Source organism: Brevundimonas sp. GW460-12-10-14-LB2 (genome assembly GCF_001636925.1).
Taxonomy (GTDB): Bacteria; Pseudomonadota; Alphaproteobacteria; order Caulobacterales; family Caulobacteraceae; genus Brevundimonas; species Brevundimonas vesicularis.
Map to the genome: position 1 here is coordinate 2631580 of NZ_CP015511.1, position 57671 is coordinate 2689250.

General features: G+C 66.6%; 46 protein-coding genes and 1 pseudogene (1 of these 47 running past the window's edge). 23 read left to right on the forward strand and 24 right to left on the reverse strand.

The features are described 5' to 3' along the window. Positions 1-71 carry the end of a Crp/Fnr family transcriptional regulator gene (locus A4249_RS13085; RefSeq protein ID WP_066553360.1) on the forward strand. 598 nt of this gene lie to the left of the window's left edge, so the window shows 71 of its 669 coding nt (coding positions 599-669); its start codon lies beyond the left edge, outside the window; it ends in the stop codon at positions 69-71. On the opposite strand, the gene glmS is transcribed toward A4249_RS13085, so the two are convergent. Beyond that, complete coding sequence (gene glmS / locus A4249_RS13090) at positions 32-1846, reverse strand: glutamine--fructose-6-phosphate transaminase (isomerizing) (protein ID WP_066553363.1); 1815 nt, start codon at positions 1844-1846, stop codon at positions 32-34. The two genes, A4249_RS13085 and glmS, sit on opposite strands and share 40 nt — an antisense overlap. Positions 1847-2007: 161 nt before the next feature. Between glmS and glmM the strand changes: the two genes are divergently transcribed. From glmM to A4249_RS13105, 3 genes are all read left to right on the forward strand, one after another. Further along, positions 2008-3357: a phosphoglucosamine mutase gene (gene glmM, locus A4249_RS13095; protein ID WP_082854167.1), complete on the forward strand. Its 1350-nt coding sequence runs from the start codon at positions 2008-2010 to the stop codon at positions 3355-3357. Between the two features lie 87 nt (positions 3358-3444). Next, positions 3445-4380: a HEPN domain-containing protein gene (locus A4249_RS13100; RefSeq protein WP_066553366.1), complete on the forward strand. Its 936-nt coding sequence runs from the start codon at positions 3445-3447 to the stop codon at positions 4378-4380. 819 nt (positions 4381-5199) lie between these two features. Further along, positions 5200-5706 carry an RNA polymerase sigma factor gene (locus A4249_RS13105; RefSeq protein ID WP_176758348.1) on the forward strand — a complete coding sequence of 169 codons (507 nt, stop codon included), beginning with the start codon at positions 5200-5202 and terminating at the stop codon, positions 5704-5706. Between the two features lie 106 nt (positions 5707-5812). Here A4249_RS13105 and A4249_RS13110 read toward each other — a convergent pair whose 3' ends face one another. After that, positions 5813-7516 (reverse strand): DUF3363 domain-containing protein, encoded by a 1704-nt coding sequence (locus A4249_RS13110; protein WP_197458390.1) that lies wholly within the window; start codon positions 7514-7516, stop codon positions 5813-5815. A gap of 446 nt (positions 7517-7962) precedes the next feature. On the opposite strand from A4249_RS13110, the pseudogene A4249_RS13115 reads away from it, so the two are divergent. Then, positions 7963-8208: pseudogene (locus tag A4249_RS13115) on the forward strand (phosphoglucosamine mutase); the annotation flags it as partial. Here A4249_RS13115 and A4249_RS13120 read toward each other — a convergent pair. Both A4249_RS13120 and rph read right to left on the reverse strand, forming a co-directional pair. Next, the gene (locus tag A4249_RS13120) at positions 8205-8666 is read right to left on the reverse strand and encodes a hypothetical protein (protein ID WP_156494720.1); all 462 of its coding nucleotides are present in this window, start codon (positions 8664-8666) and stop codon (positions 8205-8207) included. The pseudogene A4249_RS13115 and the gene A4249_RS13120 overlap by 4 nt on opposite strands. A gap of 64 nt (positions 8667-8730) precedes the next feature. Next, the gene (gene rph / locus A4249_RS13125) at positions 8731-9456 is read right to left on the reverse strand and encodes a ribonuclease PH (protein WP_066553378.1); all 726 of its coding nucleotides are present in this window, start codon (positions 9454-9456) and stop codon (positions 8731-8733) included. Positions 9457-9522: 66 nt separating this feature from the next. Between rph and hrcA the strand changes: the two genes are divergently transcribed. Together hrcA and grpE are read left to right on the forward strand one after the other, a co-directional pair. After that, the gene (hrcA, locus tag A4249_RS13130; protein ID WP_066555198.1) at positions 9523-10617 is read left to right on the forward strand and encodes a heat-inducible transcriptional repressor HrcA; all 1095 of its coding nucleotides are present in this window, start codon (positions 9523-9525) and stop codon (positions 10615-10617) included. 44 nt (positions 10618-10661) lie between these two features. After that, positions 10662-11249, forward strand: coding sequence for a nucleotide exchange factor GrpE (gene grpE, locus A4249_RS13135; RefSeq protein WP_197458550.1), 588 nt, complete (start codon positions 10662-10664; stop codon positions 11247-11249). 24 nt (positions 11250-11273) lie between these two features. Here the strand turns inward: grpE and A4249_RS13140 are convergent, their stop codons facing one another. The 7 genes from A4249_RS13140 to A4249_RS13170 all read right to left on the reverse strand — a co-directional run bounded on the left by A4249_RS13140 (position 11274) and on the right by A4249_RS13170 (position 22325). Continuing rightward, positions 11274-13316, reverse strand: a complete 2043-nt coding sequence (locus tag A4249_RS13140) for a S8 family peptidase (protein WP_066555201.1) — start codon at positions 13314-13316, stop codon at positions 11274-11276. Positions 13317-13589: 273 nt separating this feature from the next. Next, positions 13590-14489 (reverse strand): dienelactone hydrolase family protein, encoded by a 900-nt coding sequence (locus A4249_RS13145; protein WP_066553382.1) that lies wholly within the window; start codon positions 14487-14489, stop codon positions 13590-13592. Positions 14490-14653: 164 nt separating this feature from the next. Next, positions 14654-16258: a bifunctional phosphoribosylaminoimidazolecarboxamide formyltransferase/IMP cyclohydrolase gene (gene purH, locus A4249_RS13150; protein WP_066553385.1), complete on the reverse strand. Its 1605-nt coding sequence runs from the start codon at positions 16256-16258 to the stop codon at positions 14654-14656. 148 nt (positions 16259-16406) lie between these two features. After that, on the reverse strand, positions 16407-18254 hold the full coding sequence (locus A4249_RS13155; protein ID WP_066553388.1) for a heparinase II/III family protein: 1848 nt from the start codon (positions 18252-18254) through the stop codon (positions 16407-16409). Beyond that, a complete protein-coding gene (gene rpe, locus A4249_RS13160; protein WP_066553390.1) occupies positions 18251-18916 on the reverse strand; it encodes a ribulose-phosphate 3-epimerase in 666 nt (221 codons plus the stop codon). Before rpe ends, A4249_RS13155 begins: the two co-directional genes overlap by 4 nt. Positions 18917-18963: 47 nt before the next feature. Further along, positions 18964-20301 (reverse strand): RsmB/NOP family class I SAM-dependent RNA methyltransferase, encoded by a 1338-nt coding sequence (locus A4249_RS13165; protein WP_066553392.1) that lies wholly within the window; start codon positions 20299-20301, stop codon positions 18964-18966. Positions 20302-20348: 47 nt separating this feature from the next. Further along, complete coding sequence (locus tag A4249_RS13170; protein WP_066553394.1) at positions 20349-22325, reverse strand: potassium transporter Kup; 1977 nt, start codon at positions 22323-22325, stop codon at positions 20349-20351. A gap of 168 nt (positions 22326-22493) precedes the next feature. Between A4249_RS13170 and A4249_RS13175 the strand changes: the two genes are divergently transcribed. Together A4249_RS13175 and A4249_RS13180 are read left to right on the forward strand one after the other, a co-directional pair. Next, the gene (locus A4249_RS13175; RefSeq protein WP_066553396.1) at positions 22494-22964 is read left to right on the forward strand and encodes an Rrf2 family transcriptional regulator; all 471 of its coding nucleotides are present in this window, start codon (positions 22494-22496) and stop codon (positions 22962-22964) included. A gap of 7 nt (positions 22965-22971) precedes the next feature. After that, positions 22972-23769 carry an SDR family NAD(P)-dependent oxidoreductase gene (locus tag A4249_RS13180; protein WP_066553399.1) on the forward strand — a complete coding sequence of 266 codons (798 nt, stop codon included), beginning with the start codon at positions 22972-22974 and terminating at the stop codon, positions 23767-23769. Here the strand turns inward: A4249_RS13180 and lpdA are convergent, their stop codons facing one another. The 4 genes from lpdA to A4249_RS13200 form a co-directional block, all read right to left on the reverse strand. Next, positions 23770-25167: a dihydrolipoyl dehydrogenase gene (gene lpdA / locus A4249_RS13185; protein WP_066553402.1), complete on the reverse strand. Its 1398-nt coding sequence runs from the start codon at positions 25165-25167 to the stop codon at positions 23770-23772. Positions 25168-25629: 462 nt separating this feature from the next. Beyond that, positions 25630-27285: a 2-oxo acid dehydrogenase subunit E2 gene (locus A4249_RS13190; protein WP_082854171.1), complete on the reverse strand. Its 1656-nt coding sequence runs from the start codon at positions 27283-27285 to the stop codon at positions 25630-25632. Position 27286: 1 nt separating this feature from the next. Further along, positions 27287-28411, reverse strand: a complete 1125-nt coding sequence (locus A4249_RS13195; RefSeq protein WP_197458391.1) for an alpha-ketoacid dehydrogenase subunit beta — start codon at positions 28409-28411, stop codon at positions 27287-27289. A gap of 2 nt (positions 28412-28413) precedes the next feature. Further along, on the reverse strand, positions 28414-29649 hold the full coding sequence (locus tag A4249_RS13200; protein ID WP_199061472.1) for a thiamine pyrophosphate-dependent enzyme: 1236 nt from the start codon (positions 29647-29649) through the stop codon (positions 28414-28416). A gap of 161 nt (positions 29650-29810) precedes the next feature. Between A4249_RS13200 and A4249_RS13205 the strand changes: the two genes are divergently transcribed. From A4249_RS13205 to A4249_RS13230, 6 genes are all read left to right on the forward strand, one after another. Then, positions 29811-30299 carry an Lrp/AsnC family transcriptional regulator gene (locus tag A4249_RS13205; RefSeq protein WP_066553406.1) on the forward strand — a complete coding sequence of 163 codons (489 nt, stop codon included), beginning with the start codon at positions 29811-29813 and terminating at the stop codon, positions 30297-30299. A 39-nt stretch (positions 30300-30338) separates the two neighbouring features. Continuing rightward, positions 30339-31277 (forward strand): pirin family protein, encoded by a 939-nt coding sequence (locus A4249_RS13210; protein ID WP_066553408.1) that lies wholly within the window; start codon positions 30339-30341, stop codon positions 31275-31277. Positions 31278-31326: 49 nt separating this feature from the next. Further along, positions 31327-32292 (forward strand): WD40 repeat domain-containing protein, encoded by a 966-nt coding sequence (locus tag A4249_RS13215; RefSeq protein WP_066553410.1) that lies wholly within the window; start codon positions 31327-31329, stop codon positions 32290-32292. Beyond that, positions 32292-32984: a monofunctional biosynthetic peptidoglycan transglycosylase gene (gene mtgA, locus A4249_RS13220; RefSeq protein WP_066553413.1), complete on the forward strand. Its 693-nt coding sequence runs from the start codon at positions 32292-32294 to the stop codon at positions 32982-32984. The genes A4249_RS13215 and mtgA overlap by 1 nt, the downstream gene beginning before the upstream one ends. 64 nt (positions 32985-33048) lie before the next feature. Next, the gene (locus A4249_RS13225) at positions 33049-34944 is read left to right on the forward strand and encodes a M2 family metallopeptidase (RefSeq protein ID WP_066553415.1); all 1896 of its coding nucleotides are present in this window, start codon (positions 33049-33051) and stop codon (positions 34942-34944) included. 96 nt (positions 34945-35040) lie between these two features. After that, positions 35041-36951 carry a TadE/TadG family type IV pilus assembly protein gene (locus tag A4249_RS13230; protein ID WP_066553417.1) on the forward strand — a complete coding sequence of 637 codons (1911 nt, stop codon included), beginning with the start codon at positions 35041-35043 and terminating at the stop codon, positions 36949-36951. 4 nt (positions 36952-36955) lie between these two features. Here the strand turns inward: A4249_RS13230 and A4249_RS13235 are convergent, their stop codons facing one another. Then, on the reverse strand, positions 36956-37867 hold the full coding sequence (locus tag A4249_RS13235) for an isopenicillin N synthase family dioxygenase (protein ID WP_066555206.1): 912 nt from the start codon (positions 37865-37867) through the stop codon (positions 36956-36958). A 226-nt stretch (positions 37868-38093) separates the two neighbouring features. Between A4249_RS13235 and A4249_RS13240 the strand changes: the two genes are divergently transcribed. Continuing rightward, on the forward strand, positions 38094-38768 hold the full coding sequence (locus A4249_RS13240; protein ID WP_055807033.1) for an OmpA family protein: 675 nt from the start codon (positions 38094-38096) through the stop codon (positions 38766-38768). Positions 38769-38957: 189 nt separating this feature from the next. On the opposite strand, the gene A4249_RS13245 is transcribed toward A4249_RS13240, so the two are convergent. The 3 genes from A4249_RS13245 to A4249_RS13255 all read right to left on the reverse strand — a co-directional run bounded on the left by A4249_RS13245 (position 38958) and on the right by A4249_RS13255 (position 41865). Then, complete coding sequence (locus A4249_RS13245; RefSeq protein ID WP_066553419.1) at positions 38958-40115, reverse strand: OmpA family protein; 1158 nt, start codon at positions 40113-40115, stop codon at positions 38958-38960. A 239-nt stretch (positions 40116-40354) separates the two neighbouring features. Further along, a complete protein-coding gene (locus A4249_RS13250; RefSeq protein WP_066553422.1) occupies positions 40355-40822 on the reverse strand; it encodes a MaoC family dehydratase in 468 nt (155 codons plus the stop codon). Positions 40823-40884: 62 nt separating this feature from the next. After that, on the reverse strand, positions 40885-41865 hold the full coding sequence (locus A4249_RS13255; protein ID WP_066553424.1) for a threonine ammonia-lyase: 981 nt from the start codon (positions 41863-41865) through the stop codon (positions 40885-40887). Positions 41866-41902: 37 nt separating this feature from the next. Here A4249_RS13255 and glpK point away from each other — a divergent pair, with 37 nt between their 5' ends. Next, positions 41903-43432 carry a glycerol kinase GlpK gene (gene glpK, locus A4249_RS13260; protein ID WP_066553426.1) on the forward strand — a complete coding sequence of 510 codons (1530 nt, stop codon included), beginning with the start codon at positions 41903-41905 and terminating at the stop codon, positions 43430-43432. A 37-nt stretch (positions 43433-43469) separates the two neighbouring features. Then, positions 43470-44546: a phosphotransferase family protein gene (locus A4249_RS13265; RefSeq protein WP_066553428.1), complete on the forward strand. Its 1077-nt coding sequence runs from the start codon at positions 43470-43472 to the stop codon at positions 44544-44546. Here the strand turns inward: A4249_RS13265 and A4249_RS13270 are convergent. From A4249_RS13270 to A4249_RS13285, 4 genes are all read right to left on the reverse strand, one after another. Further along, positions 44543-45298: a DUF1223 domain-containing protein gene (locus A4249_RS13270; protein WP_066553430.1), complete on the reverse strand. Its 756-nt coding sequence runs from the start codon at positions 45296-45298 to the stop codon at positions 44543-44545. The genes A4249_RS13265 and A4249_RS13270 overlap by 4 nt on opposite strands. A 102-nt stretch (positions 45299-45400) precedes the next feature. Beyond that, a complete protein-coding gene (locus A4249_RS13275) occupies positions 45401-47620 on the reverse strand; it encodes a prolyl oligopeptidase family serine peptidase (protein ID WP_066553433.1) in 2220 nt (739 codons plus the stop codon). Positions 47621-47767: 147 nt separating this feature from the next. Then, the gene (locus A4249_RS13280) at positions 47768-49942 is read right to left on the reverse strand and encodes a prolyl oligopeptidase family serine peptidase (protein ID WP_066553435.1); all 2175 of its coding nucleotides are present in this window, start codon (positions 49940-49942) and stop codon (positions 47768-47770) included. 100 nt (positions 49943-50042) lie between these two features. Further along, a complete protein-coding gene (locus A4249_RS13285) occupies positions 50043-50837 on the reverse strand; it encodes a potassium channel family protein (protein ID WP_066553436.1) in 795 nt (264 codons plus the stop codon). Between the two features lie 40 nt (positions 50838-50877). On the opposite strand from A4249_RS13285, the gene dapF reads away from it, so the two are divergent. The 5 genes from dapF to A4249_RS13310 all read left to right on the forward strand — a co-directional run bounded on the left by dapF (position 50878) and on the right by A4249_RS13310 (position 56276). Continuing rightward, entirely contained in the window at positions 50878-51708 is an 831-nt protein-coding gene (gene dapF / locus A4249_RS13290; protein ID WP_066555209.1) for a diaminopimelate epimerase, read from the forward strand. Positions 51709-51841: 133 nt separating this feature from the next. Further along, entirely contained in the window at positions 51842-54172 is a 2331-nt protein-coding gene (locus A4249_RS13295; RefSeq protein ID WP_066553438.1) for an NADP-dependent malic enzyme, read from the forward strand. After that, entirely contained in the window at positions 54169-55041 is an 873-nt protein-coding gene (gene rsmI / locus A4249_RS13300) for a 16S rRNA (cytidine(1402)-2'-O)-methyltransferase (protein ID WP_197458392.1), read from the forward strand. The genes A4249_RS13295 and rsmI overlap by 4 nt, the downstream gene beginning before the upstream one ends. Then, complete coding sequence (locus tag A4249_RS13305; protein ID WP_066553444.1) at positions 55038-55448, forward strand: YraN family protein; 411 nt, start codon at positions 55038-55040, stop codon at positions 55446-55448. Before rsmI ends, A4249_RS13305 begins: the two co-directional genes overlap by 4 nt. A 12-nt stretch (positions 55449-55460) precedes the next feature. Next, the gene (locus A4249_RS13310) at positions 55461-56276 is read left to right on the forward strand and encodes a SirB1 family protein (RefSeq protein ID WP_066553446.1); all 816 of its coding nucleotides are present in this window, start codon (positions 55461-55463) and stop codon (positions 56274-56276) included. Here the strand turns inward: A4249_RS13310 and A4249_RS13315 are convergent. Next, entirely contained in the window at positions 56273-57529 is a 1257-nt protein-coding gene (locus tag A4249_RS13315; protein WP_066555212.1) for a UbiH/UbiF/VisC/COQ6 family ubiquinone biosynthesis hydroxylase, read from the reverse strand. The genes A4249_RS13310 and A4249_RS13315 overlap by 4 nt on opposite strands. Between the last annotated feature and the right edge of the window lie 142 nt (positions 57530-57671).

Consider the following 57671-nt stretch of genomic DNA (forward strand, 5'->3'; position numbering starts at 1 on the left):
CAGACGCCCTGCGGCGGATGATGGACGAGGCCTATTCGACCGTGACGGATTTGGCCAGGTTGCGGGGCTGATCCACGTCGGTGCCCTTCTGAACGGCTGTGTAGTAGGCCAGAAGTTGCACCGGCACGGCATAGACCAGAGGCGCGATTAGCGGATGGCAGTCGGGGGCGTGGATGCGGCGAATGCCGGCGCCGTGCGGATCGGGTGCCTTTTTCGGCGCGATCATGATGACCGGGCCGCCCCGTGCGGCGACCTCCTGCAGGTTGGACGCGGTCTTTTCGAACACATCGTCAAGCGGAGCCAGGGCGATGGTCGGGGTCTCTTCGTCGATCAGGGCGATGGGGCCGTGTTTCAACTCTCCGGCGGCATAGCCCTCGGCGTGGATATAGCTGATCTCCTTCAGCTTCAGCGCGCCTTCCATCGCCAGCGGGAACATGGCCCCGCGCCCCAGGAACAGAACGTCGTCCGCCTTTGACAGATCGTGGGTCACCGCTCGGATGCTGTCGCCCATCGTCAGGGCCTCGGCGATCAGGCGCGGGCTTTCGAACAGAGCCTTGACCAGTTCGGCCTCGTGAGCCGCATCGATCCGGCCGCGCGCCACGCCCGCCGCCACGGCCAGAGCCAAGAGCGCGGCAACCTGGGCGGTGAAGGCCTTGGTCGAGGCGACGCCGATCTCGGGTCCGGCATGGGTGGGCCACAGGACGGCGGCTTCGCGCGCCATCGAGGACGAGTGAACATTGACGACAGCGGCGGTCTGCAACCCCTGCGCCTTGCACCAAGTCAGGCTGGCCAGGGTGTCGGCCGTCTCGCCCGACTGGCTGACGGCGACCGCCAGGGTAGATTTCGAGACGGCCGGCGAGCGATAGCGGAACTCCGACGCGATCTCGACGTCGCAGGGCAGGCCCGCCAGCTTCTCGAAGGCGTAACGGCCGATCTGGCCGGCGTAGAAGGCGGTGCCGCAGGCGACGATCTGGATGCGGTTGATGGCGGCGAAATCGACGGGATTGGTCTTGGCCTTGCCGGTCACCAGGTCGAGATATTCCGACAGGGTGTGCTGGACACTGTCGGGCTGTTCATGGATTTCCTTCTCCATGAAGTGGCGATATTCGCCCTTCTCGACCATTGCCGATGAGGCCGAGACCTGGACGATGGCGCGTTCGACCGGCTTGCCCGCCACGTCGAACATCTGGGCGCTGGCCTTGGTCATGGCGACGTAATCGCCCTCTTCCAGATAGGAAATCTTCTGCGTGAACGGACCGACGGCCAGCGCGTCCGAGCCCAGATACATTTCGTCCTCGCCCCAGCCGACCACCAAGGGGCTGCCGCGTCGCGCGCCCAGGATCACGTCGTCCGTCCCGTCGATCAGCACCGCCAGCGCATAGGCGCCGGTCAGGCGATCCAGAGTGGTCTTGAACGCCTCCAGCGGCGCGCGACCCGTATTCAATTCGGCGTCCAGCAGGTGGGCGATGACCTCGGTGTCGGTCTGGCTTTCAAAGACATGGCCTTCGGCGGCCAGCTCGGCTTTCAGCTCGGCGAAGTTTTCGATGATGCCGTTATGGACCAGGGTGACACGACCGGCCTTGTGTGGGTGGGCGTTGGCGGTCGTGGGCGCGCCGTGCGTGGCCCAGCGCGTATGGCCGATGCCGACCGTCGCCGTCATCGGCTCCTCGGCCAGGACGGCTTCCAGATTGCGGATCTTTCCCTTGGCGCGGCGGCGCTCGACCGAGCCGTCCACAACGGCGGCGACGCCTGCGGAATCATAGCCGCGGTATTCCAGCCGTTTCAGGCTGTCGATCAGCCGGGGAACGACAGGACCATTGCCGGTGACGCCGATGATGCCGCACATGAGCGAAGGCTCCGAGAAGTCAGGAAAAGGGCACCGCTTTGCGCTGGCGGCGATCCGGGGCTAAGCCACACATCAAGCCCCATCGGCCGTCTATGCAATCTTAAGGCGGGCCGCATCAAAAAAGGGGTTTCGGAACGTTACCCGAAACAAAGGACCGCACCTTGGGCGACAGAAAATACTTCGGCACCGACGGCATTCGCGGGCGCGCCAACACCTATCCGATGACGGCCGAGGTCGCGCTGCGCGTGGGTCTGGCCGCCGGAAAACTGTTCCGCACCGACGACGACCGCCGCCATCTGGTGGTGATCGGCAAGGACACGCGCCTGTCCGGCTATACGATCGAGCCGGCCCTGGTCGCCGGTTTCGCTTCGGTCGGAATGGACGTGCGCACCTTCGGTCCCGTCCCGACGCCCGGCGTGGCCATGCTGACCCGGTCGATGCGCGCCGATCTGGGCGTGATGATCTCGGCCTCGCACAACGACTATGCCGACAACGGCATCAAGCTGTTCGGGCCGGACGGCTACAAACTCTCGGACGAGATCGAGCTGAAGATCGAGGCCATGATGGACCAGGGTCTGGACCAGGGCCTGGCGCCGTCGAACAAGCTGGGCCGGGTCAAACGCATCGACGACGCCCAGGCTCGTTATATCGAGATCGCCAAACAGGCCTTCCCCAAGCGGCTGACGTTGCAAGGCCTGCGCATCGCCGTCGATTGCGCCAACGGCGCCGGCTACAAGGTCGCGCCCACCACCCTGTTCGAACTGGGCGCCGAGGTCTTCCCCGTGGGCGTGACCCCGAACGGGACAAACATCAACGCCGAGTGCGGCTCGACCCATCCGGCGACCCTGGCCGATGCGGTCAAACGCTACCGCGCCGATATCGGCATCGCCCTGGACGGCGACGCTGATCGACTGATCATCTGCGACGAGACGGGTCGGGTGGTGGACGGCGATCAGATCATGGCCCTGGTCGGGCTGGACTGGGCCAGGCGCGGCCTCCTGACCGGGGGCGGCGTGGTGGCCACCGTCATGTCCAACCTGGGACTGGAGCGTAAACTGAAGGCCGAAGGCCTGACGCTGGAGCGGACCAAGGTCGGCGACCGCTATGTCATGGAAAGGATGCGCGAAGGCGGCTTCAACATCGGCGGCGAACAGTCGGGCCACATCATCCTGCACGACCATGCCACGACCGGCGACGGCCTGATGGCGGCGCTGCAGGTACTGGCCGTCCTGGTGGAATCCGGCAAGCCGATGAGCGAACTGGCCCGCCAGTTCGAGCCCGTGCCGCAAAAGCTGGAGAACGTCCGCTTCACGGCCGACAAGCCGCTGGAGACCGACCCGGTCAAGGCCGCCATCGCCGAGGCCGAAGCGGCCCTGAGCGGTCAGGGACGGCTGCTGGTGCGCCCGTCGGGCACGGAAAAGCTGATCCGCGTCATGGCCGAGGGCGACGACGAGGCGCTGGTCAAGCGGGTGGTGGCTGAAGTTGCTGCGGCTGTGAAAACAGCAGGGTGAAACCTGCAACACAATAATACGCATCTGCGCGGCGTGTGCGCGCAACTTCACGGTTCACAGCGTCTGCGTTTTCGATAGACTCACCTAATGCGGTCCGATCTGGAACATCTGCCGGAGCGTCAGCAGCGTGAACTTCAACGCGTTCGCGACATCCTGCTTGCTGGATTTGAGGCGGCCAGGACAAGCGGCGGCGGCGCCAACTCTGGTTGGCGACGCGGCGGCCAGATCCTCAAGATCATCCTGTTCGGGTCCTACGCACGAGCGGACTGGGTGGACGAACCAGAGAATGGCTATCTCTCGGACTTCGACCTCCTGATCGTGGTCAACCACGAGAAGCTGACGAACATCGCCGACTACTGGTGGAATTCCGAGGACGAGATCCTTCGTGACCCGGCCATCGGGCGAACCGTCAATCTCATTGTCCACGATCTTCAAGACGTGAACGACGCCCTGCGGCGAGGAGAGTACTTCTGGACCGATATCGTCCGCGACGGCGTCGCCCTCTACGAGATTCCCGGCCATGCCTTCGCTCCGCCACAGCTGATGACGGCGCAGGCCGCTGGCGAAATGGCAAAACGCCATTTTGAAGTTAAGTCGGCAGACCTCAGGCGGTGGATCGATACGGCTGAATACCAAACTGGAAAGGCTGCCGCGGACGAAGGCTTCCGGAAGCTGGCCGCCTTCAGCCTGCATCAGGCTGTTGAGACCGCCTACGCCTGCTTCCTACTCGTCCACACCCTCTATTTTCCGCGCTCCCATAACATTAAGTTCCTCCGCTCGCTCGCCGAGGCCGTGGACGTAGGGCTGGTTGAGGCCTGGCCGCGTGAAAGCCGCTTCGATCGCCGCCGGTTCGAACTGCTGAAGAGGGCCTATGTCGAAGCCCGCTACAGCGATCAGTACGACGCCTCGGCCGAGGATCTGGAATGGCTGATGGCCAGGGCGAAACACCTGCGTGATCGGGTCGCAGAATCAAGCCGGGCGCGCGTCGAGGACCTACGGCTGAAAGCGGAAAGCTCGAGATAGGTCGCAGCCTTGGAAGTCAGAGATGCAACTACGGCAGTCGAACACGAAGACCGTCTTCTGAACCGAAAGGAAGCGTCACGTGAACTCGCCGCGCTGGGAGTCCAACTCGCGCCTTCGACTTTAGCAAAAATGCTATGCCTTGGTTTGGATGGTCCGCCTTACATCCACATTCGTAAGCGCCCTTATTATCCCAGGCTTCAACTTCGAGCTTGGGCCAGGCTTCAGGTCAGCGAGGTGCGTTACTCATCGCGCGAGCTTCGCACCCCCCAGAAGGGCAGAGCCTGGAAGGACAGCGCGGCGCTGACTGTACGCCCTTTGAAGGGTGCATATTGGCAAGCGAGGGCCACGAAGCCTGCGTATCTCGTTGGGTCAAGGCCTGGGGCATATTGCATCGCCGCCCGCCTCTGCCGACTGCAACTTGAACAGAAGGCTCCCAGAAGGGATCTCAAGTTGTCGGTTTATGGGTTCGTCCGGATAAGCTAGCATCCAGACGCCCGGGCGGCCCCCGCGCATGTCCAGGCTTCGGCTAAAGGCGGCGGCGCGTGGCTCAACCATGTTCTCAACGCCCGGCGCATGACCAAGACGCAAGCGAAGGTCGAGCGGGTATCGCGCCACACTTGCCAACGGCGAGTGAATGATTCATCCTGGAGGTGCGTCGCACAGCGGCGTCGAGGCGTGAGAACCTCGGTTGAGAACAACCCGCAGCCTGCGCTTGTACGCCCACGGGGGCTGCAGCGCGCCGCGCCCTTTGCGCTTGCCTCGACCTAGGCTCGGCTCCGTCAATCCAGACGGGCGGTTTCGCTGATCGGAGGCGAATTCGTGACGTCTGGTGGTCGACAGTCTAAAACCGTGCCGGCGCTTTCTACCGGAAGCGACGCCGAGACCCTTTTCGCTACCCACGGCGCATGGTTGCTCGGCTCGTTGCGACATCGGTATGGCGCCGACCTCGCCGAAGACCTCCTTCAGGACACCTATTTCAATATCCTGCGACAGAAGCGTCCTGTCGAAATCCGTAAACCAAAGGCCTTTCTGCTCCAAGTCGCCCGCAATCTGTTCGTGAGCCGTTACCGCCGCGATCGCCGGCGAGAGGAACTGGACGCATGGCAGTCGCTTCCCACCACCCAGGCCGCAGCACAGGACGCATCCCTGCTCTTGAAGGAAGTCGTGCTGGGCCTTCCGCAACCGCTTCGCGACGTCTTCCTGCTCAGCCGTTTCGGCGGCATGACCAACCAGGAAATCGCCAATCATCTCGGCATCCGGCTGAAAACAGTCGAATGGCGGATGACCAAGGCTCTAGCCCAATGTGCGGCACAGCTGCGCGATTGAGGCCGGGGATCGAGGCTCCCCCCGCCGTATACTTGGACTTCGCGAGCGCGTCCCGAAGCTGACGATAGGAACTCAACCCAACCCCCGCGGATCCCGTGCATGTAGGCTAAAGCTCTAGTCCCAAACCCCGGCCCCGCTCTCCGAATCGAAACTCCACACGCCCCGCCTGCAGAACCGCGGTGAGAGCTTGGCCACGGCAGGCCTCCAACCCGGCGCGCCACGGCGCTAGCGTTACGACAGAGCGGCTTTCGACCGCCGCATAGGTTCGGCCGCCCATGTGAACGCTATCGTTGTAGACGCCTGAGAAGGGCTGTCCCTCTTCGGCCTTTACGACCAACTTCTCGTCCTTCCCAAGCCTCTTGAACTGCGCGTCGATCTCCATTTTCCAGAGGGCGAGCATGTCCTTATCGGTCAGCTTTGAGCCATCGCCGATCCCCCACCCCCTGCGAGTCTCCGCCCGTTCCTGTCCCAACCTTCTGGCTTTATCCGCCATAGACCCCAAGCCGGGATCAGGTTCGAGGCCGCCGGCCACCCGGTCCAGCCAGGTGACGCCCCGCGCTTCGGTCTGGAGGTGTAGAGGCCTGACGTCGAGCACGCGGACGTCCACATCGGCAGGACCATGTCGCGCCTGATCCGCCGCCAACGCCCGCGAGATGTAGTCGGGTGGAATGGCGAACCGGCCGTCGCCCCGAGGCTCGACAGCGCCTTGAAGGCGCATGGCTTCCAGCCGTCGAAGATGGCGCTCGATGAAAACAGGCCGATCTTCGGGCCGGACCACGAGATGATCAGCCTTAGAGTAAACGCCATTCCTCAGTTGCGCGATCTGAGCGATGGTCCGGTCTGAAGCCCTCGCCCTCCACGGCCTTCCCCGCAGTTCGATAAGGGCCCGCTCGGGTACGCGATCCAGGATCATAACGCGATCCAATGACGCCAGCCGGACATGCCCCAGACGACCATCCATGGTCTCAAGCACGAGCAACTGGGCCGCCTTCTTGTGCCACTTGAGCGGCTGAACGCCGGCGTAAGCGCCAACGATCACCTCGCCTTCCGAGAGGCTCAGCGGTTCAAGGCGATGCGTCTGCCCGCCCCAGAAGCCGCCCCATATGGCGCGCGTTGCGGCGGCTTCACGCGCCTCCTGTTCGCCGACACTTCGCAGGATGTCCCGCAGGTTTTCCGGAAGAATCCAAAGGCCTTGGCTGTCTCGGGTAGCCCATCCGCGACGCTCAAGATGGACCAGGCGGCGCTGTGCGTTGGCGCGTTCTCCGCTGTCCAGACCCTCAAGGTTGACCCGTCCGTCGTCCTGGCGTCGCAGAAGCGTGTCGTCCATCGCTGTCAGCCGGTCCGCCGTCAGATCGCGGGAGGAAGCCGTCCGGTCGGATCTCGGGCCCAGGATCTCGGTCGCCAGGGCTTCGCACCGGCCGCGCAGCCCATGCGCCGCATAACCGCGGCTGAAGATAAGGTCGCGTCCATCGTCCCGCACACCGCGTAGGATGATGTGGAGATGGGGACGTCCGGTATCGAAGTGCGCAACGGCAAGCCATTCGAGCGGCGTGCCGGTGTCGATCTCAATCTGCTTCATCATCCGCCGTGCGAACGACCTGACGTCCGCGAGCTCTTGTCCGTCTTCCGGATTCACGACAATCCGATAATGACGGCGGTCGTCGGCCCACCGATCGACCTGCGCCCTGGCGTCAGGCCGGTCCTCCAGCGGCCCAAAAAACGCGGCTCTCGCCCCGTCCTCGCCCGCGCCCTCCCGTCCGAAGTACCGCACGCAGGCTTTCAACGACGCGCGCGCGTTCGGCGTCTTCATCACCACCTTGACCTTGACGAAGACACGTCGTGACGGCCCGGCGCCCCGGAAGGCCGGCCGGACCCTCTGGACGACCGCCTTGGCGGCAAAGTGTCGTGTTCGCGCCCTGGAGGGCATCGACGCTGTCGCGCGTCCGGGGAGCAGAACAGCCCCGTGGGGATAGTGATCTCGGTGCGCCGTCATTGACGGACGGAATGGGAAATCGTCTGAATCGTGAGGCTTGGCCATGGGGAACCGTCGTCATCGACCGGCTTGTCCGCAAACCGCCCACCGGTCGCCGAGCAGGTTTGCGAATAATATCGCGCCTGTCCCGTTTTGAGTTGTTCCATCCGATTGACGGCGTTTGATCAGCTTTGATCCGGGTGCATCACGATCCATGTGTCCGCGGAAAGGACCTGAGTGCTTCTGATAACCGCCCATTACATCCTCTTCGCCGCCGCACGTCAGCCCGCCAGTTCGAGCCCGTGCCCCAAAAGCGGGAGAACATGCGCTTCACCGCCGACAAGCCGCTGGAGACCGACACGGTCAAGGCCGCCATCGCCGAGGCCGAAGCGGCGCTGAGCGGTCAGGGACGGCTGCTGGTGCGTCCCTCGGGCACGGAAAAGCTGATCCGCGTCATGGCCGAGGGCGACGACGAGGCGCTGGTCAAGCGGGTGGTGGCCAATGTCGCGGGCGCGGTACGCTCAGCCTAACGCTTGCACGCCGCCGGCGGGTCGCCGTCGCGTTCCCACAGTTTGCAGGATCGGTCGATCTCCCCCTGGATCAGGTCGCAAGGATTGGCGGCGTTGCAGGGCGGGCGGGTCGCCGGGCTGACCTGGATGCAGCGCTCGACCAGCCGGGCCGAGGCGGCGGCGCCGATGGCGTCGCGGCAAGGGACCTCGCTGACCGGAACCGGCTGAGCGGGCATGTCGGGACCCTCGGGAATGCTGGCCTCGACGTCCTCGGCCGGTTTGGTCGCTTCCTTCTCCGCAGCCGCCGGCTTGGCGGGCGGGGCAGGCGGCGGGGCGTCGGGCGCCAGTGGAACCGCGTCGATGACGTTGCTGCTTGCCGCAGCGTCTCCGGACGCAGGCTGATCGGCTGGATCAGCGCGCTGACATCCGGCCATCAACACAACGCAGGCGGCCATTGAAAGCCAGGGGGATCGACGCATCGACTTGTCTCCGGTCAGGACTGACCGAACGAGGATGCCCGTCCGCGCCTCGAGGTGAAACCCCCTATGGCTTCACCGCCGCCAGGGCCGCCTTCTGCAAGGCGAACAGTTCGGTGCAGCCGGTCTCGGCCAGCGAGAAGAGCCGGTCGAACTCGGCGCGCGAGAAGCCGCGCTTCTCGCCGGTGGCCTGGACCTCGACGATCTGGCCCGAGCCGGTCAGGACGAAGTTCGAATCCGCCTCGGCCTCGGAATCCTCTTCGTAATCGAGGTCCAGCACCGGCACGCCGTCGCAGACGCCGCATGACACGGCCGCCACCTGATCCGTGATCGGGTCGGCCTTCAGCACGCCCTCGTCGCGCAGATAGTTCAGGGCCAGGCTCATGGCGACCCAGGCGCCGGTGATCGACGCCGTGCGGGTGCCGCCGTCGGCCTGGATGACGTCGCAGTCGATCAGCACCTGACGTTCGCCGAGCGCCTTCAGGTCCACCACGGCGCGCAGGGAGCGACCGATCAATCGCTGAATCTCTTGCGTGCGGCCCGACTGTTTGCCGGCGGCGGCTTCACGACGCCCGCGCGTGTGGGTGGCACGGGGCAGCATGCCATATTCAGCGGTCACCCATCCCTGGCCCGTGTTGCGCATCCAGCCCGGCACCTTGTCCTCGATCGAGGCGGTCACCAGCACCTTGGTGTTGCCGAAGCTGATCAAGCACGAGCCCTCGGCATAGCGGTTGACGCCGGTCTCGATGGTCACGGGACGCAGTTGATCATCGGTGCGTTGCGAATGGCGCATGGGAGGGATCCTTGGAAGTCTGACCTTGGAAGCTGAGGCCGCGGTGCTTATCCTGAAACCGTGAGCCTGTATGCCCCGAAAAACCCGCCGTTCGACGCCGGCCAGTCCCTCGCGGGTTTGGCGGGGCTGGATGCGCGGGCGCGCGACATCTTCCGTCGCATCGTGGAATCCTATCTGGAGACCGGTGAGCCGGTCGGGTCGCGGACCCTGTCGCTGGGCGGCATCGCCCTGTCGCCTGCCTCGATCCGCAACACCATGCAGGATCTGACCCTCGCGGGACTGCTGGCGGCGCCCCACACCTCGGCCGGGCGGATTCCCACCCACGCGGGCCTGCGTCTGTTCGTCGATGGCCTGCTGGAAGTCGGCGACCTGACTAAGGAAGAGCGTCGCGAGATCGACGGGCGGCTGGCGGGGCGCGGTCGGAACTTCGAGGCGGCGCTGGATGAGGCCTCCAACCTGCTGTCGGGCCTGGCCGGCGGCGCGGGCGTCGTTTCCAGCCCCGTGCGCGATTCCGGCGTCAAGCACGTCGAGTTCGTGGCCCTGGGCGGGGACCAGGCCCTGGCCGTCATCGTCGCTGACGACGGCACGGTCGAAAACCGCATCATGACCCTGTCGGCCGGCGTCACGCCTTCGACCCTGGTCGAGGCCTCCAACTTCCTGAACGCCCGCCTGCGCGGCCGCCCCTTCGCCGACGCCAAGCGGGAGATGACCCAGGAGCTGGAAATTGCACGGCGTGAACTGGACCAAACGGCCGCCCGCCTGGTCGAGGACGGATTCGCTGCGTGGTCCGGCGGCCAGGATCGCGAGCGCGCCCTGATTGTGCGGGGCCGCGCCAACCTGCTTCAGGACCGGGAAGGCTTGGCCGATCTGGAGCGGGTCCGCGTCCTTTTCGATGATCTGGAGCAGAAGGAACAGCTGATCGGCCTGCTGGACGGCGTCGATGCGGCCCAAGGCGTGCGCATTTTCATCGGCGCCGAGACACGGTTGTTTTCACTTTCGGGTTCCGCCGTGATCGCGGCGCCCTATATGAGCGGCCGACAGCGGGTTCTGGGCGCCATCGGCGTGATAGGCCCCGCAAGACTGAACTACGCCCGTGTCATTCCGTTGGTGGACTATACCGCCCGGGTGCTGGGCCGGATGCTGGACGGGAACGACAAGTGAGCGACAAGCCCCTTAACGACGAACTAAACGCCGTGGATGCCGACATGGCCGAAACCAACGCCGAACACGGCCTGGACGCCCATCCGTCAGACGATCTGGCGCCGCTGGACGCCGTGATCGCCGAGCGTGACGAATGGAAGGACCGCGCCCTGCGCGTCGCCGCCGAGATGGAGAATCTGAAGCGCCGTTCGGAGACGCAGCAGAATGACGCCCGCGCCTTCGCCATCCAGCGCTTCGCCAAGGACCTGCTGGGCGTCGCCGACAATCTGGAACGCGCCCTGATGGCTGCGCCCAAGGACGCCGAGGGCGCGACCGCCGGTCTGATGACCGGCTTGGAACTGACGCAGAAGGCCCTGCTGCAAGCCTTCGACGCCAACGGCCTGAAGCGCGTCGCGCCCCAGGCCGGCGAGGCCTTCAACCCGCATCTCCACCAGGCGATGATGGAACAGCCGTCCGAGACCGTGCCTGGCGGATCGGTGATCCAGACCATGCAGTCCGGTTTCGAACTGTTCGGCCGCACCGTGCGCCCCGCAATGGTCGTCGTCGCCGCCAAGGGATCCGGCGCCCAGACTCCCAACCCGTATGGCGCCGCCCCCGCCGCCGACGGTCAGGCCTTCGACGGCAAGGCCTGATCCGCGGTCTTCAGGCGGCGTCGGTCAGAACTGACGCCGCCAGGCTCCGATCAAGGCGAACTCCGGCGGCGCGTCTGCGACATGGCGCGGCTCGCGGCTGGCGACCGCTTGCAGCGTCATGCTGGACCCATCCCACAGCCGACGTTCGCCACCGAGGATAAAGTCGATCTGGCGGCCGCTGGGCGTCGCCGAGAAGCTGCGGCGCGAATAGGTCAGCGGATCGAAATATTCGACCGGTACGTCCGCCAGCATGGCCGAGAAGGTTCCGCGCTCGATCCTGAGCGGCTGAGCCAGGGTGAAGCTGATCCGGTCACAGATCATCGAACAGCCCGTCAGGAGCCCCAGCCGCCAGTTCGAACTGATCGCCGCCTGATCCGTCGACAGGAATCGGCCCTCGATCCGGGTCGCCCCCATCCCCGCCTCGCCGATCAGACGCAGGCCCGGCCGAAGGGTCCAGTCGCCACCCAGCGCATAGAAGCTGGTTCGTGACGGCAGGGCGAAGTCGGACCCGCCCGGCAGGAAGGCGCCCAAGGGCCCGAGCCGTTCATCCAAGGCGCCGACGCTGAACGAAAGACCGCCCTCCGCTCCGCGCCATCCGATCGCCGCCCGACTATAGGTCGAAGCGTCCTGCTCGACACGTCGCAGCGGCATCCGACGATCGCCGCCGCCGCTTTCGCCCGAGACCGTCACCGGGCCGAACCGCATGGCGCCCCGCACGGCGTGGTCGGCCTGAGCCAGGGCGGCGAAACCGTCGCCCGCCGCGCCGTTGAACGGCGATGTCGCCCCGCCTTTTCCTTGCCAGACCGAGAAATTCATCCGACCCGTGGCGACATCCAGCATCGCCTCCTGCCGCGGCTCGTCCCCCATCCAGGGCGCATCATACAGATCGTGACGAGGCGCGATCGGGTCAGGTCGGGCGCTGGGTTGGGCCGCGATCAGGTTCAATCGACCGCCGCCCGGCAGAGCCAGGCTGGTTGTCGCCGTGGTATTCTGCTCGAACGGCGCCGCCTGATAGGATCGGCTCGGCGCAGTCGGATAGGCGCCGCCCAGTTGGACGGCGAACATCCGATCGTAGGCGTCGTAGAGCACTGTATTCAGCGCCGTCTGCCGACCGAAAGCGTCCCCGAACGCCGCGCCGACGAAGCTGCCCGGTTCGCTCATGCTGACGATGGAGCTTCCGTCCGCCATCGGCGTCGAGGTCGTTCCGACCGGTCTGAACGCGCCGGCCATGTCCAGCAGGCCGCGCCCATAAACGATGTCCGTGCCGGGATCGCCGGCGTCGCGTGCGGTCGTCAGCAAGATATCCAGAGCGGCACGCGCCGACAGATTGGGGAAGGCCTGCATCAGCAAAGCGAGCGCGCCGGACACATGCGGCGCCGAGAAGGATGTGCCGTTGACGCGCCAACACGACGTGCCCTCGCACCCAGTGATCACATCCTCGCCCGGCGCAGAAATATAGCCGGCCGCCGTATCCCCTGCCCGGTTCGAGAAGCTGGACATCGCATCGGTCGCACCGTGCGATCCGACCGCGATGACGCTGCCAGCAAACCGGGGGTCGATGGCGTAACGCGCGGGCCAGCCCGGATTGGCGTTTCCGTCATTGCCCGATGAGGCCACGATCACGGCGCCCGAGTTGACCGCGCGCAACAGCGCCGACTCGAACGCCGAGCCCAGCCGCCCGTCGCCGCCCAGCGACATGTTGATGATCTTGACGCCATTGGCGACGGCATAGTCCAGTGCGCGCACCAGATCCGAACTGCTGAAACAGACCTCGGTATTCTTGTCCGTACAGTCAGAGATATCGGTGCGGATCGACAGGATCGTCGAATTGTACGCCACCCCGATCGTACCGAACCCGTTGAAGTTCGAGGCGATCACGCCCGACACGCGCGTGCCGTGGCTGCTTGACGCCACATAGGGCGTATTGCGCCCCACGACGACGTCGGTCGAGGCGCTGGAGATACGCCCCTCCAACTCTGGCAAGGTATTGGCGATGCCGGAGTCGACGACGGCGACGGTGACGCCGGCTCCAGTCGCCCCGGCCTGCCAAGCGGATTGGACCTTCATATTGGCCAAGCCGTAGTTCCGCAGATACTCGCTCGACGTGACCGAGGGAGGCGGAGGCGGTGGTGGGGGAGGCGGCGGGGGTGGCGGGGGCGGAGGAACGGGGGGCGTGATCGTGCCGCCGCCGCCACCGCCTCCACCACCGCCTCCGCACGCTGCGAGAGGCAGAAACAGCAGGCCGATACCCAGGACGATCGCCCCGCGAAGCCGCAATCCGTTCACGCCCTACCCTCCCATACTCGGGCTGCTCCCCGCAGCCTTGGCGCCAGTAACGCCCTAATTCTTTAACGCTTTATCGAACGTCGCCAGCAGCTTGGACCAGCCGTCCTTGGCGTCTGCTTCCGAGTAGCTTGCGCGGTAGTCGGCGTGGAAGCCGTGCTGGGCGTCGGGATAGACGACGATCTGGCTGCCGGTCTGGCCGGCGCGGGCCAGGGCTTCGCGCATCCGTTCGACGCTGGCCAATGGGATGCCCTGATCCTTGCCGCCATACAGGCCGAGCACAGGCGCTTTCAGATCGTCAGCGATGTCGACCGGCCAAGGTTGGCCCGATGAGATCTGAACCGGCGTGGCGTCTGCGGCGGGCGCCAAGCGGCCGTACCAGGCCACACCCGCGCCGATCGCGGCGAAGCGGGCCGCCGCCTGCCACACCACCTTGCCGCCCCAGCAGTAGCCGGTGATGCCGACCTTGCCATCCTTGGACCACGACTGCTGGCTGGCCCATTCCAGCGTCGCCGACAGGTCGCCCATCACCTGCTCGTAGTGGGCCGCGCCGACGATCTGCATGATCCGCTGCATGTCCGACAGGGGCGCGGGATCCTCGACCCGGACGAAGAAGGCGGGCGCGATGGCGGCATAGCCCTGCTTGGCCAGACGGCGGCAGATGTCGCGGATATATTCGTGGACGCCGAAGATCTCGGACACAACCACGACCACCGGGAACGGCCCCTCGCCCGCAGGCCGCGCCACATAGGCCGGAAGCTGGAATCCGTCCGGCGCGGCATAGGTCACGGTCTCGGTGGCCAGACCCGCTTCGTCGGTGGTGATCGGCTTGGCCTCTTTCGCCAGGGCCGCGATCGCATAGCCGGAAAACAGCAAACCCCCCAATGCGCCCAGAGTTCGACGGCTCAGTTTCAGGTCGTCGGCGGTCTGGCCTTCGGGGCGGATCAGCACGGTCATGGGACGCTCCAACGCGGTAAAGCACTCAGAGCATCACGACAAACGGCGACCGTCCAGTCACGTTAAGGCGCGCTGTTGAAGTCTCGACGACTCCACAAACGAGAAGAAGGGCGCTCAAGCAGCGAGCGACCGCGTCGCGAGCGTTAGCGCCCTTCTTCTCAAGATCAATGCCTGAAGACCCGCACGCCGGTGAAGGCCATGGCGATCCCCTTTTCGTCGGCGGCGGCGATGACCTCGGCGTCGCGCATCGAGCCGCCCGGCTGGATCACCGCCGTGGCGCCGGCCGCGACCGCTTCCAAGAGGCCGTCGGCGAAGGGGAAGAAGGCTTCCGAGGCGCAGGCCGAGCCTTCGGCCAGCGACTGGGTCAGGCCCTTGGCTTCCCCCGCTTCCTTGGCGCGGATGGCGGCGATGCGGGCGCTGTCGCGGCGATTCATCTGGCCGGCGCCGATGCCCGCCGTCTGGCCGTCCTTGGCATAGACGATGGCGTTGGACTTGACGTGTTTGGCCACGGTGAAGGCGAACAGCATGTCCTGGATTTCGGTCGGGGTCGGCTGGCGCTTGGTGACGATCTTCAGGTCCGCCGGCTTGATGAGGCTGCGATCCCGCGACTGAACCAGGAAGCCGCCGGCGACCGAGCGGAACACCTCGCCCGCGCCGTGCGGATCGGGCAGGCCGTCGGTGATCAGGAGGCGCAGGTTCTTCTTGGCGGCGAAGACAGCCTCGGCCTCCTCGTCCGCGCCCGGTGCGATGACGACCTCGGTGAAGATGCCGGTGATGGCGCGGGCGTCGTCGCCGTTCAGCGGACGGTTGACCGCGATCACGCCGCCGAAGGCCGAGACGGCGTCGCATTCCAGCGCGCGGGCATAGGCTTCCGACAAGTCCTTGCCCACCGCCACGCCGCACGGGTTGGCGTGTTTGACGATGACGACGGCCGGCTGTTCGAACTCGGCGACCAGTTCATAGGCGGCGTCGGCGTCGGCGATATTGTTGTAGCCCAACTCCTTGCCCTGGACCTGTTCGGCATAGGCCACGCCCGGACGACGTTCGCCGGTGCGATAGAAGGCGCCGGTCTGGTGCGGGTTCTCGCCATAGCGCAGGGTCTGGGCCAGCGAACCGGCGATGGACTTGCGCGCCGGGGCGGCGTCTTCGATCTGGCTCGCGAACCAGCCCGAGACGGCGGCGTCGTAGGCGGCGGTGCGGGCGAAGGCGCGGGCGGCCAGACGCTTGCGCAGGGCCAGATCGGTCGAGCCTTCCGCCTTCAGCGCCTCAAGGATCAGGCCGATGCTCTCGCCGTCGACGGCGACGGCGACATAGCCGTGGTTCTTGGAGCCGGAGCGGATCATGGCCGGGCCGCCGATGTCGATGTTCTCGACCGCCGCCTCGAACGCGCCGCCGGCCGCGACGGTGCTTTCGAACGGATAGAGGTCGATCCAGACGATATCGATGGCGCCGATGCCGTGGTCGGTCATGGCCTGGGCATGGTCGGCCGCGTCACGCACGCCCAGAAGGCCGCCGTGAACGATGGGGTGCAGGGTCTTGACCCGGCCGTCCATCATCTCGGGGAATCCGGTCAGATCGGCCACGTCCTTGACCGGCAGGCCCAGTTTCTCGATCGCCGCGCGGGTGCCGCCGGTCGAGACCAGCTCGACGCCCAGATCATGCAGGGTGCGGGCTGCATCCTCCAACCCCGCCTTGTCGGACAGGCTGATCAGGGCGCGTTTCGGCTTCACCTGATCGGGCGCGGGCGGAAAGTCGGGAGCGGCGGGCATGAGGCGGCGTCCGTGAAGTCTGGGGGAGGATGGCGCGCCCTCTAGCGCCAAACCGCTTCGCCGTCACCCCACGGACGGTTTCAGAGCCTGATCGGCAGAGATCAAATCGCTGCGCGATTTTATCGTGGCCGTGGATCAGGCTCTTGCATCATGTCGGTTCGCCGCTCGCCCCGGCCGGGCTCAGCTTCCAGCGGATCTTGGTCTCGCTGTCGGTGCGGGCCGAGCCGCGCACCACGATCTGCAGACTGCGGCGCGTCAGGCCGGCGTCGATATGGACGCTGGGTTCGATGGCCACGTCCGGCCCGTCGGTCCTGAACCACCAGCCCCGGCCCGAGGCGCCGCGCAGCAGGATCGAGCGTCGGTCGCGCGCCAGAGAGGCCTGAACCCCCGGCTCCAGATGGAAGCGGATGGCATAGGGCGCCGCAATCTGGCGCACCATCTCCTTGCGGCCGGGTGTGGGGAAGAGTTTTTCTTCGGCCCGCAGTTCGTCCAAGCGCTGGTCCAGATAGAGCCGGCGTTGATGGTTCAGGCCGAACAACTCATTCCAGCCGTCGTGTTCCATCTCCAGCCAGACGGCGCCGTCTCCGTCGCGCAGGTCGGTGGTCACATGGATCGGCGGTCCGACCAAGCGCGGGCCCAAGAGCTCACCCTTCCAGCCGCCCAGCGGTTCGTTCAGCGATCGCTCGCCCAAGGTCAGGGTCGAATGGGCCGGCGTCAGCCGCAGGGCCTGGCGGTCGGTCGAGGCCGGCGTCCACCCCGAGCCGGTCACCAGACGATCCTTGCCGCAGGCGATCTCCAGCGCCAGCGGCTGGGCGCAGGCGGCCGCCCCCCAGGCGTCGCGCGCCGGCGGGGCGGTGTCGGCGATGATGGTGAGCAGGGGGCTGGCGATGCGCGTCAAGCCGGCGACCGTACCGGTCGCTGCAGGCGCTACGTCGCCGCTGGCCATCGCTTCGTCGTCGTGGGCGCAGGCGGCCGCGACGCGTTCGAACGTGGAGGGGCCGCCGCCCTGGAAGCTGGCCAGACGACCATCGGGCAAGGTCAGCAGGCGCAGGCCCTGCGTCAGCCGGGCGATCGCGGCCGAGATGCTCTCCGGCGTCGGTTCGGACAGTTGCGACAGGGCGTCGTCCAGCGTCAGCAGATCGAGCAGCAGCTCAAGCCCCGCCTCGGGACTGCGCGAGGCGTGGCCGCCGTCGGCCTGCACCGTCGTCTTCAGGGCGCCGTCCAGCCGCGACAGCGCGCGGCGACGCAAGGCCTGCCCTGGCGCCCCCGCCAGCACGCAGCCGCCGATGGCCGCCGCCGTCAACCGCTCGGCCCGGCTGGCCAGACCGCCGGGCGGACGCAGCAGTTGCCGGGTCTGGCGCGCCAGACTATCGGCCAGTTTCAGCCGCTCGGCCTCGGTCGCAACGGCGCCCATCCGCCGTGCGCCGCACGCCAGATTGACGACCCGCCGCGCCAGGATTTCCGGTCCCCAGGCGAAGGGCGACCACCGTGCAAAGGCGTCAGCCCAGGCCAGGGTCAGACGCAGCGCCTCGCGCGCGCCACGGTCGCCTTGAGCCATCAGGCCAGGCAACCAGGCGAAGGCGTGAAGCTCGACCGCAAAGGGCCGCGAGGGACTGGGTCGGTTCCACGGATCGGTCGGCGGCTCGACCTCCATCGAGGCGCCCGCCAACATGAAACGCCCGGCCAGGACATTGCGCCCCGGCGCCGGATCATGAGGGCGGAAATCGCGCGGCGTGGCGGCGAAGGCCGTCACCTTGCCCCCGCCCAGCGGCGACCCCAGCGTCAGCCCATAGCCGGGCAGGCCGTAAAGCTCGATCCACAGCTGTCGCGTCGCCATCCGCCCGGCGATGGCGGGCCACAGGCCGGGACCGGCGGCGGCGTCGCCCGACCGCACCGGCGTCCGCACCGGGGCGCCGGGCAGGCCGGGGATCTGGCCCGAGGCGACGTCCAACGTCGTTTCCGGCCCCCGAGGGGCGAAGGGGCCGAGCGGGCTCACGATACGGCCGGGGCGGCTTTCAGGGCGGCGATGTTGGTCGCGTAATCGCCCTTGAACACGAACGACCCAGCGACCAGAGCATCGGCCCCAGCGGCGACGCAGGCCCCGGCGTTGGCGGAGGTTACGCCGCCGTCCACCTGAAGGTGAGCCGACGAACCGGCGCGGTCGAGAATGGCCCGCGCGCCCGCGATCTTCTTCAGCGAACTGTCGATGAACTTCTGACCGCCAAAGCCCGGATTGACCGACATGATCAGCACCAGATCGACCAAATCGACCACCTCTTCCAGGATCGACAGTGGCGTCGCCGGGTTGAACACGACGCCTGCCTTGGCGCCCAGCTGGCGAATGCGACCCAGGGTGCGGTGCAGGTGCGGCCCGCTTTCAGGGTGAACGGTCAGGACATCGGCGCCCGCCTCGCGGAACGCCTCCAGCCATGGATCGACCGGCGCGACCATCAGGTGCACGTCGAACGGCAAGGTCGTGTGCGGTCGGATCGCCTTTACGATGTCGGGGCCAAGCGTGAGGTTCGGCACGAAATGCCCATCCATTACATCGACGTGGATCCAGTCGGCGCCCGCCGCCTCAAGCGCGCGGACTTCTTCACCCAGCCGCGCGAAATCGCTGGCGAGGATCGACGGGCAGATCAGAGGGGTAACGGCCATGGCCTTCCGGATAAGGCGGGTTGCGGGCGGGAGCAAGGCGCTCCCGCTCAGGACACCCGTTCCAGCCTTGCCGCGAAGAAGCCGTCCAGTCCGCCGTGTTCGGCCCACATGGAGGGCAGGATGCGCAGCCAGCCTTCGGGCGTCAGCGCCTCGGGCGGGGCGCCGACGGCGGTCGGATCGGCGGCGACGGTGCGGAAGGCAGGATTGCGACGCAGGAAGGCGATGATCTGGGTCTCGCCCTCCTCGCGCTCCAGCGAGCAGGTGCAATAGACCAGACGGCCGCCCGGCTTGACCCGTTCGGCGGCGGCGTCGAGCAGGCGGTGCTGGACGTCGGCCAGCTTGGCGACCTCGGCGGGCTTGGTGGCGCGCAGGACCTCCGGATTGCGGCGGAAGGTGCCCGTCGCAGTGCAGGGGGCATCCAGCAGAACGGCGTCGAAGACGCGGGCGTCCTCCCAGTCCTCTGCCGGGACGGCGACGACTTCGGCGGTCAGGCCGGTCCGCTCAAGATTCTGCGTCAGGCGTTTCAGGCGCGGGGCCGAACGGTCGAGCGCGACGACCGAGGCGCCGGTGGCCGCCAGTTGCAGCGTCTTGCCTCCGGGCGCGGCGCACATGTCGAGCGCCGTCTCGAGGGGCTTCACATCCAGCAGCCGGCCGGGCACGGCGGCGGCCGCGTCCTGAACCCACCAGTCGCCGTCTTCGAAACCGGGCCAGCCGGCCACATCGCCGCGACGGCCGGTGCGAACCGTGCCCCCGGGCAAGGCTTCGCCCTCGACAGCGGCGGCGACCGCGGCGGGATCGACGCCTGGCTTCAGGCTGAGATCGGTCGCGGGTTCTTCGCGCGCGGCCAGGGCCAGTCCCGCCAGGGCGGCCTCGCCATAGGTCGCCTTCCAGCGCGCCGCGATCCAGTCCGGCAGATTGCTTTCGGCCGTGGTCAGGCCGGGGCCTTCGCGTCCAACCCCGCGCAGCACGGCATTGACCAGGTTCTTGTAGGGCCGGGTCTTGGGATCGCGCTCAGCCAGTTTCACCGCCGTCGAGACGGCGGCGAAGGCGGGCGTTTCCAGCACCAGAGTCTGGGCCAGGGCGATGCGCATCAGGGTGCGCACGGCCTCGGGCGGCGACTTCTTCAGGCGGCGATCCAGGATCTGGTCGATCTCGCCCAGACGACGCAGGGCCGCCATGGCGACGGCGCGAGCGAACGCGCGATCCACCGGCTCCAGCGCGCGGGCGGCAGGCTGGGACAGGGCTTCGTCCAGTCCGTTGCGCTTCTCCAGCGCGGCGTTCAGCAGGATGCCGGCGACGACGCGGGCCTCGACGCCGATATCGTCCTGCGACGGCCCTTGAGGGGCCTCAGCCGGGGCCGGGCGCGGGCGGCCCCTGGTGGCCATGCGACGCCCGCGCGCCTGCGAGCTCTGCCCACCACGTCCCTCGATGCTCATACCGCCACCTGCGCGCCAAGTTCGACCACGCGGCCGGGCGGGATGTGGAAGAAGTCGGTCGGATTGGCGGCGTTGCGCATCAGGAAGATGAACAGCTTGTCCTGCCAAAGCGGCATGCCTTGACGCGCCGACGGGATCAGCGAACGGCGACCCAGGAAGAAGCTGGTCGACATGATGTCGAACTTCAGCCCCTGTTTGCGGCATAGGCCCAGGGCGCGCGGCACGTTCGGCGTCTCCATGAAGCCATAGGTGACCGTGACCTTTTTGAAGTCGTCGTTGATCGGCTCCATCCGCACCCGGTCGGCCTCCTTGACGCGCGGGCGCTCGGAGGTGCGCACGGTCAGGATGACGTTCTTCTCGTGCAGCACCTTGTTGTGCTTGAGATTGTGCATCAGGGCGACCGGCGCGACATCGGGATCCGAGGTCAGGAAGATGGCCATGCCCGGCGCACGATGCGGCGGACGAGCCTGAAGCATCTCGATCAGATCGTTCAGCGGCAGGCTGTCCTTGCGTGTCTTGGCCGTCAGGATCTGCGTCCCGCGCACCCAGGTCCACATCACCACGACCAGCAGGGCGCCCAGCACCAGCGGCATCCACGCCCCGTCCGGAATCTTCAGCAGGTTGGACGTCAGGAAGACGCTGTCGATGAAGGCGAACGGAATAAGGGTCCCGGCCACCGCCCACATCGGCCACTTCCAGCCCTTTCGGATGACCGAATAGGCCATCAGCGTATTGACCAGCATTGTGCCTGTCACCGCCACGCCATAGGCGGCGGTCAGGTTATGCGAGCTCTGGAACACGACCAGCAGCACCAGCACCCCGACCATCAGGAAGGTATTGACCGCCGGCACGAAGATTTGGCCGGCCTGGGTCTCGGAGGTGTTTTTGATGTCGATGCGCGGCAGAAGGCCCAGCTGCACCGCCTGTTGCGTCACCGAGAAGGCGCCGGTGATCACCGCCTGGGACGCGATGACGGTCGCGGCGGTCGCCAGGATCAGCATCGGCCAATAGGCGAACTGCGGCACCATGTTCCAGAACGGGTTCTCGGATGCGGCCGGATTGTCGAGGATCAGGGCGCCCTGGCCCAGATAGTTCAGCGTCAGGCACGGCAGGACGAAGGCCAGCCAGCCCATGCGGATTGGAGCCTTTCCGAAATGGCCCATGTCGGCATAGAGGGCCTCGGCCCCCGTGACGGCCAGGAAGACGCTGCCCAGGATTACGAAGCCCAGGAAGCCGTCGTTGAGCAGAAGCATGACGCCATAGTGGGGCGACAGGGCCCGCAGCACGCTGACGTCGTCGAAGATATGATACAGGCCCAGCGCCCCCAGGCTCAGGAACCAGACGGCGGTGATCGGGCCGAAATACTTGGCCAGGCTGGCCGTGCCGCGTGACTGGACCAGGAACAGAGCGATCAGGATGCCGGCCGAGATCGGCACGATGAAGGAATCCAGCCGCCCGGCCAGACCCGGCGCGTCCTGCAGCCCTTCGACGGCGGACAGGACCGAGATGGCGGGCGTGATGATGCCGTCGCCATAGAAAAGGGCCGCGCCGCAAACGCCCAGAATAAAGATCCAGGCGCTACGCCGACCGACCGCGAACTGGGCCAGGGCCATCAGCGACAGGGTGCCGCCCTCGCCCTTGTTGTCGGCGCGCATCAGGAAGAAGACGTATTTGAACGTCACCACCACCATCAGCGCCCAAAACGCCAGCGACACGACGCCGATCACGGCCAGATCGCCGCCGACGCCGGAGCGCGCATGGTCGATCGCCTCGCGCAGGGCGTAGAGCGGGCTGGTGCCGATGTCGCCGAACACCACGCCGATCGCGCCGATGGTCAGGGCCCAAAATCCGCCGTGCTTGGCGGCCTGGCCGCCCGGGATGTGGGATTCCGGACCCGTGGCGTGGGTGGGCTTGTCCGGCGTGTTCGACGCAGGCGAGGGAGCGCTCGCGTCGTGGGGAGTGTCCCCGGCCATGCGTATCCTCCGGGTCTCCGACGCGGCGTCGGTCCCTTCAAAGCGGCGAGCCTTTAGGCCCATTCCACGCGGTCTTCAATCGCGCCGCAGCGGATTCGGTTTCGGCGTTCTGCGGCGCGATTTGTGATTCGGCCCCTGAACGCCTATTTTCGCATCAGGAACAGAACCATGTCAGACAGCCAACGCTTCCCCGTCGCCGCCCACGCCCTGGCCTATATGGCCCACAAGGGCGCGTTCGGGCCTGCGCAGGCGATGCCCAGCGGCGTGCTGGCGTCCTCGATCCCGACCAATCCCGTCGTGGTGCGCCGCGTGACCGCCCTTCTGGCCAAGGCTGGGCTGATCGCCACCCGTCCGGGCGCGACCGGCGGCTCCTGGCTGTTGCGTCAGCCCGAGGACATTCGGCTGGATCAGGTGCTGAAGGCGGTGAACGGCTGCGCCCACATCGGTTCGCCCCCTGCCGGCGCCAAGGGTTGCCCGATCAGCGAACATATCCCGCGCCAGGTCGCCAAGGCCCTGACCGCTGCGGACGAGGCCGCGACCGAAGCCCTGTCCAAGATCACCATCGCCGACCTTCTGGCCGAGAACCCGATGTCGCTAGCGGCCTTTGCGCCGCACAAGTCCTGCCCCGTCGCGGCCTGATCGCGCCGTGAACCGAACCGTTCTGATCACCGGCGCCTCCGCCGGCATCGGCGCGGCCCTGGCCCGTATCTATGCGGCCGAGGGTTGGAATGTGATTCTGACGGCGCGTCGCCAAGCCCCGTTGCAGGCCCTAGCCGACGACCTGACCGCCGCCCACGGCGTGACCGCGACCGTCATCCCCGAAGACCTGTCCGACCCCGCGGCGCCCGAGCGGCTGGTCGCGACCATCGAGACCCGCGGCCTGACCGTCGACGGCCTGGTCAACAATGCGGGATTCAGCCGTGTCACCGGCTTTCTGGACACCGACCTGGACACCCATCGCGCCATGATGCAGGTCATGCTGACCGCGCCGGTCGAGCTGTCGCGCCTGTTGCTGCCCGGCATGATCCAGCGGGGCTTCGGCCGGGTGCTGAACGTCGCCTCCCTGGCCGGCCAGATGCCCGCGACTGGGGGCGACACCCTGTACGGACCGATCAAGAGCTTCTTGATCAAGGCGTCGCAGGGCTTGCATCTTGAGACGCAGGGGACCGGCGTTCACGTCACCGTGCTGAACCCCGGCTACACCCTGACCGAATTCCACGACGTTAACGGCTCGCGCGAGCAGGTCTCCAGCGCCTATCCGGCCTGGATGTGGATGGACGCCGCGCGCGTGGCGCGCATCGGCTATGACGCCTGCGAGGCCAACCATCCCAGCGTCACCCCCGGCGTCATGAACAACGTCATGGCCGGACTGGCCCGCTTCCTGCCCGATGGCCTGGCGCTTCGCATGGTGGCGAACCACGCGAAGCGGCTGGACCGGATCTGATCAGATGTGGATGGCGTGCCCGAGGGCGCGCAGGCTGGCCTCGTGGAAGGCCTCGCCCAGGGTCGGGTGGACATGGATGGTTCCGGCCACGTCTTCCAGCACCGCCCCCATCTCCATCATCTGGGCAAAGCTGTTGGACAGTTCCGACACATGCTGGCCGACCGCCTGGATGCCCAGGATGCGGTGATCGGCCTTGGACGCGATCACCCGCACGAACCCGCCGTCCTCGCCCGCCTCGATGGCCAGGGCGCGGCCGATCGCGGCGAAGGGGAAGACCGACTGGATCACATCGTCGCGGCCCGCGACCTCGTTCGGGCCCAGACCGGCCGAAACGATTTCGGGCTCGGTGAAACAGACGGCGGCGATGGTGACGGGATCGAAGATGCGGTCGTGGCCGGCGATGATTTCGGCGACCACCTCGCCCTGGGCCGAGCCCTTATGCGCCAGCATGGGTTCGCCGGTCAGGTCGCCTACGGCCCAGACGTTCTTCATGGAGGCGGCGCAGCGTTGGTCGATCTTCACGAACGGGCCAGCCATGGCCACGCCCATGTTTTCCAGACCCCAGCCCTGCGTACGGGGACGCCGACCGACCGTGACCAGCACCTTGTCGGCGTCCAACTGCAGCGGCTCGCCGTCCTTCGTCGTGATCGACAGCTTACCGTCACCGAAGCCCCCAGCGCGCGCGCCCAGGTGCAGCTCGACACCATGCTTCTCCAGCCACTTGGCGACCGGATCGGTCAGAGCCTTGTCGTAGAGCGGCAGGATACGCTCGGCCATTTCGACGATGGCCACCTCGGCGCCCAGCTTGCGATAGGCGATGCCCAGTTCCAGGCCGATATAGCCGCCGCCCACGACGACCAGCTTCTTGGGAACCTCCGACAGGCTCAGCGCCTCGGTCGATGAAATGACGTCGCCGCCGAACGGCAGGAAGGGCAGTTCGACCGGCTCGGACCCTGTCGCGAGAATGACGTGTTCGGCGGTGATGCGGATGTCGCCTTCGTCGGTCTTCACAACGCAGGTCTTGGCGTCGGCGAACTCGGCCCAGCCCTTGATGACCTTGACCTTGGCCTTCTTCAGCAGGGCCGCGACGCCGGCGTTCAGCTTACGGACGATGCCGTCCTTCCACGCGACCGTCTGCGACAGGTCGATGGCGGGCGCCGCCGCCGTGATGCCCAGCGTCCCGCCGCCCGCCGCCTTGGCCACCGTCTCGAACTTGCCCGCCGCATGGATGATGGCCTTGGACGGGATACAGCCGACGTTCAGGCAGGTGCCGCCCAGCCCGTCGCCGCCGTCCACCAGCACGGTGTCCAGCCCCAGTTGGCCGCACCGAATGCCGGCGACATAGCCGCCAGTGCCCGCGCCGATGATCAGGACTTTGGTTTTCAGGGTTTGGGTCATGGATTTTCGTTTTGACGCATGTGTTGAACAAATTGCTCGGCAATCTGAAGACCGAAGCGCCGAAGCTGCCACTCGTTCAAGGGAGCGGGATCCTCATGGTTGGCATCCATTACGAACCCGGTGAGACAATTGGGGTCGTTCTGAGGATGAACTCTGTCACCGTCCGCATGGCACATAGAACGACGTAGTCTGATGAGTGCGTCGAAAGCTGAGCCGCCGCTTAGCGGAGCAGGCAAAGACCATGGCTCGTCCGCAGCACCTTCGGCTTTCCACCGTGCGGCTAGCGCCTGAGCTAGTGGCTCCGGCCTTCGCACCCGCTCGGCGGTCCAGGCGAAAATGGCCGTGGACAGGCCCAAGGCAGCCGTCGTGCTGTACTTGTGGCCAGCAGTTTCCTCAAGAAGGAGTGCGAGCCGTTCGACAACATCAGCGTCCGTGGCCGCAACCTCAATCCGAGCCATATACTCACCCCATCCACAGCGTCGCAGGATGTTCCAGCAGTCCCTTGATCCGCTGGACGAAAACCGCCGCGTCGTGGCCATCGACGATGCGGTGGTCGAAGCTGGAGGACAGGTTCATCATCTTGCGCACGACCATCTGGCCGTCGCGGACCACGACCCGTTCGGCGATCTTGTTCGGACCGAGGATGGCGACCTCGGGGTGATTGATGATCGGGGTGTGGACCACCCCGCCCAGCGTGCCGAGCGAGGTGATGGTGATGGTCGAGCCGGACAGTTCCTCGCGCTTGGCCGAGCCGTCCTTGGCTGCGCCCGACACGCGCGCGATCTCCAGCGCCGTGTCATAGGGGTCGCGGGCCTCGGCGTGTCGCACCACCGGCACCATCAGGCCGTTCGGCGTCTGGGCGGCGATGCCCAGATGGACCGGAGCGTGCTGGGTCAGGACGCCGGCCTCATCGTCGTAGGTGGCGTTGATCTGCGGCTGGTCGCGCAGGGCGACCACGATGGCGCGGGCGATGAAGGGCAGCAGGTTCAGCTTGGGCTGATCCTTTTGCTTCGTCGCGTTCAGGTGGGCGCGCAGCTCCTCCACCGCCGTCATGTCGATTTCCTCGACATAGGTGATGTGGGGAATGCGGCGCACGCTCTCGGCCATCTTCTCCGCAATCTTGCGGCGCAGGCCGATGATCTTGACCTCGGTCGTCCCTTGCGCCTTCGCATAGGTCGAGCCGCCGCCGGACGGCGCCGGTGCGGGTTGCGAACCGCCGCGCGCGATAAAGCCGTCCAAATCCTCGTGCGTGATCCGACCCGCCGGGCCGGAACCGGGCACGAAGGTCAGATCGACGCCCAGATCCCGCGCGCGATTGCGCACGGCCGGCGAGGCCGACGGGCGTTCGCCGGGCGCACGTCCCGTCAGGGCGGGAACGGGCTTTGAGAGCGCAGTCGCTGAAGTCGCGCTTTGAGCCGTCGAAATCGCGGCGGAAGCCGTCGTCGCATTCTCGGTCGGCTTGGAGGCCGGTTTCGGCGCCGCGACGGGCGTCGATACATTGCCCCGACCCTCGACATCGAATGCGACCAGCGGTCCGCCGACCGGCACGGACTTGCCTGCCTCGCCGTACAGGGCGACGACGGTTCCGGCGACCGGCGAGGTGATTTCGACCGTAGCCTTGTCGGTCATGATGTCGGCGATGATCTGGTCTTCCTCGACCGCATCCCCGACCTTGACGTGCCAGCCGACCAGCTCGGCCTCGGCCGTGCCTTCTCCGACGTCAGGCAGTTTGAAGACATAGTTGCCGGATGTCGGCGCCTCGACAGCGGGGGCTGCCAGCGTTTCGACCTTCGGCGACTCGGCGATCACGGGTGCGGGATCCGGCTTGGCGGCGGCGGGGGCGACGGGCGTCGGGGCGTCATCGGCATTGCCCGCACCCTCGACCTCGAACTCCACCAAGGGACCGCGCACCGGCACCATGGCGCCGGGTTCGCCATGCAAAGCGACGACCTTGCCGCTGACCGGAGCGGTGATCTCGACCGTGGCCTTGTCGGTCATGACGTCGGCGACGATTTGGTCCTCGGCGACGGTGTCGCCGACCTTGACGTGCCATCCGACCAGTTCGGCCTCGGCGGTGCCTTCGCCCACGTCGGGCAGTTTGAAGACGAAACGTCCCATCTTATCGACCTCCCGTCATGACGCTCTTCAAGGCGTCTGCGACCCTTTGCGGTCCGGGGAAATATTCCCATTCGAAAGCGTGCGGATAGGGCGTGTCCCAACCGGTGACGCGCGCGATCGGCGCTTCCAGGGAATAGAAGCAGCGCTCCTGCACGAGAGCCGACAGCTCGCCGCCGAAGCCCGAGGTCTTGGGCGCCTCGTGCACAATGACGCAGCGGCCGGTCTTCTTCACCGAGGCCTCGATGGCTTCGATGTCCAGCGGCACGAGCGAGCGCAGGTCGATGACCTCGGCGTCCACGCCCGCGTGTTCCGCGCCGGCCAGGGCGACCCAGACCATGGTCCCATAGGCCAGGATGGTGACGTCGTTTCCTTCGCGCATCACGCGCGCCTTGCCGATGGGCTCGACATATTTGCCGGTCGGGACCTGGGCCAGATCCTGGGCCTTCCACGGCGAGACCGGCTTCTCGTGCCAGCCGTCGAATGGCCCATTGTAGAGCCGCTTCGGCTCGAAGAAGACGACCGGATCGTCATCCTCGATGGCGGCGGTCAGCAGGCCCTTGGCGTCATAGGGGTTTGACGGAATGACGACCTTCAGGCCCGCAATATGCGTGAACAGGCTTTCGGGCGACTGGCTGTGGGTCTGGCCGCCGAAGATGCCGCCGCCATAGGGGCTGCGCACCGTGATCGGCGACGTAAACTGACCGCCCGAGCGGTAGCGCATCTTGGCCGCTTCCGAGACGATCTGATCGTAGGCCGGATAGATGTAGTCGGCGAACTGGATCTCGACGACCGGACGCAGGCCATAGGCGCCCATGCCGATCGCGGCGGCGACGATGCCGCATTCCGAGATCGGGGCGTCAAAGCTGCGGGTTAGGCCGTGCTTCTGCTGCAGCTTGTCGGTGACGCGGAAGACGCCGCCGAAATAGCCGGCGTCCTCGCCGAACGACAGGACGTTGGCGTCTTCGGCCATCTTGACGTCGATGGCCGAGTTCAGCGCCTGGATCATGTTCATGGGGACCACGCCCGCGCCCGTCGCTTCCGAGGCGGGGGCGGCGTTCTGGTCGACCATGTCGGGCTCGACGCCGTCGTTGCGATCGGCGTCGGTGAAGGTGGCTTGCTCGCTCATGGTCAGACCCCCACCTCGCGGCGCTGTTCGATCAGCCGCCAGTCTTCGGTCGCATAGACCTCTTCGAACATCGTCTTCACGCTGGGACGCGACTGGCCCAGGGTGCCGATGGCTTCGGATTCCTTGCCAGCGGCGCGGACCTGCTCGACAGCGTCCTTCAGCGCGGCGGCGTGACGCTCGTCGTCCCATTCACCGATGACGGTCAGATGCTGGCGCAGACGTTCGATCGGATCGCCCAGCGGCCATTTCTCATGCTCGTCGCCGGGGCGATAGCGGCTGGGGTCGTCGGAGGTCGAGTGCGGGGCGCCGCGATAGGTGAAGAGCTCGATCACCGTCGCCCCCTGGTTCGACCGCGCGCGCTCCTCGGCCCACTGGGTCGCCGCCCAGACCGCTAGGAAGTCGTTGCCGTCCACCCGCAGGGCCGGCAGGCCATAACCGATGGCCTTGGAGGCGAAGGTCGTCTCAAGCCCGCCGGCGATGCCCTGGAAGGAGCTGATGGCCCACTGATTGTTGACGACGTTCAGGATGATCGGAGCGCGATACACGGAGGCGAAGGTCAGGGCGTTGTGGAAGTCGCCCTCAGCCGTAGCGCCGTCGCCGATCCAGCTGATGGCGATCTTGTCGTCGCCCTTGTAGGCGCTGGCCATGGCCCAGCCGACAGCCTGCGGCACTTGGGTGCCCAGATTGCCGCTGATGGTGAAGAAGCCGTAGTCCTTGGCCGAATACATGATCGGCAGCTGGCGGCCTTTGATCGGATCTTCGGCGTTCGAATAGATCTGGTTCATCATCGCGACCAGCGGATAGCCGCGTGCGATCAAAAGCCCCTGCTGGCGATAGGTGGGGAAGCCCATGTCCTCGCGGCTCAGGATCATGCCCTGCGCGACCGCAATAGCCTCTTCGCCGGTGCACTTCATGTAGAAGCTGGTCTTGCCCTGGCGGTGGGCGCGGTGCATCCGGTCGTCGAAGGCGCGCGTCAGGATCATGGCCTTCAGGCCCCGGCGCATCGTCTCGGGATCTAGGCGAGGGTTCCACGGGCCGACTGCGGCGCCCTCATCATCCAGCACCCGAATCAGGCGGAAGGCGAGATCGCGCATCTGATAAGGCGTCGATCCGACCTCGGGCCGTTCGACGACACCGGCAGGGTCCATCTGCAGATGGCTGAAGTCCGGCGTATCGCCGGGACGGCCGGACGGCTCCGGCACGCGCAAGGACAGGGGCTGGCTGTTCTTTTTGTTCATTTTATCGTTCATGCGGGCGTCCATATCCGTTCTGGGGTCCGTCCGTGTTTCCTCTGGACGTGTGATAACACGACCCCTAAGCAGGTGCTCGCTCAATTTGACCTTGCGCAATCCCGATATCGGGTATTTTATTTCGCGATAATCATAATCGGAGAAACGCATTGGCCGACGAACTCGACCCCATTGACGCCCGCATCCTGGATATCCTGCAACAAGACGCCGGGCTGTCGGTCGCAGAGGTCGCCGATCGCGTCGGACTGTCGGCCTCGCCATGCTGGCGGCGGATCAAGCGGCTGGAAGACTCCGGCCTGATCACCAAGCGCGTCACCCTGCTGAACGCTCAGCTTCTGGGCTTGGACTTCGAGGTCTACGCCATCGTCAAACTAATGCTGCCCTCGGCGGAAAACCTCAATGTCTTCGAGGCCGCCGTGGCCAAATGGCCGGAAGTGGTCCAGTGCGCCACCATCACGGGGCGCGAGGACTATGTGCTGCGCATCATCACCTCGGACATGCACGCCTTCGACCTGTTCCTGCGCGAGAAGCTGCTGGCCCTCGGCATCGTCTCGGACTGCGAAAGCCACATCGTCACGCGCGGCGTAAAGAATGTGACCGCACTGCCTCTTGGCATCATCACGCCTCACGTCGGATAACGTCGCTCAGGCGGCGCGGGCCGCTTTGGGAGCCGACACATGATCGAACTGGTGATCGACGCACGCCGCAAGGACCTGGGCGGGTTCGAGGTCGGGCGCGTCCTGCCCTTCCATTCGCGCCGGATGGTCGGGCCCTTCATCTTCCTGGACCAGATGGGACCGGCGGAGTTCGCGCCGGGCGCCACGGCCATCGACGTGCGCCCCCACCCGCATATCGGCCTGTCGACACTGACGTATCTGTTCGAGGGCGAGATCATGCACCACGACAATCTCGGCTACGATCAGGCGATCCGGCCGGGCGAGGTCAACTGGATGACCGCCGGCAAGGGCATCGTCCATTCCGAGCGCACCGATCCGTTGAAGAAGAGCAAGGGCGGGCCGATGCACGGTATGCAGGCCTGGGTCGCCCTGCCCGACGAGGCCGAAGAGATGGACCCGGCCTTCCACCACCTGGGCGAGGACGCCCAGCCGGCTTACGAGAACGGCGGCCTGTTCGCGCGGCTGGTCGCGGGCGAGGCTTACGGCGCCAAGGCGGCTGTGCCGGTGTCGTCGCCGCTGTTCTATATCCATTGGGAGCTTCAGCCCGGCGTGCGCACCGCCCCGCCGTCCGGCAAGGGCGCCGGGGGCATGAGCGAGCGTGCGCTCTATGTGGCCAAGGGCTCCATCGAGGTCGGCGACCGCACCTTCCACGAGGGCCAGATGATCGTGCTGGAGCCGACGGCCGAGCCGACGGTCAAGGCCGTGACCCAATCAACCGTCATGGTGCTGGGGGGCGAGCCGGTGGGTGAACGGCTGATCTGGTGGAATTTCGTGGCCTCCAGCCAGGCCCGCATCGATCAGGCCAAGGCCGATTGGAAGGCGGGCCGGATGACGCTGCCGGACGCGGACGATCTGGAGTTCATCCCCCTGCCCGACGAACAGGGAAAGGCGCAGGCGGAGCCTGCGCCAGTGACGCCCAAGCCGACTGATCCGGTCTAGCGGGCAAGCAGAAGGTGACGCGGCAAGGTCGGGTCGCTACATGCGGCCTATGAACTTCGATTTCGACGCCCAGGTCACCGCCGCCCTGTTCGACAACACCGGCGCTGTCTTCGCCCTCGGCGACGGCTCGGTCCGGTTCGAGGACCGGACGCGGGTGGAGGCGCACGACGGCGCCGTGCTGTGCGCCTGCGTTCATCCGTCCGGCGACGGGATCGTCACAGGCGGCGATGACGGCAAGGTCGTCTGGACCCGTCACGACGAGGACCCAGTCGTTCTCGCCACGACCAAGAACCAGTGGATCGACGCCATCGACGCCTCGCCGGCCTCGGGTCTGATCGCCTTCTCCTTCGGCCGCACCCTGTCGGTGATCGACCCCAAGGAGGTCGGCTTCCGCCGCGACTTCCAGCATGAGCGCACCGTCTCCGGCGTCGCCTTCGAGCCCAAGGGCCGGCGCATCGCCACCTCGACCTATGGCGGGGCGGCCCTGTGGTATGCGCGGATCGAGAAACAGCAGCCCGTGAAGCTGGCCTGGGCCGGATCGCACACCGGCGTCGCCTTTTCGCCCGACGGCGCCTTCGTCGTCACGACCATGCAGGACAATCAGATGCACGGCTGGCGCATCAAGGACGCCAAGAACCTGCGCATGGGCGGCTATCCGGGCAAGGTGCGCTCGATGGCCTTCCTGGCCAATGGTCAGCTGATGGCGACCTCGGGCGCGCAGGGCGCGGTCCTGTGGCCCTTCATCGGATCGAACGGACCGATGGGGCGCGAAGCGACCGAGATCGGCTATGACGACACGACCCTGGTCAATCTGGTCTCGGCCCGCGCCGATCAGGGTTTGCTGGCCGCCGGCCTGACCGACGGTCGGGTCTGGGTCGCGCATCCGGCGGCCCAGGGTCTGAATTTCGTCAAGGCCGAGAAGGGGCCGGCCATTGTCGCCCTGTCGCTGAGCCCCGCCGTCGACAAGGTGGCCTGGGCCGACGAAGACGGCGCCGCCGGGGTGTTGATCCTCTGATGGCGACGGGCCGCAAGAGCTGGCGTCGCGTGGTGCTGACCGCGCTTCTGATCCTGGCCCTGATCCCGGTCGCGGGCGTGCTGATCGTCGCCATTGTCCCGCCGCCGCCCACCATACTGATGCTGCGCCAGCTCGCGAGGGGCGACGGCATGGACTACCAGTGGCGCGGTCTGAACCAGATTTCGCCTAATCTGGTCAACGCGGCCATCGCCGCCGAGGACGCCCGGTTCTGCAGCCACCACGGCTTCGACATGGAGGCGATCCAGAAGGCCTTGGACCATAACGCCGAGGGCGGGCACCTGCGCGGCGGATCGACCATCAGTCAGCAGACGGCCAAGAACGTCTTCCTGTGGCCCGGCCGCGACTGGATCCGAAAAGGTCTGGAAGCGGGCTACACCGTCCTGATCGAGGCCGTGTGGTCCAAGCGACGGATCATGGAGGTCTATCTGAACGTGGTGGAATGGGCGCCCGGCGTCTATGGCGCCCAGGCCGCGTCGCGCCACTGGTTCGGCAAAGACGCCCGCGATCTGAGCCCGCGTGAGGCGGCGCGTCTGGCCGCCATCCTGCCGGCCCCGCGCCGTTACGAGGCCGCCGCGCCCGGCCCCTATGTGCGTCGGCGCGCCGCTCGCGTTCAGGCGGCTATGGGCACGGTGCGCAACGAGGGTCTGAACACCTGCGTCGTCGGTCGCTGAACCGTCACGCTTGACGGGCGACCGGGCCTGACCTCTCCTGCCCGCGCTGTTCAGGAGATCCACCATGAAGCGTCAGATGATGACCGCCGTCGCGGTCTGCGCCCTCGCCTTCGCCGCCGGCTGCGCCAGCACCAGCGAACCCGCCGCCGGCGCGCCGGGCGTCGAACAGACGGCCTCGACGACGCCCGCGCCGGCCGTCAGCGGCATGCGCGCCGACTATCCGATCACCGCCGAGGGTGCGACGGCCTTTATCGCCGACGCCGAAACCAAATGGGCCGAGGTCAGCGAATATGTCGCCCGAATCCAATGGGCGCGCGCCACCAACATCACCTTCGACACGATGTGGCTGGAATCCAAGGCTAACGCCGAGGCGACCGAGCTTCAGGTCCAGCTGGCCAATCAGGCGGCCAAGTTCAACGACGTCCAGGTCGATCCGGTCGTGCGCCGCAAGCTGAATCTGCTGCGACTCAGCCTGGTTCTGCCCGCGCCCAACCGTCCCGGCGCGGCCGACGAGCTGGCCCAGATCACGACGCGGCTGGACTCGACCTATTCGACCGGCAAGTTCGATTTCAAGGGCAAGCCGATCACCCTGGACGAAGCCTCGCTGATCCTGGCCGACAGCCGCGATCCCGCCGAGACCAAGGCGCTTTATGAAGGCTGGCGCACCATCTCGCCGGTCATGCGCGACGACTACGCCCGCATGGTCGAGATCGCCAATGAGGGCTCGCGTGAGTTGGGCTTCGCCGACACCGGCGCCCTGTGGCGGTCAGGCTACGACATGCCCGCCGACGATTTCGCCGCCGAGACCGATCGGCTGTGGGCCCAGGTGAAGCCCTTCTACGAGAACCTGCACTGCTATGTGCGCGCCAGGCTGAACGCCAAATACGGCGACGCGGTCCAGCCCGACCACGGCCCGATCCGCGCCGATCTGTTGGGCAATATGTGGTCCCAACAGTGGGGCAACATCTATGATGTGGTTGCCCCGCCCAGCGGCGGCGCCTCAAGCTACGACCTCACCGAACTGCTGAAGGCCGCCGACTACGACGCGACCAAGATGGTCAAGACGGGCGAGGGCTTCTACGTCTCGCTGGGCCTCGACCCGCTGCCTCAGACCTTCTGGGAACGCAGCCAGATCACCCGCCCGCGCGACCGCGAAGTCGTCTGTCACGCCTCGGCCTGGGACCTGGACAACGCCGACGACATCCGCATCAAGATGTGCACCAACGTAAACGGCGACGACTTCTACACCGTCCACCACGAACTGGGTCACAACTACTATCAGCGCGCCTACAAGAACCAGCCGATGCTGTTCCGCAACGGCGCGAACGACGGCTTCCACGAAGCCATCGGCGACTTCGTCGGCCTGTCGGCCCTGACCCCCACTTATCTGAACCAGATCGGCCTGCTCAAGACGACGCCGGGCGCAGAGGAGGACATCCCCTTCCTGCTCAAGATGGCCTTGGACAAGATCGCCTTCCTGCCGTTCGGCCTGATGGTCGACCGCTGGCGCTGGGACGTCTTCTCAGGCGAGACGGCGCCGGCCGCCTACAATACCGCCTGGACCGCCGACATGCTGCAATACCAGGGTCTGGTTCCGCCTGGACAGCGCCCGGCCAACGCCTTCGATCCGGGCGCCAAATACCATGTGCCCGGAAACACGCCGTATACCCGCTACTTCCTGGCGGCCATCTATCAGTTCCAGTTCCAGCGCGCGGCCTGCAAACAGGCCGGCTGGACCGGGCCGCTGCATCGTTGCTCCGTTTACGGCAATAAGGAGGTCGGCGCCCGCTTCAACGCCATGTTGCAGATGGGGCAGTCGCAGCCCTGGCAGGAGGCGATGAAGGCCTTCACCGGCGATGACGGCAACGACGCATCGGCCATCGCCGACTATTTCGCCCCGCTGAACGTCTGGCTCCAGGAACAGAACCGCGGTCACCAGTGCGGATGGAGCGCCGCCTGATCACGCGGCGGCGTTAACCGTCCCCTTCACAATTCCCTTAACCGCCCGATGGCAAACTGAGCGCTAATCGGGCGGTCCGCGTCCTTTGGGATGGGCATGGTGAAGGTTTCCAATCGGATCGGCAGGGCGGTGAAGGCTCTGCGCACGTTCACGTCGCGCCTGTCGTCGGACCGCGGCGGCAACGTCGTGATGATCTTCGCCCTGGTGATGCCGGCGCTGATCATGCTGACCCTGGGCGGCATCGATATCAACCGCGTGACGACGGCCAAGGCTCGCGTTCAAGACGCGCTGGACGCGGCCGCCCTGGCCGCAGCGCGCTCGTCCTACACCGATCCCAAAGACCTGAAGACCGTCGCCTTGGTGGCCCTGAGAGCCAATCTGCGCAACGCCTCTGTGGAGCCGTTCGCCGACGACGCCGTCAAGATCGAGCTGACGAAAGACCAGATCGTCATCGCCGACATCCAGGTCCAGGTGAAGACCCTGATCGCCAACGTGGTCCTGCCGCCTTATGGCAAGATACTGGACGACACACTGCCGGTCAGCGTCCACTCCGAGGTGAATCGATCGTCCAAGGACATCGAGGTTTCGCTGGTGCTCGACATCACCGGCTCGATGGCCAGCAACAACCGGATCGGCGATTTGAAGAACGCCGCAAACCAGCTGATCAAATTGGTCGTTCAGCCGGCGTCGAAACAGACGCCCTACTATTCTCGCATGTCCATCGTGCCCTATTCGATCGGCGTAAATCTGGGCACTCGCGCCGACGCCGCACGCGGCGCCTCGATTGGATCGACCAGCATCAGCGGCGCCGCATGGGCGGCTGCCGCAGCCAAGTCGATCTCCGGCATCACGCGCGCTTCGCCTGGCGTCGTGACGGCCAACGGCCACGGGCTATCGACCGACGACTACGTCTGGATCAGCGGCGTCAGCGGCATGACCCAGATCAACAACCGCGCCTACAAGGTCGTGCGGATCGACGCCAATCGGGTGTCCCTGCAATATCAATCCGGCCAGAACTGGTATGCGCTGAACACGAGCAGCGGATACAGCAGCTACAGCTCGGGCGGTCAGATCCGCAAATGCATGCGCTCGGACTGCTTCGTGACCATCACCTCCGTGAATCACGGCCTGTCTGAGGACGAGGGGGTGCAGATCACTGGCGTGAACGGCATGACGGCGCTGAACAACAGCAGCGGCCTATTTGAAGTTTACGAGCGCACGTCCAAGGACGCCTTCGTTGTGCCTGTCGGTGGCGCGACCTACGCCGACTATTCCAACGGCGGCGCGGTTCAGTGCGGCCGTGACGGATGCGCCAAACGTGTCTTCCGCGATCCGCAATACAATCGTCTGAACGTATTCGACAACACGACCTGCGTCAGCGAGCGCGCTGGCTCATCGGCCTACACCGACACGGCTCCCGGTTCGGCCTACGTTGGTCGAAACTACGCGTCGCCCCGCAATCCCTGCCCGGCAGCGATCATTCAACCGCTGACGTCCAACATCGACACGCTGACCAGCCTCGTGAACGGCCTGTCTGTCACGGGCTCGACGGCGGGTCAGATCGGCCTGGGCTGGGGTTGGTACACGGTATCCAACCAGTTCAATGGTTTGTGGTCGTCGAACCCGGCCGCCGCCTATGCGCCGACCAAGGTATTGAAGGCCGTCATCCTGATGACGGACGGCGAGTTCAACACCCCCTATTGCGGCGGTGTCATCGCTCGCGACGCCGGCTCCGGGTCCGGCAATCTCTACGATAAGATCGCCTGCGACGCGACGAACGGCGACCCGTTCGATCAGGCCGCAAAGCTTTGCACCGGCATGAAGGCCAAGGGCGTGATCGTCTACACCGTGGGCTTCTCGATCACGCCCGGCAGCGACGCGGCCAACATCCTCAGCACCTGCGCCACTGATAAGGACAAGGCCTTCCTACCGCAGTCGGGCGCGGATCTGTCCAACGACTTCCAGGCCATTGGACGCGACATCACCCGACTACGGATTTCCCGCTGACGCCTTACAGCAGGCGGATTTCCCGCAGGCGTTCGGTCAGATAATCTTCAGCCAGGATGGTCTTGCCCGCATAGCGATCGGGATTGTCCGGCGTGATGGCGCTGGGCAGGGTCTCGATCGGGAAGTCCGGGTTGAAGTGCAGGAAGAAGGGCGTCGAATAGCGGGCGAAACCGCGACGCTCGGGCGCCGGATTGACCACGCGGTGGGTCGTCGACGGCAGGACGTGGTTGGTCAGCCGCTGCAACATGTCGCCGATGTTGACGACCAGCGCGCCCGGCGGCGGGGCGATGTCGAGCCAGCTGCCGTCCTTGTCCTTCAGCTGCAGACCAGCCTCTTCGGCGCCCAGCAGCAGGGTGATGACATTGATGTCTTCGTGCGCCCCGGCACGCACGCCGGGCGCATCCGCCGGTACCGGCGGATAGTGCAGCATGCGCAGGACGCTGTTGCCCATCTCGACCTTGTCGGCGAAGAAGTCGTCGCCCAGCGTCAGATAGCGGGCGATGGCGCGCAGGATCTTGGCGCCGAGCGCATCCAGGTCCTCGAACATGCCATACAGATGCTCGCGGAAGCCCTCGACTTCGGTCGGCCAGACGTTGTCGCGCATATAGCGGCGATAGGGGTGGCCCTCGGTCAGTTCCCGGCCGACGTGCCAGAACTCCTTCAGATCGACCGTCTTGGCGTCTTTGGCCGCCTCGACCCCGAACGGTGTCAGGCCGCGCGCGCCGCCCGTACCGGGCTGATGGTATTGACGCTTCACCTCTTCCGGCAGGGCGAAGAAAGCCTTGGCGTCGTCGATGGCCGCGGTGATGCGCGCCTCGTCCAGACCATGGTCGGCGACCACAGCAAAGCCATAGCGCGAGAAGGAGACGCCCAGTGCGTCGCTGAACGCCTGAAAATCGGCGTCGTATTGCGTCATCGAAACCGGCTGAATGGCGCGGTCTGTCGTGTGGTCCGTCTGGGTCACGCTCACGGCGTCGTCCTCGATCTGGGGATGTGCGGCGGTTCCCATACGCCTAATCGGCGGCCTTGTCAGGGCCATGGCGAGCGCGGACGTGGCGGGCATTCATGCGCCGTACAGATTGGAACCTTCACAGTAAGCGCACGTTTCCGCGCCAGATCGCTCAAAAGAAAAGGACCATTCCATGCGCGCCAAGTTTATCGTCGCCAGCGTTTCCATCGCCGCCCTGCTGGGGGCCGCCGCCTGCACCACCACCGACCCCTATCGTTCGGGTCCGGTTCGCAACAATACCGGAACTGGGGCCATCGCCGGTGCTCTGGGTGGCGCGGTTCTCGGCTATCTGACCAACACCTCGAACGGCGAACAGGGCCGCAAGAACGCTCTGATCGGCGCGGGCATCGGCGCCTTGGGCGGCGCGGCCGTCGGCCAGTATATGGATCGCCAGCAGCGCGCGATGGAGGCCGAACTGTCCGGCTCCGGCGTCGGCGTCGCCCGTCAAGGAGACTTGCTGGTGCTGCGGATGCCGTCGGACGTGACCTTCGCCACAAACCAGTCCTCCATCGATCCGCGCTTCCTGCCGGTGCTGGATGATGTCGCCCGCGTTTTGCAACAGTATGACCAGTCGACCGTGGACGTGATCGGTCACACCGATTCGTCGGGCGGCGACGCGATCAATCAGCCTCTGTCGGAGCGCCGCGCGAGCAGCGTCGCCTCGGAACTGGTTCGTCGTGGCGTGATCGCGCAGCGCCTCTATGTCGCCGGCAATAGCTCGCGCAACCCGGTGGCCTCGAACGCCACCGCAGAAGGCAAGGCGCAGAACCGCCGGGTCGAGATCCTGATCCGTCCGTTCACCGGCTGATCAGGCCTTAAGTCAGAATACTTGGGGGCGGCGTCGCAAGGCGCCGCCTTTTTGGCTGCGTGGACGCATCACGCGGAGGGTGAGACGGCGTAAAGAAAAACGCCGCCTCCTGTCGGAAGCGGCGTTCTGTCTTTCGACGACTTCGAAGATGGAAATCGGCCCGGCGAACCGGGCCAACCCCCGAAAGTCTTAGAAGTTGATGTCGATGGTCGCGCGGCGGTTGAGCGGTTCGCGCACACCGTCGGCGGTCGGCTTGGCCAGGTTGGTCTCGCCCTTGCCATCCAGGGCGATGACGCCGCCGTTGACGCCCGAGGCGACCAGGGCGTCCGCGACGGTGCGCGAACGACGGTTGGACAGGCCCAGGTTATAGGCGGCCGAACCCGAGGTGTCGGTGTAGCCGACGATCAGGACGCGCGTCGGACGACCCGACTTGGCGTAGTTGGCGGCCTGCGTCACCACCGAACGGGCTTCCGCGGTCAGGTCCGAGCGATCCCAGTCGAAGTAGACCACGAACTGGCGAGCGACCGGGGTCTGAGCGACCGGCGGCGGAGGCGGCGGGGGCGGCGGGGGCGGCGGGGGCGGAGGCGGCGGGGGAGGCGGCGGCGGGGGAGCGTCTTCCGCACCGAAGCTGTAGCGCAGACCCAGGGTCACGGTGTGCGACTGATCGTAGTCGCCGTCCCATTCGCCGAACTGCGTGGCGCCCACGCCCGTACCGGCCGTCGTCGAGGCGAAGTTGGCGTCGCCCGTCAGGTAGCGGTAGGTCAGGTCGATGTTGGCGCGGTCGCCGATGGCCCAGGCCAGACCCGCGATCGCCTGAGCGGCGAACTTGGTCGAGGTGTCGTCGGCGGCGAAGGTGGCCAGACGGTTGGCGCGCAGGGCGCCGATCGTGTTGGTGTCGACGCGGTTCACACCGGCGCCGAGACCGACGAACGGACGAACGCCCCAGTATTCGAAGCCGAAGTCATAGATGACGTTGGCCATCAGGGTGGCGGATTCGATGTCGCCTTCGGGCGAGAAGCAGCCGCCCGTCGCCGGGGTCAGGTTGCAAAGGCCTTGCGTGCCGGTGACGGCGCGAACCTTGCCGATGTCGCCCGAGCGATAGCCGCCTTCCAGTTCAACGCGCCAGTTCGGGTTGAAGCGGTAGCCGAGGCGAGCGAACGCCGCCCAGCCGTCGTTCACTTCCCAGTTCCAGTTGGCGCCGGTCGTGGACGATTCAGCGTTGATATCGTCGATCATGTGGTAGCCGGCGTCGATGGCGCCGTACCAGCCATTGGGTTCCGCCGACACAGCACCAGCCGACAGGGCCAGGGCGGCCGCTGCGCTGGACGCCAGCACGAAAGTCTTCATACGCATAGGGGGGTATCCCTCCGCCTCTGTTATAGTAGGGGGCGGGTCTACCGCCTACGCGGGTCTTACCAGCCTTGCTGTATAAGGTCGAGGCGGAAACGTGACGGTATCGATCAGCAAAGGCGAGACCGTGGCCTTGATGATACAGATGAATTTGGCGTCCACGCACAGAATAGTTAATCTCTGGCCGTTGATGCGTCACAATCTTCCGCAGCGAGACATTCTAATCTATGCGAGTGTCACGGCTTGATTTTCGGATCGACCATCTGCATCCCGAGCCACTCCGCGATCAGCGCCGGCTTGTCAGCCCCGTCGATCTCGACCGTCAGTTCGTGCTTCAACAACCAGCGTCCACCGCCTTTGTCGTCGGCGGATAAAAGCTTCAAGCGACCGCGAATGCGTGACCCTGCCGGCACCGGCGCCAGGAACCGCAGCTTGTCGAAGCCGTAGTTCACGCCCATCACGACGCCCTCCAGCGGCGCCACCGCGTCATAGCTCATGGCCGACGCGAGGCTCAGGGTCAGGAAGCCGTGCGCGATTGTTCCGCCGAACGGCGTGGCCTTGGCCGCCTCCGGATCGACATGGATGAACTGGTGGTCTTCGGTGCAATCGGCGAAGGCGTCGATACGGGCCTGAGTGACGTCGAACCATTTCGACACCCCGACCTCCTGGCCGATCAACGTCTGAAGTTCGCTGGCCTTGGTCATTGTGCGTTTCCTCAGTTCATTTGATGTGAGGTTGGCCGACCCTTGTCACGAAGGAAAGACCCTCAGCCGCCGAAGCGCCCCTCGATGATCTCGGCGTACAGCGTCGGATCGACGTTGCCGCCCGAAAGGACCATGGCCGTCGTCCGTCCTTTCGTCCCGATCTTTCCGGCAAGCAGGGCCGCGAGCGAGACGGCGCCGCCCGGTTCGAGGACGATCTTGAGATGGCGGAATGCGAACCGCATCGCTTCCGCGACCTCGCCGTCCGAGACGGTGATCGCCCCCGCCAGCCGCCGGTTGATCGGCCAGGTCAGCACACCCGGCATCGGCGACATCAGGGCGTCGCAGATCGAGGGCGCGCCCTGTGGATGACCGACCCGCTCTCCGGCCGCCAACGACCGCGCCGTGTCGTCGAAGGCTTCCGGCTCGACCACGAACACCTTCGTCGCCGGGCTGCGCTCGGCCATCACCAGGTTGATTCCGGCCATCAGCCCGCCGCCGGAGGCGCCGCACAGCAACTGGTCGAAGGGCGCATCCGCCTGATCCAGCATTTCCAGCGCCGTCGTCCCCTGGCCCTCGACAATGAAGGGATCATCGAACGGCGGCACCAGGATCGACCCGCGCTCGGCGGCGATGGCCGCGCCGATGGCCTCGCGGCTTTCGGTCCAGCGGTCGTAGAAGCGCACCTCGCCGCCGAAGCCGATCACGCCCTCGACCTTCACCCTGGGCGAGTCCGACGGCATGACGATGATCGCCGGCGTCCCGACCATGGCGGCGGCAGCGGCCACCCCTTGGGCATGGTTCCCGGACGAGAAGGCGACGACGCCGCGCGCCTTCTCCTCGTCGGTCAGCCGGCTGATGCGGTTGTAAGCGCCGCGAAACTTGAAGGCTCCGGCGCGCTGCAGGCTTTCCGCCTTCATCATAACCCGCCCGCCGACCACCGCGTTCAGAGCCGGGCTTTCGAGCAGCGGCGTGCGGACGGCGACCCCGTCGATCTGGCGGGCGGCGTCGAGGACGCCTTCATAGCTGGGCACGTGCGTCGTCATATGCTCCCCTTACCCAAGACGCAGCCGGGAGAGAACCATGAGCCTGATCCTCGCCATCGACCAGGGCACGACCTCGACCCGCGCCATCGCCTTCGAGGTCGCGCCTCAAGCAGCGCGAAGCGCGGTAGGCGAAGAAAAAGGGGACCTGAGACCCGTCGCGGTCAGCCAGATCGAGCTGGCCCAGCATTTCCCGAAGTCCGGCTGGGTCGAACATGACGCCGGTGAAATCTGGACCGCGACGCTCCAGACCTGTCGAGAGGTGGTGCGCAAGGCCGGCGGCGTCGCCCGCTTCAACGCCATCGGCATCACCAATCAGCGGGAAACGGCCGTGATCTGGGACGCGGCGACCGGCGAGCCGCTGCATCGCGCCATCGTCTGGCAGGATCGCCGCACCGCTGACGTCACCGCCCGCCTGACCGCCCAGGGCAACGAGCCGATAGTCCAGACCGCCACCGGCCTGATCCTCGATCCCTATTTCTCGGCGACCAAGTTCGCTTGGCTCCTGGACGCTGTGCCCGGATCGCGCGAGCGTGCGACGAAGGGCGAGGTCAAGCTGGGCACGATCGACGCTTGGCTGATTTGGAAGCTCACTGGCGGCCGGGTCCACGCCACCGATGCGACCAATGCATCACGCACGTCTCTGATGGATCTGAGGACGGTCAAATGGCGTGACGACCTGTGCGATGTGTTCGATGTGCCGCGAGAGGCCCTACCCGACATCGTCTCTTGCGCAGGTGTGATCGGCGAGAGCGATCCGGCGCTGTTCGGCCAGCCTCTGCCCATTGCCGGATCGGCCGGAGACCAGCAGGCGGCCTTGGTCGGACACGGGGCGCTGAAGGCCGGGGACGCCAAGATCACCTATGGCACCGGCGCCTTTCTGGTCGCCAATGTCGGCGCGGAGCCCGTGGCCTCGACACGGCGTCTGTTGGGCACGCTCGGCTATCAGGCCGACGGCCAGTCCGCCTATGCGCTGGAGGGGTCGATCTTCTCGGCCGGCTCGGCGATCCAGTGGCTGAGAGACGGGGTCGGGCTGATCTCGGAGTCGCGCCAGTCGGAGGCGATGGCGCAGACCCTCAAGGACAACGGCGGGGTCTATATGGTCCCCGGCTTCACGGGTCTGGGGGCACCATGGTGGGAACCGGAAGCGAGAGGAACCATCGTCGGGCTGACACGGGATTCCGGTCCGGCCCATTTCGTACGCGCCGCGCTGGAAGCCCTGGCCTATCAGACGCGCGATTTGCTCGACGCCCTGGCCGCCGACGGAGCCCCGCCGCTGAAGACGCTGAAGGTGGACGGCGGCGTCACCGCCAACAGTTTCGCCATGCAGTTCGTTTCCGACATCTGCGAAGTCGAGGTGGAGCGCCCGGCCTTCCAGGAGATGACGGCTTTGGGCGCGGCACGTCTGGCGGCCTTGGGCGTCGGCCTGCTACCCGATCTGGAGGCGCGACCCGCTGAAGCACCTGCCTGCTGGAAACCACGCATGAAGGCGGACGAGCGCGAGCGTCTGCTTTCCGGCTGGCGTCGCGCAGTGAAGGCCGCCATCATCGCCGCGTCGGACCGGGCGTGAGATCCGGACGGCTCAAGAAAATGACGAGGACCGCCGCATGACCGACGCCGCCCCGCTGGACGCCCAAAGCGCCTTTTCCGGCACGCGCGAGGTCGATCCGCGCTATCGCCTGGACGAGGCAGCGCTGGATGCCTGGATGCGCGCCCACGTCTCGGGATACGCCGGCCCAATCACGGTGCGACAGTTCAAAGGCGGCCAGTCGAACCCGACCTATGAACTGGTGACGCCCACGCACGCCTATGTGCTGCGTCGCAAACCGCCCGGCGTCCTGCTGCCCAGCGCCCACGCCGTCGACCGCGAGTTTCAGGTCATCTCGGCTCTGGCCGCGCAAGGCTTCCCCGTCGCCAAGCCTCATGCCCTATGCCTGGACGAAACCGTCATCGGCTCGATCTTCTATGTGATGGACAAGGTCGAGGGTCGGATCTTCTGGGATTTGAAGCTGCCCGGCCTGACGCCCGTGGAGCGGCGCGCCGTATATGAAGCCCAGACGGACACGCTGGCCCGGCTGCACGCCTTCGATCCGGCCGCCATCGGCCTGGGCGACTACGGCAAGGCCGGAAACTATTTCGCGCGTCAGGTCGGCCGCTGGACCAAACAGTATCATGCGTCGGAGACCGAGCCGGTTCCGGCAATGGACCGGCTGATCGCCTTCCTGCCCGACAGCCTCCCGGCTGAAGGCCCGAGCCGCATCGTCCACGGGGACTTTCGTCTCGACAACATGATCCTCGCGCCGGATCGAGCAGAGGTTCGCGCCGTGCTGGATTGGGAGCTGTCGACCCTGGGCGATCCGATGGCGGACTTCTCCTATCTGCTGATCGCCTGGGCCATTCCGGCTTCGCTGCGCAACGGCCTCGCCGGGGCTGATCTGGAGGCCCTGGGCATCCCTTCCGTGGAGGAGACCGTCGAACGCTACGCCGCCGCGACAGGCATGCGGCCCGCCAACCTCGACTGGCTCTACGCGTACAACCTGTTCCGTCTGGCGGCCATCTGTCAGGGCATCGCCGGCCGCGTCCGCGACGGCACGGCCGCCAGCGCCCACGCCAGGACCATGGCGGCCCAGGTCGGTCCGCTCAGCGACGCGGCGTGGGCCTTTGCGAAGCAGGCAGGCGCCTAGTCCCTGACGGCGGCGCCCAGGATGCGCTTGTCCGTCTTGCCTTGCACCAGCACCGCCACGGCCTCGCCCGGGCGGGCGGACGGCAGGGCGTAGAGCATCGGGCGGCCGCGCCATTCGCCAAGGCGCGTCACGCCGCGCACGACGTTCATGTGCCGCACGGCCTGGCCGCGGTTCTCGCCCTGGCGGACCTCGACCACCTGAGGGCCGGGCGTATAGGTCACCGCCACCACCTCAGCGCCGCCGACCGGCGCGCGGCCGGAACCGACGCCGACGCCGGCTCCGTTCTCGCGGAATTCGATTTCCGGCGGCCAGGCCTGACGCACCGCCTCCTGATCGATGGCGGTTTCAAGCTCGACGCTACGGGCGCCTGACACCTGACGTCGGCCGTCGATCACGACCTGGGGCGTCGAGACGCCGCGCTGGCGCAGGGCGGCGCGATAGGCGCGCTGGCGCTGAACAAACTCCGGCCGGGCGAAGGTGTCGGTCCAGCCCAGATAATCCCAGTAGTCGACGCCATAGGTCAGGGCGATGACGCCCGGCTGGGCCGCTGCCTTCTCCACCGCCGCATTCGCCTCGATGCAGCCGCCGCAGCCCTGGGCGGTGAACAGTTCGACGACCACCGGCGGGCCGTTGGCCGTCGCATGGCGCGGCGCAAGCGGCGGACGCCCCGCCGCCGGCTGGGCCGCCGAGGCGACGGACATGAGGGCGCCCGCCATGACCGTGCCCGCGATGATCCAGCCCTTGGTGTTCATGCCGTCGTCTTTAACCCTCGACCTGTCCCGTCGCGCCTCATAATCGCGTGAGCCGATCGGGGCTCAAGCAGCGCGAAGCGCGATAGCCCCAAGGAACCAGCCTCAATCCATCAGCTGTTGCGACAGATAGACATAGTGGCGGGCCCAGCGACGGGCGTTGGCGACCGGGTCGGCGTCGTTGGAGTGACCGCCCGCCGTGTCCTCATAATAGAGGTGGTCATACCCCATATCGTCCAGGCGCGCGGCGAACTTGCGCGCATGGCCGGGGTGGACCCGGTCGTCGCGCGTGTTGGTGGTCAGATAGACGCGCGGATAGGGTTGGCCCGGACGGAGCTGCTGATAAGCGGAGTATTTCGCGATCCACGCGGCTTCTTCCGGGATGCGCGGGTCGCCGTATTCGCCGATCCACGACGCCCCGGCAGGCAGTTCGTGATAGCGCAGCATGTCCACCAGCGGGCTCTCGATCACCGCCGCATTGAACAGTTCGGGGTGCTGGGTGATCGACACCGAGGTCAGGACCCCGCCGTTCGACCGACCATAGATGCCCAGGCGACGCGGGCTGGTGATCCCGCGCTGTTCGAGATCGCGCGCCACGGCGGCGAAGTCGTCGAAGGCCTTCTGACGATCGCCGTCCAGCGCCGCCTGGTGCCAGTCGGGCCCGAACTCGCCCCCGCCGCGGATGTTTGCCTGCACGAAGACGCCGCCGCGCTCCAGCCACAGCTTGCCCATCTCGGGCTTGTAGGCCGGGTTGAGACTGACTTGGAAACCGCCATAGCCAAGCATGACGGTAGGGTTCGACCCGTCCAGCTTCATGTCGCGCGGGCGGGTGACGAAATAGGGGATCTTGGTCCCGTCGGTCGAGGTCGCCTCGAACTGTTCGGTCACGTCGCGCGACGCGTCGAACTTGGCGGGCGCCGACTTCAGCGTGGTCAGGGTCGCGGCGCCCGCATCGGCCAGGCTTAGGGTTGGCGGAACGAGGAAGCCCTGGGTCGAGACGAAGACCTCGCCGCGTGATTTGGACGAGTCGCCGAGACCGACCGCGAGGTTGTCGGGGACCGTGATGTCCTGACGGCTCCAGCCGCGCTCGCCGTTCGAACGGAAAACGCCAGCACGTCCACGCACATTGTCCGTGTAGGAAACGACCACGCGATCCGACAGAACGCGAACGTCGCCTACAGCCTGACGCGCGTCAGGCGAGAAGATCAGCGGCGCGGCGTTGCTGACAACCGTCTCGCCGTCGGCCCGCGCCTGCAGCACCTCCAACGGCATCGACAGCAGGTCGCCGCCCTTGAACGCCGTCCCGCCGGTCAGGCTCCAGTTCTCTTCCGGCGAGAAGATCAGGGCGTCGTTCAGGACGCCATAGACCGAGACGCGGGCGGGCAGCCTAAGCTGGGTCGTCTTGCCGTCGTGCGCCAACTGCCATGTCTCGGACCGGAAGGTGTCCAGCGGACGGGTGATGATGACGGCCGTCACCTTGCCGTCCTTGGCGCGATAGACGGCGGGGCTCACGCCGTATCCGCCGTCGCCCTGTTCGCCGCGATAGACCTCGGTCGCCTGGGCCAGGGTCTGGCCGCGCTTCAGCGTCTTGACGATGAAGGGATAGCCGGACTCCGTCATGGTGCCCGCGCCGAAATCGGTGGCGACCAGAAGCGTGTCGCGGTCCAGCCATTCGATGCGGTGCTTGCCCTCGAGCAGGTTGAAACCGCCGTCCACGAACGACTTCGTCGTCAGGTCGAACTCGCGCACGACCACCGCATCCTTGCCGCCGTCGGACAGATTGATCAGGCAGCGGGTGTCGTCCGGCGCCAGGCAGTCGGCGCCCTTGAACACCCAGTCCTTGCCCTCGGCCTTGGACAGGGCGTCGATGTCCAGCAGGGTCTCCCACTGCGGCGTCGCGGTCCGGTAGCTGTCCAGTGTCGTGCGTCGCCAGACGCCCTTGGGATTGGTCGCGTCCTGCCAAAAGTTGCCGATGCCGTCGCCCAGGAAGGATGGGCTGGGGATGCGGTCGGTGGCGGTCAGGATCGCCTGGGCCTCGGCGCGGAAGGTCTCGTAGCGCGGATCGCCGGTCAGGGCGGCCAGGGACTTGCGGTTCTCCTCGGCCACGAAGGCCATCGCCTCGGCCCCGTCCACCTGCTCCAGCGCCAGATGATCGTCCGCCGCCGCGACGCCCGCCGGGGTCAGGTCGCGGGGGAAGTGGGGCGGCGCTTCACGCGGGATCATGACTGGGGGGTCGTTGTACTCTGCGTATTGCTGGGCAGACACAGAACTACAAGCACCCAGCAAAAGGGCCGGAATGGCGGCGGACAGGATCAGGTGACGCATTGGAAAACTCCGCAAACTGATCCTCCCCCATCGGGGGAGGGGGACCGCCGCAGGCGGTGGAGGGGGCTGGACCCAAAAATGGTGCGCGGGTTGGCCCCTCCACCACTTCGTGGTTCCCCTCCCCCGATGGGGGAGGATTGATCAGGACTATTCCTGCGCCGGCGTGTCCATCAGACGGCGCGACAGATAGGTGTATTCTAGCGCCAGACGACGCGCGGTTTCGCGCAGGTTCGCCCCGGCCGCATGGCCGCCATCGACGTTTTCATAGAAGAGCACCGGATAGCCCAGCTCCTCAAGCCGTGCCGCCGCCTTGCGGGCATGGCCCGGATGGACGCGGTCGTCCTTGGTCGAGGTATGAATGAAGACCTCGGGGTAGGGCTGGCCCGCACGCAGGTTCTGATACGGCGAATATTGCTGAATCCAGGCGCGCTGCTCGGGGATGTCCGGGTTGCCGTATTCGCCGATCCACGAGGCTCCGGCCAGCAACTTGTGGAAGCGCAGCATGTCGAACAGCGGCACCTGGATGACGGCGGCGTTGATCAGGTCGGGTCGCTGGGTCAGCATCGCCCCCATGAACAGCCCGCCCTGCGAGCCGCCCATGATGCCCAGCTTGGGCTGGCTGGTGATGTCGCGGGCGATCAGGTCCAAGGCCACGGCCTGGAAGTCCTCGTGCGCGCGCTGGCGGTTCTGTTGCAGGGCCGCCTCGTGCCAGCGCGGTCCGAACTCGCCGCCGCCGCGCGTATTGGCGATAACGTAAACGCCGCCCCGCTCCAGCCAAAGCTTGCCGACCGTCGCCGAATAGCCGGGCAGCAGCGAGCTCTCGAACCCGCCGTAGCCGTACAGCAGCGTGGGGTTGGAGCCGTCCAGCGGCATGTCCGCCTTATGCACCACGAAATAGGGGATCATGGTCCCGTCGGCCGAGCGGGCCTCGTGCTGATCGACCGTCATGCCGGCGGCGTCGAACTTGGCCGGCATCGACTTGACCTGATCGACCGCGCCGGTCGCCGCATCGGCCAGCCACAGGCTGGAGGGGTTCAGATAGCCGGTGACGCTGACAAAGACCTTATCGTCCTTCTCCGAGGCCGAACCGACGCCGACCGAGACGTTCTGGGGCAGGTCCAGCGTCGTGTGCGCCCATTCGCCCTGACCGGGGGTGTAAACCCGCACCGCACCGCGCACATTGTCGTACAGGGCCACGACCAGCCTGTTGCGCGTGACGTTGACGCCCTCGATGGCCTGACGCTCGGTCGGACGCAGCACCAGCTGAGCCGGGGTCGCTTGGTCGGCCAGCCAGGCCTCCAGCGGCCAGGCGATCAGGTCGCCGGTTTTGAAATCCTGACCCGACGGCGCGGTCCAGTCCTGTTTCAGCGACACCAGAAGCTGGCCTTGGACCAGGCCGGTGATGTCGGACTTGGCCGGCAGCTGAAGCTGCGTCAGGGCACCGTCGTCACCCAGGCGCCAGGTCTCGGACGAATAGAAGTCCACCGAACGGTTGATCAGCGTCGCCTTCACCACCCCGTCGGCGTCGCGCAGCGTATAGCCGGACACCGAAACGTCGGTCGGCTGGCCGGTGAACAGGGTCTCGGCCTGGTCCGGCGTCTGGCCTCGCTTCATCCGCTTGACCACCATCGGATAGCCCGAATTGGTCAGGGTGCCGGGACCGAAGTCGCGCGAGATCATCAGGGTGTCCTTATCGATCCAGGATGCGCCGCCCTTGGATTCCGGCAGGGTGATGCCGCCGTCGACGAACTTGCGCTCGACCGTGTCGAACTCGCGCAGGGTCACGGCGTCCTTGCCGCCGTTCGACAGGCTGATCAGGCAATAGCGCTCTTCGGGCTGCAGGCAGGTCGAGCCTTTGTAGACCCAGTTCTGGCCCTCGGCCGCCGCCAGGGCGTCGATGTCGAGGATGGTCTGCCACTCGGGCGTGGCGGTGCGATAGCTGTCCAGCGTCGTGCGACGCCACAGACCGCGCACATGCTGGGCATCCTGCCAGAAGTTGTCGATATGGCCGTCGTGGGTGAAGCCAGGCGACGGGATGCGGTCCTGGGCCTGGACGATCTCCAGCGCCTGCTGGTGCAGGGTCTCGTAATGCGGATCGCCCTGCAGGACGGCGAAGGTGCGTTCGTTGTGGGCCTTGACCCACTCCATCGCCCGCTCGCCCTCAACCTCTTCGAGCCACAGATAGGGGTCGGTCGCGTCGCTGGTCGCGAAACCGCCAGATGCGGGAGCGGGTGAGGAGGCGGGGGTCTGGGCCATGGATACCGAGGTCAGGCTGGTGGAGGCGAGAAGCGTCGCAAGCGCGACGGCGGAAGCACGGATCATGGACAGGTCCCCGAAAACGAAGCCGGCACCTTAACGACGCCTTCCCGTGCGGCAAGCCGTGCGATCTTACCGTTTTGTCACACCGGCGGGACGCGCCGCCTCATCCCTCGTCGGGAATGCAAAGCAGATTGCCGCACGCCTTGCAGTGGACGGCGTCAGGGTCGTGGTTCTGCAGGCCGCAGCGATCGCAGGGGAAATGAACCTTGTGCGGTCGGATCAGGGCCTGGGCCAGGCGCAGGAACAGGGTGATGCCGACCAGCATGACGGCGATGGACAACAACCGCCCCCACGGCCCCGGCAGGGTGACGTCTCCAAATCCGGTCGTCGTCAGAGTGGCCACCGTGAAATACAGCGCATCGACATAGCCGGCGATGCCGTCATGCCCCCTGAACGTCGCATAGACGAAGCCGGTCGCCACGAAGACGAAGGTGATCAGATTGGCCAGGGCGCGGGCGATCCCTTCAACCCGCGTATCGTCGAACCGCGCCCCCACGGTGCGCCAGAAGAAGTCCGAGTTCAGCAGGGTCCACAGCCGCAACATCCGCAGGAAGCCGAGATTGAACAGCCAGGCCGGAAACAGCAGGGTCGCCAGCACGAACAGGTCGACCCAGACGATCGGCCGCTTCAGCCAATCCTTGATGTTCGCATAGGCATAGGCCCGCGCGGCCAGATCCAGAGCCAGAATGGCGGCGATGAAATAGTCCAGCGCATAGAAGGCCCAGCCCATGTTCTTCAGGATGGGCGCCGCAAGGAAAAAGCCGATGATCGCCAGGTCGATCACGATGACGGTCAAGCGGAACTTCACCGCCGCCGGCTGACTGCCATGATACAGGTATCGCAGCCGGGCGCGCAGTCGCAGGCTGTTGTCCTTGGGGTCGGTTTCGGTCTGGGACACGCTGGTTTCCGCGACGCTGGGTTGGGCCTATATGGCCTGCATGACCCGTCCTTTCGTCAAGATGAACGGCGCCGGCAATGACTTCGTCGTCGTCAATGCGCTGGAACAGCCGTTCGCTCCCGGCGAGGACCAGATTCGTGCGCTGGGCGACCGGCAGACGGGCGAGGGCTTCGATCAGCTGATCGCCATCGAACCGTCGGACACGGCCGACGCCTTCATGCGGGTGTGGAACGCCGATGGATCGATGGTGGAGACCTGCGGCAACGCCCTGCGCTGCGTCGGCTGGCTGTTGATGCAGGCGAACGGATCAGACCGCGTCGTCATCGACACGGCGGGCGGCCCGACCACCGCCACCCGCGCCGGTGACCACCGTGTGACTGTAGACATGGGCAAGCCTCGCCTGGACTGGACCCAGGTGCCGCTGGCCGAAGAGATGGACACGCGCGGGATCGAGCTTCAGGTCGGGCCGATGGACGCGCCGATCCTGCATACGCCGGGCGCCGTCTCCATGGGCAATCCGCACGTGGTCTTCTTCACCGACCGCCAGGACGACGGCTTCGTCACCGGATCCGGCTCGCTGGTCGAGCATCACCCGCTGTTCCCGCAAGGGGTCAATGTCGGCTTCGCCAATGTGCTGGACCGCGATCACATCCGCCTGCGGGTGTGGGAGCGGGGCGCCGGCCTGACCAAGGCCTGCGGCACCGGGGCCTGCGCCGCCCTGGTCGCCACCGCGCGGCGCGGCCTGACCGAACGCAAGGCGACGGTTGTCGTCGATGGCGGCGAACTGGTCATCGACTGGGATGCGGAAACCGATCACGTCCTGATGACCGGGCCGGTCGAGATCGAACGGACGGGCGTGCTGTCGATCTGACGGCGTTGACGCTGACGCGCAGGTAAGGCTCCGGGCCGATTGCGCAGGCTTCCTCCGCGTCAAGGGTTGGCGCGGCCCGTCCCAGCCTCTAGGACACGAACGGTTACAGCCACGCCGACGCCCTGGACGACCGATGCCCGATCAGACCGAAAAGCAAACCTTCTCAGACGACGAAGCGCTGGACTTCCACCGCATCCCGACGCCGGGCAAGATTTCCATGGCGCCGACCAAGCCGATGGCGACCCAGCGCGATCTGTCGCTGGCCTATTCCCCAGGCGTGGCCGTGCCGGTCCTGGCCATCGCCGCCGATGCGGACAAGGCCTACGACTACACCTCAAAGGGCAACCTGGTCGCCGTCATCTCGAACGGCACCGCGATCCTGGGCCTGGGCAACCTGGGTCACATGGCCTCCAAGCCGGTCATGGAGGGCAAGTCGGTCCTGTTCAAACGGTTCGCCGACGTCGACAGCTTCGACGTCGAGGTGAAAACCACCGATCCGGACGAGTTCATCACGGTCGTCAAGAACATCGGCGACACCTGGGGCGGCATCAATCTGGAGGACATCAAGTCCCCCGAATGCTTCGTCATCGAAAGCGAGCTTCAGGATCTGCTGGACATCCCCGTCTTCCATGACGACCAGCACGGCACCGCCATCATCTCGACCGCCGGCCTGATCAACGCCGTTCATATCGCCGGCAAGAAGCTGGACGAGATCAAGGTCGTTCTGGCCGGCGCCGGGGCGGCGGGCCTGTCCTCCATCGCCCTGATGAAGGCCGCGGGCGTCAAGGCCGAGAACACCGTGATCTGCGACCGCGACGGGGTCGTCTACAAGGGTCGCGACCACGGCATGGACCAGTGGAAGGCCGCCCACGCGACCGACACGCCCCTGCGGACCCTGGCCGAGGCCATGGTCGGCGCCGACGTGGTGCTGGGCCTGTCGGCCAAGGGCGCGATCACCAAGGAGATGGTCGCCTCGATGGCGCCCAATCCGATCATCTTCGCCATGGCCAACCCCGACCCCGAGATCACGCCCGAGGACGTCAAGTCTGTGCGTTCGGACGCCATCATCGCCACGGGCCGCTCGGACTATGTGAACCAGGTCAACAACGTCCTGGCCTTCCCCTATCTGTTCCGGGGCGCGCTGGACGTGCGGGCGCGCCGCGTGAACCACGAGATGAAGATCGCCTGCGCCCAGGCTCTGGCCGCCCTGGCGCGCGAGGACGTGCCGGACGAGGTCGCCGCCGCCTATCGCGGACGCAAGCTGAAGTTCGGGCCGGACTACATCATCCCGACGCCCTTCGATCCGCGCCTGATCTGGTACATACCGCCCTTCATCGCCCAGGCGGCGATGGACACCGGCGTGGCCCGCGTCCAGATCGAGGATATGGACGCCTATCGCCACGCGCTGCGTTCGCGCGTCGATCCGTCCGCCGCCCTGATGCAGAAGATCAGCTCGGCCGTGCGCGGCGGGCCGAACAAGCGCGTCGTCTTCGCCGAGGGCGAGGAGCCGGCCGTCATTCGCGCCGCCTGGGGCTTCAAACAGGCCGACCTGGGCACGCCGATCCTGGTGGGCCGCGAGGATCTGATCCGTCAGAACGCGGCCGAGGCCGGTCTGAACTTCGACGAGCTGGGCATCGAGATCACCAACGCCCGCGTCTCCGACCACAATGTCGAGGACACCGACTGGCTGTACGAAAAGCTTCAGCGCCGGGGTTATCTGCGCCGCGACGTGCAGCGGATGATCAATCAGGACCGCAACTATTTCGCCGCCACCCTGGTCGCCAAGGGCCGGGCCGACGCCATGGTCGCGGGCGTGACTCGCAACTTCAACATGGCGTTGAAGGAGGTCCAGCGCGTGCTGGATGTGGACGACACCCTGATCGGCCTGTCGATCCTGCTGGCCAAGGGTCGCACCCTGTTTGTCGCCGACACCACCATCCACGAGCTGCCGAACGCCGAGGAGTTGGCCGACATCGCCGTCAAGGCGGCCGATACGGTCAGGAAGCTGGGTCGCAATCCGCGCGTGGCTTTCCTGTCCTATTCCACCTTCGGAAACCCGCCCGGCGACCGCGCCGAGAAGGTGCGTGAGGCGATCCGCATCCTGGACAAGAAGGGCGTCGATTTCGAATACGAAGGCGAAATGCCGCCGGAAGTCGCGCTGGATCCCAAGGGGCATTCGGCCTACGCCTTCAACCGCCTTACCAAGCCGGCCAACGTCCTGGTCATGCCCGCCATCCATTCGGCCGCCATCTCGACCAAACTGGTTCAGGCCCTGGGCGGCGCGACCGTGATCGGACCGTTGCTGGTCGGTCTGGAGAAGCCGGTGCAGATCGTCAGCTTGGGCGCCTCGGTCAGCGAGATCATCACCGCCGCCACCTTCGCCGCCTATGACGCCGGTCCCGCCTTCCAAGGCTCGGGCCTGACCTCGGCGCCGCGTCCCCCCGCGGCCGTGGTCGAGCGTTGAGCGAACCCTCGCCCTTTCCCCCCGCCGCCCCGCCGCCCCGGCGGGTGGAGCCGGGCCTCTATCTGGTCGCCACCCCGATCGGCAACCTGCGCGACATGACGCTGAGGGCGCTGGACGTGCTGGCCGCCGCCGATCTGGTGCTGGCGGAGGACACCCGCGTCACCGCCAAACTGCTGAGCGCCTATGGACTGAAGGCCAGGCTGGAACGCTGCGACGATCATGCGTCCGGCCGCGCGGCCGAACAGGCAATCGAACGGTTGCGTGAGGGGCAAGTCGTGGCCCTGGTTTCGGATGCGGGCACGCCTCTGGTCAGCGACCCCGGCTTCGTCGTCGCCCGCGCAGTGATCGCCGAGGGCCTGCCCGTCCATCCGATCCCCGGCGCCTCAAGTCTGTTGGCCGCCCTGTGCATCGCCGGCCTGCCGGCCGATCGGGTGCTTTTCGCCGGCTTCCTGCCGCCCAAGACGGCCGGCCGCACCGCCGCGTTGGAAGCCTTGAAGAGTCAGCGCCAGACCCTGGTCTTCTTCGAAAGCGGGCCGCGTCTGAAGGACAGTTTGACCGACATGACCGCCGTGCTGGGCCCGCGACCCGCCGCTGTCGCCCGCGAACTGACCAAACTCTATGAAGAATGTGTGCGCGGGACGCTGGACGACTTGGCCGTCGATCCCCGTCTGGACAGTCCAAAGGGTGAGATCGTCGTGGTCGTCGGCCCCGGCGAAGAGGTCCAGGCGACCGAGGCCGACGCGGACGCCGCCCTCATCGACGCCCTTCAGACCCTGTCCACCGGCGACGCCGCCTCCGAGGTAGCCAAGGCCCTGGGGCTGAACCGAAAGACCCTGTATCGCCGGGCGCTGGAGCTGAAGGGCAAGTGAAGCGCCTATCTCGTCCCGCGCCGGTCCGTCGCCCCAAGGCGGCGTGGCGTCAGGCGAAGGGCGGGACGGCGTTCAAGTCCGGTCACGCCGCCGAATGGATCGCGGCCTTCTGGCTGATCCTGCGCGGCTACCGCGTTCTCGGCTTCCGTCTGAAAAGCCGGGCCGGCGAGATCGATCTGCTGGTCTGTCGCGGTCGGGTGTTGGCGGTCGTCGAGGTCAAACGCCGCGCGACGATGGAGGCGGCCCTCCTGGCGCTGAAGCCGGTCCAATACGATCGACTGGTCGCAGCGGGCGAGGCGATCCGACGCAATCGGCCGGGTCTGAAACGTCTGGATTTGAGAATTGATATGGTGGCGCTGGCTCCTTGGCGCGTTCCACGTCATCTTCGCGGCGTCGAGAGGCGCTGACGAGGGGATCGCATGACGCGCGAGGAGGCCGAGGCCGTCCTGACCGCCGCCGGTCAGGCCGAAGACGACGCCTTCCCCCTGCTGGAGGCGGCGATCGCCTGCGCCATCCATGATCATCCGTTGCGTGATCCCGAGCCTGTGCGCGCGCTGGCCCGCAACGCCTGCGAGCGGCTGAAGGAGCGGATCGGCGGCGAAGGCCCCGACGAGGCCCTGGCCGAAACCCTGTGCGCCGACCTGCGGCTGAACGGCGACCTGATCCATTACGACCATCCCGACAACACCGACATCATCGCAGTCGCCGAGCGGCGGCGCGGCCTGTCCGCCGTGCTGGCGGTCTTCTATCTGCACGCGGCGCGCGCGGCCGGCATCACGGCGGCCGGCGTCGATTTTCCCGGCCATTTCATGGTGCGCGTCGAGACGCCGGAAGGTCCCGTCGCCCTGGACCCGTTCAGCCAGGGGCGGTTGATCCTGCCCAGCGAACTGACCCGGCGCGCCCTTCGCGCCGGTCTGATGCCGCACGTCGCGGATCGGCTGGATATCCTGATGGCGCCGGTGACGGATCGTCAGTCGCTGATCCGGCTGCAGAACGTGCTGTTCAGCCGCGCCATTCGCGGTCGGGATTATGAAGGCGCGGAGCGGTCGGCCCTGCGTCGTGCCCTGCTGGACCCCGAGGACCACCGGCCGTGGCTCGATGTCGCCTCGGCGCGCGAGAAGCAGGGGGCGCTCGCGGGCTCTCTGCACGCCTTGGCGCGGGCTCAGGGTCTGGACGGCGTCGAGGAGGCGCGGCGGTTCACGACCTTCGAACGCGTGCGGATGCAGTTGAACTAGACGACGGCCTCGCCGCGCAGCAGGCGAGGCAAGTCGCCTGTCGCGCCGCCCGCCTCCTGCATGAAGGCGCGGCGCAGAGGGCCGATGCGGTTGACGGCCGCCATGCCCAGGTCGCGCGCCAAACGCACCGGCGCGATGTCGTTCGAGAACAGACGTACGAAGGCGTCGAAACCCGCCGCCAAGGCCGCATTGTCGAACCGACGCCAACGCGCATAGCGCTCCAGAACGGTTTCCGACCCGATGTCCTCGCCCAGGCGCGCGGCCTCGGCCAGGACCTCGGCCAGAGCCGCCGCGTCCTTCAGCCCCATGTTCAGACCCTGACCGGCGACGGGGTGAACACCGTGCGCCGCATCCCCGATCAGGGCGATGCGCGGCGCGATCAGTTTTTCCGCCAGGCTGAGCGACAGTGGATAGACGAAGCGCGGGCCCTCGACCGTCGCCCCATCCAGAAACTCACCGAACCGCCGCATCAGATGGGCGTGGAAGGCGTCGTCCGAGGCGTCCCGCAACGCCTCGCCCCGCCGCGTCGTCTCGGTCCAGACCAGGCTGGCGCGCTGATCGGTCAGGGGCAGGATGGCGAAGGGTCCGCTGGGCAGGAAATATTCGTGGGCGACATTGCCGTGGTCGCGACCCAGCCGCACCGTGGCCACCACGCCGCTCTGGCCATACCCCCAGCCGACGGTCTCGATGCCGGCCGCCCGACGCACGGTCGAGCCTCGCCCCTCGGCGCCGACAACCAGGGGCGCGATCAGGGTCGATCCATCGGCCAGGGTCACGGTCGCCTTGCCCGCATCGGTCGCGACGCTGGCGACAGAAGCCGGGGCCCGCACCGCGATCCCCGCGCGCGTCACCGCCTCGGCCAGGGCCGCACGGATGCGACGGTTCTCGACCATGTATCCCAGCGGCTCGCCCCCGGTGCGCCCGCCGATTTCGTCGGCGTCGAAGCGCAGGAAGGCGGGCGAGGCGGACCGGCTGGCCGCGCCCGGCCGACGCCCGTCCGTCACCAGAATATGGTCCATCCGGCAGGCGTGGGGACGCAGGGTTTCGCCCAAGCCCAGCGCGTCCAGCATGCGGAAGGTCGAAAAGGCGACGGCGGTCGAACGCCCGTCGAAGGTCGGCGCCAACTGGTCGCTGAAAGGCTGCGGATCGACCATCACGACCTTCAACTGCGCTTGCGCCGCCGCCAGGGCGAAGGCCGCCCCGGTCAGCCCCGCGCCGGCGATGACGATGTCGTAGCGTTCGGTATCAGCCATGGAAGGCTTGTCGCGCCGTCGCGGCCAAAGGTCCAGAGGGCGAAACGCCCACATAGTCTCCTCCCCATTTCATGGGGAGGTGGCGCGGCGCGGCTTCGCGTCGTGACGGAGGGGTTCTTTGCCGCATCGCAGATGTCTATGG

Coding starts and splice junctions, on each gene's coding strand:
- dapF (WP_066555209.1), top strand. CDS start 50,878: ATGACCCGTCCTTTCGTCAAGATGAACGGCGCCGGCAATGACTTCGTC.
- A4249_RS13230 (WP_066553417.1), top strand. CDS start 35,041: ATGGTGAAGGTTTCCAATCGGATCGGCAGGGCGGTGAAGGCTCTGCGC.
- lpdA (WP_066553402.1), bottom strand. CDS start 25,167: ATGACCCAAACCCTGAAAACCAAAGTCCTGATCATCGGCGCGGGCACT.
- purH (WP_066553385.1), bottom strand. CDS start 16,258: ATGCCCGCCGCTCCCGACTTTCCGCCCGCGCCCGATCAGGTGAAGCCG.
- A4249_RS13210 (WP_066553408.1), top strand. CDS start 30,339: ATGATCGAACTGGTGATCGACGCACGCCGCAAGGACCTGGGCGGGTTC.
- A4249_RS13175 (WP_066553396.1), top strand. CDS start 22,494: ATGTCAGACAGCCAACGCTTCCCCGTCGCCGCCCACGCCCTGGCCTAT.
- A4249_RS13170 (WP_066553394.1), bottom strand. CDS start 22,325: ATGGCCGGGGACACTCCCCACGACGCGAGCGCTCCCTCGCCTGCGTCG.
- A4249_RS13265 (WP_066553428.1), top strand. CDS start 43,470: ATGACCGACGCCGCCCCGCTGGACGCCCAAAGCGCCTTTTCCGGCACG.
- A4249_RS13110 (WP_197458390.1), bottom strand. CDS start 7,516: ATGAAGACGCCGAACGCGCGCGCGTCGTTGAAAGCCTGCGTGCGGTAC.
- A4249_RS13310 (WP_066553446.1), top strand. CDS start 55,461: ATGACGCGCGAGGAGGCCGAGGCCGTCCTGACCGCCGCCGGTCAGGCC.
- mtgA (WP_066553413.1), top strand. CDS start 32,292: ATGGCGACGGGCCGCAAGAGCTGGCGTCGCGTGGTGCTGACCGCGCTT.
- A4249_RS13200 (WP_199061472.1), bottom strand. CDS start 29,649: ATGAACAAAAAGAACAGCCAGCCCCTGTCCTTGCGCGTGCCGGAGCCG.
- A4249_RS13235 (WP_066555206.1), bottom strand. CDS start 37,867: ATGACGCAATACGACGCCGATTTTCAGGCGTTCAGCGACGCACTGGGC.
- A4249_RS13190 (WP_082854171.1), bottom strand. CDS start 27,285: ATGGGACGTTTCGTCTTCAAACTGCCCGACGTGGGCGAAGGCACCGCC.
- A4249_RS13225 (WP_066553415.1), top strand. CDS start 33,049: ATGAAGCGTCAGATGATGACCGCCGTCGCGGTCTGCGCCCTCGCCTTC.
- A4249_RS13140 (WP_066555201.1), bottom strand. CDS start 13,316: ATGAAGGTCCAATCCGCTTGGCAGGCCGGGGCGACTGGAGCCGGCGTC.
- grpE (WP_197458550.1), top strand. CDS start 10,662: ATGGCCGAAACCAACGCCGAACACGGCCTGGACGCCCATCCGTCAGAC.
- A4249_RS13255 (WP_066553424.1), bottom strand. CDS start 41,865: ATGACGACGCACGTGCCCAGCTATGAAGGCGTCCTCGACGCCGCCCGC.
- A4249_RS13100 (WP_066553366.1), top strand. CDS start 3,445: ATGCGGTCCGATCTGGAACATCTGCCGGAGCGTCAGCAGCGTGAACTT.
- A4249_RS13215 (WP_066553410.1), top strand. CDS start 31,327: ATGAACTTCGATTTCGACGCCCAGGTCACCGCCGCCCTGTTCGACAAC.
- A4249_RS13245 (WP_066553419.1), bottom strand. CDS start 40,115: ATGAAGACTTTCGTGCTGGCGTCCAGCGCAGCGGCCGCCCTGGCCCTG.
- A4249_RS13165 (WP_066553392.1), bottom strand. CDS start 20,301: ATGGCCACCAGGGGCCGCCCGCGCCCGGCCCCGGCTGAGGCCCCTCAA.
- A4249_RS13145 (WP_066553382.1), bottom strand. CDS start 14,489: ATGACCGTGCTGATCCGCCCCGAAGGCCAGACCGCCGACGACCTGAAA.
- rph (WP_066553378.1), bottom strand. CDS start 9,456: ATGCGCCATTCGCAACGCACCGATGATCAACTGCGTCCCGTGACCATC.
- A4249_RS13120 (WP_156494720.1), bottom strand. CDS start 8,666: ATGCGTCGATCCCCCTGGCTTTCAATGGCCGCCTGCGTTGTGTTGATG.
- A4249_RS13240 (WP_055807033.1), top strand. CDS start 38,094: ATGCGCGCCAAGTTTATCGTCGCCAGCGTTTCCATCGCCGCCCTGCTG.
- A4249_RS13280 (WP_066553435.1), bottom strand. CDS start 49,942: ATGATCCGTGCTTCCGCCGTCGCGCTTGCGACGCTTCTCGCCTCCACC.
- glpK (WP_066553426.1), top strand. CDS start 41,903: ATGAGCCTGATCCTCGCCATCGACCAGGGCACGACCTCGACCCGCGCC.
- A4249_RS13195 (WP_197458391.1), bottom strand. CDS start 28,411: ATGAGCGAGCAAGCCACCTTCACCGACGCCGATCGCAACGACGGCGTC.
- rpe (WP_066553390.1), bottom strand. CDS start 18,916: ATGGCCGTTACCCCTCTGATCTGCCCGTCGATCCTCGCCAGCGATTTC.
- A4249_RS13275 (WP_066553433.1), bottom strand. CDS start 47,620: ATGCGTCACCTGATCCTGTCCGCCGCCATTCCGGCCCTTTTGCTGGGT.
- glmS (WP_066553363.1), bottom strand. CDS start 1,846: ATGTGCGGCATCATCGGCGTCACCGGCAATGGTCCTGTCGTTCCCCGG.
- A4249_RS13315 (WP_066555212.1), bottom strand. CDS start 57,529: ATGGCTGATACCGAACGCTACGACATCGTCATCGCCGGCGCGGGGCTG.
- A4249_RS13295 (WP_066553438.1), top strand. CDS start 51,842: ATGCCCGATCAGACCGAAAAGCAAACCTTCTCAGACGACGAAGCGCTG.
- A4249_RS13270 (WP_066553430.1), bottom strand. CDS start 45,298: ATGAACACCAAGGGCTGGATCATCGCGGGCACGGTCATGGCGGGCGCC.
- A4249_RS13250 (WP_066553422.1), bottom strand. CDS start 40,822: ATGACCAAGGCCAGCGAACTTCAGACGTTGATCGGCCAGGAGGTCGGG.